The organism is Cupriavidus basilensis (genome assembly GCF_029335485.1).
Classification (GTDB): domain Bacteria; phylum Pseudomonadota; class Gammaproteobacteria; order Burkholderiales; family Burkholderiaceae; genus Cupriavidus; species Cupriavidus basilensis_E.
The window spans coordinates 1-52972 of sequence record NZ_JARJLM010000500.1 but is presented as its reverse complement, the minus strand read 5'-3'; the positions used below and the strand labels follow the sequence as shown (position 1 = coordinate 52972).

Annotated in this window: 54 protein-coding genes, 3 tRNA genes and 3 pseudogenes; 33 read left to right on the top strand and 27 right to left on the bottom strand. The window is 64.9% G+C overall.

Annotated features, from left to right (window positions below; translation table 11 throughout):
- Positions 1 to 96: 96 nt before the first annotated feature.
- Positions 97 to 684, bottom strand: coding sequence for a TetR/AcrR family transcriptional regulator (locus P3W85_RS30985; protein ID WP_017231243.1), 588 nt, complete (start codon positions 682 to 684; stop codon positions 97 to 99).
- A gap of 173 nt (positions 685 to 857) precedes the next feature.
- Here P3W85_RS30985 and P3W85_RS30980 point away from each other — a divergent pair, with 173 nt between their 5' ends.
- From P3W85_RS30980 to P3W85_RS30925, 12 genes are all read left to right on the top strand, one after another.
- Positions 858 to 1679, top strand: coding sequence for an alpha/beta fold hydrolase (locus P3W85_RS30980; RefSeq protein WP_276267567.1), 822 nt, complete (start codon positions 858 to 860; stop codon positions 1677 to 1679).
- Between the two features lie 4 nt (positions 1680 to 1683).
- Positions 1684 to 1980, top strand: a complete 297-nt coding sequence (locus tag P3W85_RS30975; RefSeq protein WP_276267566.1) for a hypothetical protein — start codon at positions 1684 to 1686, stop codon at positions 1978 to 1980.
- 14 nt (positions 1981 to 1994) lie between these two features.
- Positions 1995 to 2834, top strand: a complete 840-nt coding sequence (locus tag P3W85_RS30970) for a hypothetical protein (protein WP_017231240.1) — start codon at positions 1995 to 1997, stop codon at positions 2832 to 2834.
- Positions 2835 to 2868: 34 nt separating this feature from the next.
- A complete protein-coding gene (locus P3W85_RS30965; protein WP_017231239.1) occupies positions 2869 to 3213 on the top strand; it encodes a non-heme iron oxygenase ferredoxin subunit in 345 nt (114 codons plus the stop codon).
- Positions 3214 to 3233: 20 nt separating this feature from the next.
- Complete coding sequence (locus P3W85_RS30960) at positions 3234 to 4634, top strand: SRPBCC family protein (protein WP_017231238.1); 1401 nt, start codon at positions 3234 to 3236, stop codon at positions 4632 to 4634.
- Positions 4631 to 5194 carry a 3-phenylpropionate/cinnamic acid dioxygenase subunit beta gene (locus tag P3W85_RS30955; protein ID WP_276267565.1) on the top strand — a complete coding sequence of 188 codons (564 nt, stop codon included), beginning with the start codon at positions 4631 to 4633 and terminating at the stop codon, positions 5192 to 5194. Before P3W85_RS30960 ends, P3W85_RS30955 begins: the two co-directional genes overlap by 4 nt.
- A 2-nt stretch (positions 5195 to 5196) precedes the next feature.
- A complete protein-coding gene (gene hcaB, locus P3W85_RS30950; RefSeq protein WP_276267564.1) occupies positions 5197 to 6000 on the top strand; it encodes a 3-(cis-5,6-dihydroxycyclohexa-1,3-dien-1-yl)propanoate dehydrogenase in 804 nt (267 codons plus the stop codon).
- 48 nt (positions 6001 to 6048) lie between these two features.
- Positions 6049 to 7098: an NAD(P)H-dependent flavin oxidoreductase gene (locus tag P3W85_RS30945; RefSeq protein ID WP_276267563.1), complete on the top strand. Its 1050-nt coding sequence runs from the start codon at positions 6049 to 6051 to the stop codon at positions 7096 to 7098.
- Between the two features lie 80 nt (positions 7099 to 7178).
- Positions 7179 to 7961 (top strand): 2-keto-4-pentenoate hydratase, encoded by a 783-nt coding sequence (locus P3W85_RS30940; protein WP_276267562.1) that lies wholly within the window; start codon positions 7179 to 7181, stop codon positions 7959 to 7961.
- Between the two features lie 42 nt (positions 7962 to 8003).
- Positions 8004 to 9152, top strand: a complete 1149-nt coding sequence (locus P3W85_RS30935) for an ABC transporter substrate-binding protein (RefSeq protein ID WP_276267561.1) — start codon at positions 8004 to 8006, stop codon at positions 9150 to 9152.
- Entirely contained in the window at positions 9134 to 11011 is a 1878-nt protein-coding gene (locus tag P3W85_RS30930; protein WP_276267560.1) for a feruloyl-CoA synthase, read from the top strand. The genes P3W85_RS30935 and P3W85_RS30930 overlap by 19 nt, the downstream gene beginning before the upstream one ends.
- 132 nt (positions 11012 to 11143) lie before the next feature.
- Positions 11144 to 12199: an FAD-binding oxidoreductase gene (locus tag P3W85_RS30925; protein WP_276267559.1), complete on the top strand. Its 1056-nt coding sequence runs from the start codon at positions 11144 to 11146 to the stop codon at positions 12197 to 12199.
- A 74-nt stretch (positions 12200 to 12273) separates the two neighbouring features.
- On the opposite strand, the gene P3W85_RS30920 is transcribed toward P3W85_RS30925, so the two are convergent.
- Together P3W85_RS30920 and P3W85_RS30915 are read right to left on the bottom strand one after the other, a co-directional pair.
- On the bottom strand, positions 12274 to 13851 hold the full coding sequence (locus P3W85_RS30920) for an aldehyde dehydrogenase (NADP(+)) (RefSeq protein ID WP_276267558.1): 1578 nt from the start codon (positions 13849 to 13851) through the stop codon (positions 12274 to 12276).
- A 282-nt stretch (positions 13852 to 14133) separates the two neighbouring features.
- Positions 14134 to 14880: a FadR/GntR family transcriptional regulator gene (locus P3W85_RS30915; RefSeq protein ID WP_276267557.1), complete on the bottom strand. Its 747-nt coding sequence runs from the start codon at positions 14878 to 14880 to the stop codon at positions 14134 to 14136.
- 232 nt (positions 14881 to 15112) lie between these two features.
- Here P3W85_RS30915 and gudD point away from each other — a divergent pair, with 232 nt between their 5' ends.
- The 5 genes and pseudogenes from gudD to P3W85_RS30890 all read left to right on the top strand — a co-directional run.
- Positions 15113 to 16498, top strand: coding sequence for a glucarate dehydratase (gudD, locus tag P3W85_RS30910; RefSeq protein ID WP_276267556.1), 1386 nt, complete (start codon positions 15113 to 15115; stop codon positions 16496 to 16498).
- A gap of 169 nt (positions 16499 to 16667) precedes the next feature.
- Entirely contained in the window at positions 16668 to 17630 is a 963-nt protein-coding gene (locus P3W85_RS30905; protein ID WP_276267568.1) for a Bug family tripartite tricarboxylate transporter substrate binding protein, read from the top strand.
- 177 nt (positions 17631 to 17807) lie between these two features.
- The gene (locus P3W85_RS30900) at positions 17808 to 18173 is read left to right on the top strand and encodes a hypothetical protein (RefSeq protein ID WP_017230757.1); all 366 of its coding nucleotides are present in this window, start codon (positions 17808 to 17810) and stop codon (positions 18171 to 18173) included.
- Between the two features lie 228 nt (positions 18174 to 18401).
- The gene (locus tag P3W85_RS30895; protein WP_346430303.1) at positions 18402 to 19028 is read left to right on the top strand and encodes a LysE family translocator; all 627 of its coding nucleotides are present in this window, start codon (positions 18402 to 18404) and stop codon (positions 19026 to 19028) included.
- Between the two features lie 186 nt (positions 19029 to 19214).
- A pseudogene (locus P3W85_RS30890) lies at positions 19215 to 19583 on the top strand (transposase); the annotation flags it as partial.
- Positions 19584 to 19742: 159 nt separating this feature from the next.
- On the opposite strand, the pseudogene P3W85_RS30885 reads toward P3W85_RS30890, so the two are convergent.
- The 3 genes and pseudogenes from P3W85_RS30885 to P3W85_RS30875 all read right to left on the bottom strand — a co-directional run.
- Positions 19743 to 20378 (bottom strand): annotated as a pseudogene (locus tag P3W85_RS30885) (IS5 family transposase); the annotation flags it as partial.
- Positions 20379 to 20532: 154 nt separating this feature from the next.
- A complete protein-coding gene (locus P3W85_RS30880; protein WP_276267554.1) occupies positions 20533 to 20835 on the bottom strand; it encodes a HigA family addiction module antitoxin in 303 nt (100 codons plus the stop codon).
- Between the two features lie 11 nt (positions 20836 to 20846).
- Positions 20847 to 21125, bottom strand: coding sequence for a type II toxin-antitoxin system RelE/ParE family toxin (locus P3W85_RS30875; protein WP_276267553.1), 279 nt, complete (start codon positions 21123 to 21125; stop codon positions 20847 to 20849).
- A gap of 207 nt (positions 21126 to 21332) precedes the next feature.
- Here P3W85_RS30875 and P3W85_RS30870 point away from each other — a divergent pair, with 207 nt between their 5' ends.
- The gene (locus P3W85_RS30870) at positions 21333 to 21806 is read left to right on the top strand and encodes a lysozyme (protein WP_276267552.1); all 474 of its coding nucleotides are present in this window, start codon (positions 21333 to 21335) and stop codon (positions 21804 to 21806) included.
- Positions 21807 to 22369: 563 nt separating this feature from the next.
- On the opposite strand, the gene P3W85_RS45655 is transcribed toward P3W85_RS30870, so the two are convergent.
- From P3W85_RS45655 to P3W85_RS30845, 6 genes are all read right to left on the bottom strand, one after another.
- Positions 22370 to 22783: a KAP family P-loop NTPase fold protein gene (locus P3W85_RS45655; RefSeq protein WP_430869657.1), complete on the bottom strand. Its 414-nt coding sequence runs from the start codon at positions 22781 to 22783 to the stop codon at positions 22370 to 22372.
- On the bottom strand, positions 22780 to 23298 hold the full coding sequence (locus P3W85_RS30865; protein WP_276267551.1) for a P-loop NTPase fold protein: 519 nt from the start codon (positions 23296 to 23298) through the stop codon (positions 22780 to 22782). The genes P3W85_RS45655 and P3W85_RS30865 overlap by 4 nt, the downstream gene beginning before the upstream one ends.
- Positions 23299 to 23402: 104 nt before the next feature.
- Complete coding sequence (locus tag P3W85_RS30860) at positions 23403 to 24413, bottom strand: hypothetical protein (RefSeq protein ID WP_276267550.1); 1011 nt, start codon at positions 24411 to 24413, stop codon at positions 23403 to 23405.
- Positions 24414 to 24656: 243 nt separating this feature from the next.
- Entirely contained in the window at positions 24657 to 24800 is a 144-nt protein-coding gene (locus tag P3W85_RS45650; RefSeq protein WP_430869655.1) for a hypothetical protein, read from the bottom strand.
- A 390-nt stretch (positions 24801 to 25190) separates the two neighbouring features.
- Positions 25191 to 26444 carry a tyrosine-type recombinase/integrase gene (locus P3W85_RS30850; protein ID WP_276267549.1) on the bottom strand — a complete coding sequence of 418 codons (1254 nt, stop codon included), beginning with the start codon at positions 26442 to 26444 and terminating at the stop codon, positions 25191 to 25193.
- A gap of 149 nt (positions 26445 to 26593) precedes the next feature.
- Positions 26594 to 26683 (bottom strand) — tRNA-Ser (locus tag P3W85_RS30845).
- Between the two features lie 275 nt (positions 26684 to 26958).
- On the opposite strand from P3W85_RS30845, the gene P3W85_RS30840 reads away from it, so the two are divergent.
- Positions 26959 to 27510, top strand: a complete 552-nt coding sequence (locus P3W85_RS30840; protein WP_017230758.1) for a glycine zipper 2TM domain-containing protein — start codon at positions 26959 to 26961, stop codon at positions 27508 to 27510.
- 106 nt (positions 27511 to 27616) lie between these two features.
- Here the strand turns inward: P3W85_RS30840 and hemW are convergent, their stop codons facing one another.
- The 5 genes from hemW to P3W85_RS30815 all read right to left on the bottom strand — a co-directional run bounded on the left by hemW (position 27617) and on the right by P3W85_RS30815 (position 32537).
- Entirely contained in the window at positions 27617 to 28861 is a 1245-nt protein-coding gene (hemW, locus tag P3W85_RS30835) for a radical SAM family heme chaperone HemW (protein WP_276267548.1), read from the bottom strand.
- Positions 28858 to 29475, bottom strand: a complete 618-nt coding sequence (rdgB, locus tag P3W85_RS30830) for an RdgB/HAM1 family non-canonical purine NTP pyrophosphatase (protein WP_276267547.1) — start codon at positions 29473 to 29475, stop codon at positions 28858 to 28860. The genes hemW and rdgB overlap by 4 nt, the downstream gene beginning before the upstream one ends.
- Before the next feature lie 13 nt (positions 29476 to 29488).
- Complete coding sequence (gene rph / locus P3W85_RS30825) at positions 29489 to 30208, bottom strand: ribonuclease PH (protein ID WP_276267546.1); 720 nt, start codon at positions 30206 to 30208, stop codon at positions 29489 to 29491.
- A gap of 191 nt (positions 30209 to 30399) precedes the next feature.
- Entirely contained in the window at positions 30400 to 31314 is a 915-nt protein-coding gene (locus P3W85_RS30820) for a PP2C family protein-serine/threonine phosphatase (protein ID WP_017230762.1), read from the bottom strand.
- 170 nt (positions 31315 to 31484) lie between these two features.
- Positions 31485 to 32537 (bottom strand): serine/threonine protein kinase, encoded by a 1053-nt coding sequence (locus P3W85_RS30815; protein WP_276267545.1) that lies wholly within the window; start codon positions 32535 to 32537, stop codon positions 31485 to 31487.
- A gap of 178 nt (positions 32538 to 32715) precedes the next feature.
- On the opposite strand from P3W85_RS30815, the gene P3W85_RS30810 reads away from it, so the two are divergent.
- The 4 genes from P3W85_RS30810 (at position 32716) to P3W85_RS30795 (ending at position 37279) form a co-directional block, all read left to right on the top strand.
- A complete protein-coding gene (locus tag P3W85_RS30810) occupies positions 32716 to 33657 on the top strand; it encodes a YicC/YloC family endoribonuclease (RefSeq protein WP_035817844.1) in 942 nt (313 codons plus the stop codon).
- An 11-nt stretch (positions 33658 to 33668) separates the two neighbouring features.
- Positions 33669 to 34322, top strand: coding sequence for a guanylate kinase (gmk, locus tag P3W85_RS30805; RefSeq protein WP_017230765.1), 654 nt, complete (start codon positions 33669 to 33671; stop codon positions 34320 to 34322).
- An 84-nt stretch (positions 34323 to 34406) separates the two neighbouring features.
- Entirely contained in the window at positions 34407 to 34610 is a 204-nt protein-coding gene (rpoZ, locus tag P3W85_RS30800; RefSeq protein WP_006162413.1) for a DNA-directed RNA polymerase subunit omega, read from the top strand.
- 257 nt (positions 34611 to 34867) lie between these two features.
- The gene (locus P3W85_RS30795) at positions 34868 to 37279 is read left to right on the top strand and encodes a RelA/SpoT family protein (RefSeq protein WP_035817847.1); all 2412 of its coding nucleotides are present in this window, start codon (positions 34868 to 34870) and stop codon (positions 37277 to 37279) included.
- 20 nt (positions 37280 to 37299) lie between these two features.
- On the opposite strand, the gene greB is transcribed toward P3W85_RS30795, so the two are convergent.
- Complete coding sequence (gene greB / locus P3W85_RS30790) at positions 37300 to 37881, bottom strand: transcription elongation factor GreB (protein WP_276267544.1); 582 nt, start codon at positions 37879 to 37881, stop codon at positions 37300 to 37302.
- A 124-nt stretch (positions 37882 to 38005) separates the two neighbouring features.
- Here greB and P3W85_RS30785 point away from each other — a divergent pair.
- From P3W85_RS30785 to P3W85_RS30770, 4 genes are all read left to right on the top strand, one after another.
- A tRNA-Arg gene (locus P3W85_RS30785) sits at positions 38006 to 38082 on the top strand.
- Between the two features lie 303 nt (positions 38083 to 38385).
- Entirely contained in the window at positions 38386 to 39234 is an 849-nt protein-coding gene (locus tag P3W85_RS30780) for a DUF1266 domain-containing protein (protein ID WP_276267543.1), read from the top strand.
- A 130-nt stretch (positions 39235 to 39364) separates the two neighbouring features.
- Complete coding sequence (locus P3W85_RS30775; RefSeq protein WP_017230357.1) at positions 39365 to 39646, top strand: hypothetical protein; 282 nt, start codon at positions 39365 to 39367, stop codon at positions 39644 to 39646.
- 330 nt (positions 39647 to 39976) lie between these two features.
- Positions 39977 to 40052 (top strand) — tRNA-Met (locus P3W85_RS30770).
- A gap of 146 nt (positions 40053 to 40198) precedes the next feature.
- Here P3W85_RS30770 and P3W85_RS30765 read toward each other — a convergent pair.
- Positions 40199 to 40585: a hypothetical protein gene (locus tag P3W85_RS30765; protein WP_276267542.1), complete on the bottom strand. Its 387-nt coding sequence runs from the start codon at positions 40583 to 40585 to the stop codon at positions 40199 to 40201.
- A gap of 119 nt (positions 40586 to 40704) precedes the next feature.
- On the bottom strand, positions 40705 to 40992 hold the full coding sequence (locus tag P3W85_RS30760) for a hypothetical protein (protein ID WP_276267541.1): 288 nt from the start codon (positions 40990 to 40992) through the stop codon (positions 40705 to 40707).
- A 276-nt stretch (positions 40993 to 41268) separates the two neighbouring features.
- Between P3W85_RS30760 and P3W85_RS30755 the strand changes: the two genes are divergently transcribed.
- Positions 41269 to 41952, top strand: coding sequence for a Fe2+-dependent dioxygenase (locus P3W85_RS30755; RefSeq protein WP_276267540.1), 684 nt, complete (start codon positions 41269 to 41271; stop codon positions 41950 to 41952).
- Between the two features lie 191 nt (positions 41953 to 42143).
- Here the strand turns inward: P3W85_RS30755 and P3W85_RS30750 are convergent, their stop codons facing one another.
- Positions 42144 to 42443 (bottom strand): hypothetical protein, encoded by a 300-nt coding sequence (locus tag P3W85_RS30750; protein ID WP_017230360.1) that lies wholly within the window; start codon positions 42441 to 42443, stop codon positions 42144 to 42146.
- A 262-nt stretch (positions 42444 to 42705) separates the two neighbouring features.
- On the opposite strand from P3W85_RS30750, the gene P3W85_RS30745 reads away from it, so the two are divergent.
- Both P3W85_RS30745 and lpxO read left to right on the top strand, forming a co-directional pair.
- The gene (locus tag P3W85_RS30745; RefSeq protein WP_017230361.1) at positions 42706 to 43017 is read left to right on the top strand and encodes a hypothetical protein; all 312 of its coding nucleotides are present in this window, start codon (positions 42706 to 42708) and stop codon (positions 43015 to 43017) included.
- A gap of 196 nt (positions 43018 to 43213) precedes the next feature.
- The gene (gene lpxO / locus P3W85_RS30740) at positions 43214 to 44116 is read left to right on the top strand and encodes a lipid A hydroxylase LpxO (protein ID WP_017230362.1); all 903 of its coding nucleotides are present in this window, start codon (positions 43214 to 43216) and stop codon (positions 44114 to 44116) included.
- Between the two features lie 85 nt (positions 44117 to 44201).
- On the opposite strand, the gene P3W85_RS30735 is transcribed toward lpxO, so the two are convergent.
- The 5 genes from P3W85_RS30735 to P3W85_RS30715 all read right to left on the bottom strand — a co-directional run bounded on the left by P3W85_RS30735 (position 44202) and on the right by P3W85_RS30715 (position 50072).
- The gene (locus P3W85_RS30735) at positions 44202 to 45746 is read right to left on the bottom strand and encodes a diguanylate cyclase domain-containing protein (RefSeq protein WP_430869656.1); all 1545 of its coding nucleotides are present in this window, start codon (positions 45744 to 45746) and stop codon (positions 44202 to 44204) included.
- Between the two features lie 185 nt (positions 45747 to 45931).
- Positions 45932 to 46984 carry an alpha/beta hydrolase family protein gene (locus P3W85_RS30730; protein ID WP_276267538.1) on the bottom strand — a complete coding sequence of 351 codons (1053 nt, stop codon included), beginning with the start codon at positions 46982 to 46984 and terminating at the stop codon, positions 45932 to 45934.
- Positions 46985 to 47040: 56 nt separating this feature from the next.
- Positions 47041 to 47889, bottom strand: a complete 849-nt coding sequence (locus P3W85_RS30725) for an AraC family transcriptional regulator (protein WP_276267537.1) — start codon at positions 47887 to 47889, stop codon at positions 47041 to 47043.
- 133 nt (positions 47890 to 48022) lie between these two features.
- On the bottom strand, positions 48023 to 48199 hold the full coding sequence (locus P3W85_RS30720; protein ID WP_017227841.1) for a hypothetical protein: 177 nt from the start codon (positions 48197 to 48199) through the stop codon (positions 48023 to 48025).
- Positions 48200 to 48566: 367 nt separating this feature from the next.
- Entirely contained in the window at positions 48567 to 50072 is a 1506-nt protein-coding gene (locus tag P3W85_RS30715) for a PLP-dependent aminotransferase family protein (protein WP_276267536.1), read from the bottom strand.
- 174 nt (positions 50073 to 50246) lie between these two features.
- Here P3W85_RS30715 and P3W85_RS30710 point away from each other — a divergent pair, with 174 nt between their 5' ends.
- Together P3W85_RS30710 and P3W85_RS30705 are read left to right on the top strand one after the other, a co-directional pair.
- Positions 50247 to 50612 carry a hypothetical protein gene (locus P3W85_RS30710; protein ID WP_276267569.1) on the top strand — a complete coding sequence of 122 codons (366 nt, stop codon included), beginning with the start codon at positions 50247 to 50249 and terminating at the stop codon, positions 50610 to 50612.
- A pseudogene (locus P3W85_RS30705) lies at positions 50613 to 50729 on the top strand (serine dehydratase); the annotation flags it as partial.
- A 78-nt stretch (positions 50730 to 50807) separates the two neighbouring features.
- Here P3W85_RS30705 and P3W85_RS30700 read toward each other — a convergent pair.
- The gene (locus P3W85_RS30700; protein ID WP_017225536.1) at positions 50808 to 51113 is read right to left on the bottom strand and encodes a single-stranded DNA-binding protein; all 306 of its coding nucleotides are present in this window, start codon (positions 51111 to 51113) and stop codon (positions 50808 to 50810) included.
- Between the two features lie 234 nt (positions 51114 to 51347).
- Between P3W85_RS30700 and P3W85_RS30695 the strand changes: the two genes are divergently transcribed.
- On the top strand, positions 51348 to 52970 hold the full coding sequence (locus tag P3W85_RS30695) for an NAD(P)/FAD-dependent oxidoreductase (protein WP_276267535.1): 1623 nt from the start codon (positions 51348 to 51350) through the stop codon (positions 52968 to 52970).
- Positions 52971 to 52972: the final 2 nt, after the last annotated feature.

The window sequence follows — 52972 nt, the reverse complement described above, 5'->3', positions numbered from 1 at the left end:
CGCGGCGCTGGCCGTAGCGATGGCGGCACGCGGCAGCAAATCCCGGCAGGTGCCGCAATCGCCCCGGTGTTTGCGCAGCGTACCTGGCACCTGGAACTATTTGAGCAGCAGACGTTCCATGCAGGCTCTGCGCTCTTCCTTCTGGGCAGTGGTTCCCTGATTGGAAAGCAGGGATTCCGACAATTCGTAGCTGTATAGCGCGAACGCCCTGGCCCGCGCCTCCGGGATGTCGAACCCGAGCGCGCTGAAGCACTGCGCAATATAGGAAAGCCGCTTGGCATCGACTTCGTCGAGCACCTGGCGCACGCGCTCTTCGCGGCGGGCCCAGGCGCGGATGGCGAGCTCCGTCGAGGCGGCCTCCTGCGCGGCGGTGCCCCGGAACGGCAGTGTGAGCAGATCCCGCACCAGCTCCCTTGGCGCCAGTCCCCGGCGTTCGAACCGATAGATGATCTGTTCGGTGGCTTCGTCGCGCCAGGCGGTCAGCATGCGGTGCAGCAGGTCATCGCGATCCTTGAAGTGCCAGTAAAAGCTGCCGCGCGTGACTTCCAGCTCCTTGGCGAGCACTTCGACGCGCACCGCGTCAATGCTCCGGCTGACCAGCAGATTGCGTGCAGCCTTGATCCAGTCTTCCGGCGTGAGTTGGTTGCGAGGGGCCGCTGAACTCGCCCCCGTGCCTTTGGGCATAGTGCCTCCACGAAAAGTTGCCAGCATTGTACTTCCCTCGTTCAATACATATATGTACGGAAAGGTTCTGTGCCGTCCACGGGTAAACACCAATAAATTTGCGTTAAATCAAGCTTGACCCGGTTCGCTTCGCTTCATAACATACACATACGTATGTGTATGGAGATTTTGAAATGAATCAGAATGAAGGCGTCGGCTTGACCTTGACCGCCGCGGAGCACCAGACCAACTACTTCGACCAGGGCGCGGGCAAGCCGCTGTTCCTGCTGCATGGCTCGGGACCCGGCGTGTCCGGCTGGTCGAACTGGAAGGGCGTGATGGGCGAGCTTGCCAAGACCTTCCGCGTTGTCGTTCCGGACATCGCGGGCTTTGGCTTTACCGAGTTCAAGGAAGGCACGAAGTACGACATCAAGCTATGGGTGCGGCACCTGGTCGGCATCATGGATGCGCTGGATATCGAGAAGGCTTCGTTTGTCGGCAACTCCTTTGGCGGCGCGCTTTCCGTCGGCCTGGCGGTGTTCGATCCCAAGCGCGTCGACCGCCTCGTGCTGCTTGGCACGCCGGCCGGGGAGTTCGAGCAGACCCCGGGCCTGCGCTCGGCATGGGAGTACGAGCCGTCGCCGGAGAACATGGAAAAGACCATGCGCCTGTTCCCCTTCGACCAGTCGATCATCACGCCGGAAATGGTGCAGTCCCGCTACGAGGCCAGCGCCCGTCCCGGCGCGCAGGACGCGCTGCGCAAGCTGCTGCCCAAGCCGAATGCGGAAGGCCCGACCATGGTCAAGGGTTTTCCGGAAGCCGCCATCGCCAGGATCGAGGCGCGCACGCTCGTACTGCATGGACGCGAAGACCGCGTGGTGCCTCCCGCATGCGGCCAATTGCTGGCCCGCGCGATCCCGCAGGCGGACCTGCACCTGTTCGGCCAGTGCGGGCACTGGGTCCAGACCGAGCGGCGCGCCGACTTCCTGCACCTGGTCGCCAACTTCTGCGCATAAGACCATGAGCCGCAACGTCCTCGAAAAGGTCCTCCACCAGTTGACGGTGGACCGCTCGGCCAAACAGCGCTTTCGCGAAGATGCCGACGCCTATCTGCGGCGCTTTGCCCTTGGCGAGGCGGAGCGGGCCATGCTGACGCAGTTCGACGTGCTCGGCCTGCAGCAGGCCGGCGTCAACCCGATGCTCACCATGGGCTTCTGGCAGGAGCTGTCGCCGGACCGCGATATGCGCGCCTACATGAAGAAGCTGCGCCCGGTCGGATCGGCCGAGGCGCTGCACAGCGCCGCATTGAAGCGCTAGGAACAGGAGCAGAGATGGGAAAGATCGTAGGTGGCTTCCTGGTGCCCCATGACCCGGTGATGTTTGTCGCCCCCGAGGCGCCCGCGCCCGCGGTGCGGGAGCGCATGTGGAACGCCTTCAGGACTTGCGCGGCGCGGCTGGCGGAACTGGCGCCCACCAGCGTGGTGATCGTGGGCGCGGATCACTACATGTTGTTCGGTACCGGCTGCCTGCCCAGCTACCTGATCGGCACGGGCGATGTGGACGGCCCGCTGGACGCGATGCCCGGGCTGAAGCGCGGGGTGATCCCGAACAGCGAAGCGCTGGCATCGCATATCGCGAGCGCCGGCCACGCGAGCGGCTTCGACTGGGCGGTGGCGCGCGCGCTGACGGTGGACCACGCGATCGGCATTCCGAACCAGCTGATGGTGCAGCCGATGCGCGAAGCAGGACACACTGTCGGCACCATTCCGGTGTACCTGGCCGCTGGCGTGGACCCGTATATCCGCATGGCGCGCGCCATCCAGGTTGGCCGCCAGATCCGCGACGCGGTGAACGCCTATGCGCAGGACGAGCGGGTCGTGGTGATCGGCAGCGGCGGCATCAGCCACTGGGTCGGCACCGCGGAGATGGGCCGGGTCAACGAGACCTTCGATCGCGAGATCCTGGCTTATGCCGAATGCAACGACCTGCAGGCGCTGGCTGCGCTCAGCGACGAATACATCCTCGCCAACGGCGGCAACGGCGGCATGGAAATCCGCAACTGGGCCTGCGCCATGGGCGCGCTGGAAGGCGCGCGCGGCGAGACCATCGCCTACGAGGCCGTCCCGGAATGGGTGACCGGCCTGGGATTTGTCCAACTGCATCTGCAGTGACCGGCGATGAGCCGGGCAAGAAGGAACTATCGCAATGAGCAATAAAGTCTTCCTGATCCAGCGCGAGGCGCTGGCGCCGGGCCAGGTGTGCAAGGTCGAGACATCGCGCTGCCCCCTGGCTGTCTACAACATCGACGGCGAATACTTCGCCACCAGCGACGTGTGCACGCACGCGACCGCGTCATTGTCCGAAGGCGAGATCGTCGATGGCGACCTGATCGCCTGTCCGGTCCACGACGGCCAGTTCCACATTCCTACCGGGCAGGCCGTCGGGTTCCCGTGCACGGTAGACCTGCGCACGTACAAGGTAATCGTCGAGGCTGACCGGATCTACGCCGATCTGGACCAGGAATCCGAAGCGGCGTCTTCGGCCATCTGAGGCCATCCAAGAGGCAGAACATGACACACGAATGCAGCGGAAACTGCGAACGCCTGCGCAAGGATCCGGCCAGCGCGCCCCTGCGCGACCTGGATCGCCTGCTCGATCTCGACACCGGCAGGCTGTCGCGCCGCGTCTACTGGGACCAGCGCATCTACGAGCAGGAGCTGGAGAAGATCTTCGCCCGCAGCTGGCTCTTTCTTGCCCACGAGTCGCAGATTCCCAAGGCGGGGGACTATGTCACCACCTATATGGCGGAAGACAACGTGATCGTGGTGCGGCAAAAGGACGGCGCCATCCGTGCCTTCCTGAACACCTGCCCCCATCGCGGCAACAAGCTGAACTTCACCGACGCCGGCAACGCGCGGGGCTTCGTCTGCAACTACCACGGCTGGAGCTTCGGCATCGATGGCGCTCTGCGCGGCATGGCCGGCCAGGAGTTGTTCGAGGCCAGCGGTATGGACCGTGCGGAGCACGGGCTGCATCCGGTCGCCAAGGTGGCGAGCTACAAGGGGCTGGTGTTCGGCAATATGGATCCGGACGCGCCTTCGCTGGACGAATTCCTTGGCGACTTCCGCTATTACCTGGACGTCATGCTGGACATGGACGGCGAAGGCACGGAGTTCGTCGGCGGCTGCGTGAAGTCGGTGATCAACTGCAACTGGAAGGTCCCGGTCGAGAATTTCATCGGCGACATCTACCACGCCCTGTGGACGCACGACTCCGCCGCGCGCGCCATGCTCGGCGGGCCGGTGGCCGAGGTCTACAAGGACCCGGATTCCTACCACGTCAATTTCAACGGCCACGGCTGGGAGTTCAACCTGGATGTCGTCGGCAATGCCGCAACCCTGGGCGACAAGGAGATCCGCAAGTACCTGTACGGCATCCAGCCCAAGGTGGCAAAGCGGCTCGGCGAGTTCCGCTCGAAGATGATCGGTTCGATCTCCTCGGTCAGTGTGTTCCCCAACCTTTCCTTCCTGCCGGGGCAGAACACCTTCCGCGTCTGGCATCCGCGCGGCCCGGGCAAGATCGAGCTGCACACCTGGACCATCGTCAACCAGAGTGCGCCGCAGGACATCAAGGACCGCTGGCTGAAGGGAACCATGCTGACGTTCTCGCCTTCCGGCGTATTCGAGATGGACGACGGCGAGAACTTCGAGTTCTCCACCCGCACCAACGCCGGCTTCGTCACGCGCCAGCAGGACCTGTACATGGGCCTGGGCCGCGACTCCAGGCTGGAGGATAGCGAACTGCCGGGCAACGTCTATCGCAACCAGGTGAACGAAGCCAATCACCGGGCGTTCTACCAGCGCTGGATGGACCTGATGCAGGCGCGTGCATGGGATGACGTCCCGGTGCGCGACAAGCCCAGCCTGCCGGAGAGCGCATTCGTCAACAACAGCCTGAAGGAGGTAGCATGAGCGCGCTTCCGCTTCCGCTTCCGCTTCCGCAGCCGGCAGCCCCGGCGCCGCAGGCGGTGGACCTTGCCACCGCCCACCGGATCCAGCAATTCCTGTATCGCGAGGCTCGCTTGCTCGACAGCGAGGCGTGGAGCGACTGGCTGGCGTTGATGACCGAGGATATCCACTACTGGATGCCCGCCATCGAGAACCGCCGCCGCGCCGACAAGCTCGGCGCCTACGCCATCGGGCGGGGCGCGTATTTCGACGACAACCACTTCGACCTGTCACGCCGCGTGGCCCGCTTCAAGCAACCCTCCGCCTGGGCCGAAGACCCGCCTACCCGGCATGTGCACGTGATCAGCAACATCGAAGCGTACGCGGGTGCGGCGGACGGCGAGTTCATTGTCCACTCGGTCTTCGTCAACTACCGTAGCCGGGGAGAGGCGGACAACGATCTGCTGCTGGGCCGGCGCGAGGATGTGCTGCGCGCCGACGGCGAGGATTTCCGCATCGCCCGCCGCAAGATCGTCATCACGCAGTCCCTGCTGATGTCCAAGAACCTCAATACCTTCTTCTGACCATGGGCTGGCTCGATAACGATGTGGCATTGGTGACCGGTGCCAACTCAGGCATTGGCCTGGCGGTCACGCGCAGGTTCCTGGCCGAGGGCGCGGCCGGCGTTGGCGTGCTGGTGCGCAATGCCCAAGGCGCGGACGCCATGCGGGCCGAGTTCGGCGGCCGCGTGGCGATCACGGTTGGCGACGTGCGCTCGGAAGACGCCAACGCGGAGGCGGTGGAAGCCACCGTCAGGGCGTTCGGCAAGCTCGACACCCTGGTGGGCAACGCCGGCGTCTGGGATCACTTCGCCACGCTGCGCAAGCTGGATCGCGGCGTGGTCAGTGCGGCCTTCCGGGAAGTATTCGATGTCAACGTGCTGGGCTACCTGCTGGCGGCCCATGCCGCGGCGGGCGCCTTGCGGGAAACCCGCGGCAGCATGATCTTCACCTTGTCGAACTCCAGCTTTTATGCCGGCGGCGGCGGTCCTGTGTACGTGGCGTCCAAGCACGCGTGCGTGGGCCTGATCCGCCAGCTGGCCTATGAACTGGCGCCGGAGATCCGCGTGAACGGCGTGGCGCCCGGCGGCACGGTGACGCCGTTGAAGGGGCCGGAGTCGCTCGGCAAGCAAGAATCCAGGCTGTCGGAGATTCCCGGTTTCTCGGACGCCGTGGCGAACTCGGTGCCACTGGGCTTCATCGCCCAGCCGGAAGACCACACCGGGCACTACGTGCTGCTGGCCTCGCGCACCAATTCCCCGGCAACCACGGCGGCCATCCTGCAAAGCGATGGCGGGTGGGAAGTCCGCGGGCGGCCCGGTCGCCGCTAGCCGATTATCAGCCGACAGATCGGCAAGAACGGACAAGGAACAGACAAGATGAATGCCCCCAACGCGCCACCCAACGCCTCACCCAGCGCTTCGCATGCAGCCGTGCGCAACGTTTTCGCCAAGGCGCGCCTGCCGGTCATGGCAGCGCCGATGTTCCTGGTGTCCGGCCCGGAACTGGTTACCGCCAGCCTGAAGGCTGGCATCGTCGGTACCTATGCCGCGCCGAACGCGCGCAACCTCGCCACACTCGACGCCGCGCTGTCGCACATCGCGGCCGAAGCCGCCCGCTGCCCGGACGTACCCTGGGCGCTGAACATGATCGTCCATAGCAGCTACGACCGCTTCGAGGCGGAAATGGAGTTGGTCGAACGGTATCGCCCTGGCATCGTTACCACCGCGCTGGGCAGTCCCCGCCGCGTGCTGGAGCGCGTGCATGGCTATGGCGGGCTGGTGATGGCGGATGTCGTTTCGCCGGCGCTCGCGCGCAAGTCGATCGAGGCCGGCGTCGACGGACTGGTGCTGGTCACCAGCGGCGCCGGCGGGCATACCGGCACCTATCATCCTTTCGCATTCCTGGCGGAGGTGCGCCGCTTCTGGGACGGGCCCATCGGCCTGGCAGGCGCTATTTCCAGCGGCGCGGAGATCCGGGCCGCGCAATTGCTGGGAGCGGATTTCGTGGTGGTCGGCACGCGCCTGATCGCGACGCGGGAGAGCATGGCGGCTCCCGCCTACCGGGACATGCTGGTGGCCAGCAGCATGGAAGACCTGGTGCAGTCCAGCGCCGTATCGGGCGTGCTTGCGAACTGGCTAAGGCCGACCGTGGCGGCGGCAGGCTTCACGCCGGACAAGCTCAAGGAGGAGACCAAGATCGACTTCTCCGGCGATATCGCTTCCGCGCCGAAGGCGTGGCGCGACGTGTGGTCGGCGGGCCATGGCGTCGGCGCCATCGGTGCCGTGCGCACCGTCGAGGACGTGGTCGCGGAACTGGCCGAGGGCTTTGCGCAATGCCTGTCCCGGGAGACGGAACAGGTCGCGCAATTGCTGCCGCGCTATCGCTCGCAGCAAGCCGCTGCCGCGGAGCGCCTCGCGGCTGCCTGACCAGGCATGCCGCCGGGCGGACAGGCAGGAAGACAACAGCATCTCCAGAACATTCCCAGAGCATTCCCAGGCAGACAACAATGACAGACACCCCCATCCAGCAAGCGGCCGATGCGCTGTACCAATCCCGCCGCGAGCGCAGCCCCATCGCCAGGGTCTCCGAGACCTTCGGCATCGGCGGCCTGGAGGCGGCCTATGCCGTCGCCGCCGCCAACACGCGCCGTGCCCTCTCCGACGGGCGTGCCATCAGCGGCAAGAAGGTGGGCCTCACGTCGAAGGCGGTGCAGGCCCAGCTTGGCGTGGACCTGCCGGATTTCGGCGTGTTGTTCGCCGATATGGAGTTCCTGTCCGGCAGCGCGATTCCCTTCGGCTCGCTGATCCAGCCCAAGGCGGAAGGGGAGGTGGCATTCGTCATCGGCCGCGACCTCGATGACGAGAGCCTCACCTGGGGACGGTTCCTTCGCGCCGTCGAGTTCGCCTTGCCCGCCATCGAGATCGTCGATAGCGCCATCCAGGACTGGAAGATCACGCTGGTCGATACGGTGGCGGACAACGCGTCGTGCGGCCTCTATGTCCTTGGCACCGATCCGAAGCGCGTCTCCGACCTGGCGCTGGCCGATTGCGCGATGCGCTTCGCCCGCAATGGCGAGCCCGTTTCCGCAGGCAATGGCGCGGCGTGCCTTGGGCATCCCCTTCACGCCGCCTGGTGGCTGGCCCGCACCATGACGTCGATGGGCGAGCCGCTGCGCGCCGGCGATGTCGTGCTCTCCGGCGCGCTTGGCCCCATGTTCAAGATCGTCCGCGGCGACGCGCTGCATCTGGAAATCGAAGGCCTGGGGCAGGTGCGCTGCCACGTGGATTGACGTGAAACGCCCGTCGCAAGAACGGGCAATAGGAGACTTGCAATGCAAATCAAGCACGCTGCAATCGCGGCGGGGATCGCCCTGTCCGCGTGGGCCGCAACCGCGGTTGCGCAAACCGCCGAAGTGACCGTCGGCGTCACGCTATCGGCGACAGGCCCGGGCGCCTCGTTGGGCATCCCGGAAAAACAGGCGATCGCAATGCTGCCCAGGACACTGGGCGGCAAGCCGGTGCGTTATGTCGTTCTCGACGACGCCACCGATCCGTCCGCCGCATCGAAAAATGCGCGCCGCCTGATCCAGGAGGAGAAGGCGGACGCCATCATCGGCTCTTCGACCACGCCAGCCTGCCTGGCCGTCGCCGCCGTGGCCGCGGAAGGCAAGACGCCGTCCATCGGCCTGTGCCCCTTCGTCCCCAAGCCCGAGTTGATGAACTGGGTCTTCTCGCTGCCGCAGTCGGTGGCAGTGATGTCGACTGCCCTGGTCGAAGACATGAAGGCCCGCAAGATCTCCACGCTGGGCTTTGTTGGCTACAGCGACTCCTACGGCGAAGCCTGGCTCAAGGACATCGAGCCGCGCGCGCAGGCCGCCGGTATCCGCGTCACGGCGGTGGAGCGCTTTGCGCGCACCGACCAGTCGGTGGCGGGGCAGACCATCAAGCTGCTTGCCGCCAGGCCCGATGCGGTGATTGTCGCCGGCAGCGGCACGCCGGCCGTGCTGCCGATGGCCACCCTGCGCGAGCGTGGCTTCAAGGGCACGATCTACCAGACGCATGGCGTGGCCAACAACGATTTCCTGCGCGTGGGCGGCAGGTCCGCCGACGGCGTGGTGTTGCCGGCCGGGGTGCTGCTGGTGGCGGAACAACTGCCGGCGGATCACCCCAGCAAGGCGGTGGCTACCGGCTTCGTCCAGCGCTATGAAGCCAGATACGGTGCCGGTTCGCGCGATCTGTTCGCCGCCTATGCGTATGACGCCTATCTGGTGCTGGACCGTGCCGTTGCCGCTGCGGCAAAGACGGCGCAGCCGGGCACACCGGGTTTCCGGCAGGCGCTGCGCGACGCCATCGAGGGCACGGCGGACCTGCCCGGCGCGCATGGCGTGATCAATATCAGCAAGACCGATCATTCCGCCTACGATGCGCGCGGCCGCATCCTGGTCAAGGTGCAGGGGGGCACATGGACGCTCGCCAAGTGAACCCGCTACCCTCCATCATTCCAGCGCGCCGGGCCGCGGCGCCCGATACCGGCCTTCGGCTGGCGGAACCGGATATCCTGCGCACGGACCATGCCGACGGCAGTTTCGTCCTGCGCTCGTCGGTTCCCCTGGGGGATTTCGATCGTTGCATCGGCGACTGGCTGACCAGGTGGGCGGCCAGGGAGCCTGACCGCGTCTTCCTGGCGCAGAGGCGGGGGGCGGGCTGGCAGACCGTGAGCTACGGCGAGGCTTGCGCCACCGTGCGCAACATCGGGCAGGCCTTGCTGGATCTGGGCATCGCCCGGGACGACCCGGTGGTGGCGCTGTCTGACAACAGTGTGAACCTGGCCTTGCTTTCGCTGGCAGCCATGCACGTGGGCCGCCGCATCGCCGTGGTGTCGTCCGCATACACCAGGATGAGCAGCGATCATGGCAAGCTGCATGCCATTCTCGCCAGCCTGCATCCCGGTCTGGTCTATGCGGAAGATGCGGCGCAATACGGCGCGGCGATACGGAGTGCGGAGCTGCCGTGTCCCGTGGTCTATACCGCGGGCGCCGCCGCCGGCGAGATACCGTTCACGGACTTGTGCGCAGCCAGTGCCGGGCCCGGCGTGGATGAAGCGTTCCACGGCGTCACGGGCAGCACCGTCGCCCGCATCCTGCTGACCTCGGGGTCGACCGGTGCGCCCAAGCTGGTGCCGAACACGCACCGCATGCTCTGCGCCAACCAGCAGATGATCGCGCAGTGCTGGCGCTTCGTCGACGAGGGGCATCCTGTCGTGCTCGACTGGCTGCCGTGGAGCCATACCTTCGGCGCCAACCACAATTTCAACCTGGTGCTGCGCAATGGCGGATCCCTGTACATCGACGATGGCCGCCCGGCGCCCGGCCTGATCGAGCGGACCATCGAGGGTATCCGGCAGGTTCGTCCCACGCTGTTCTTCAATGTGCCCAAGGGCTACGACGCGCTGCTGCCCTCCCTCGAGGCGGACGAGGCGCTGGCCGGGGCGCTGTTCGGGCGGCTGGACATGCTGTTCTTCGCGGCAGCGGCGCTGCCGCAGAAGACGGCGGACCGCCTGCGCGCGGTGGCGCGGGGCGTGCGGCACCAATCGTTGTTCTTCACGACGGAATGGGGCTCGACGGAAACCTCGCCGGTGGTGACCAGTGCGCACTTCTTCTCTTCGGATACCCGCAACATTGGCGTGCCGGTCCCCGGCGTGGAGCTGAAGTTCGTGCCCTGCCAGGAAAAGCATGAGCTGCGGGTGCGTGGCCCGTCGATCTTCGCCGGCTATATCGGCGACGAGGAGAAGACGCGGGCGGCCTTCGACGAAGATGGCTTCTACCGCATGGGGGATGCCGGCCGTCTTGCCGATCCCGCCGATCCGAATCGTGGCGTCATCTTCGATGGCCGCGTGTCGGAAGACTTCAAGCTGACCACGGGTACCTGGGTTTCCGTCGGCGCGCTGCGGGTGCGGGCGGTGTCGGCGATGTCCCCGTACGCGGTGGATATCGTGGTTGCCGGACACGACCGCGATGAAGTCGGCTTGCTGGTGTTCCCCACGGCGAAGCTGCGCACGCTGGCCAACGACCAGGACGGCACGCTTTGCGGAAAGTCGCTGGGGCTGATGCCGGAAGTCAGGCGGGCGCTCGGCGCCGTGCTGGCCGACCTCTGCCGTGGCGCCGGCTCTTCCCAGCGCCCGGCCCGCGCGGTGCTGCTTTCCGCGCCGCCGGCCATCGAGCGGGGCGAAATCACCGACAAGGGCTATATCAACCAGCGCGCGGTACTGGCATTGCGCGCCGACGATGTCAGCCGCCTCTATTCGGACTGCGAGTCCGTGATCTTCCCGGACAGGATCTGAACTTGAATCCGAATCCGAATCCGAATCTCACAGAGCGACAGGAAGCAAACATGACGCAAAGACTGACGGCCGCAATCATCGGCTCCCGCCATATCGGCGCCGACGCGCGGGCACGGAAAACGGAACATCAAGATGGCGCCCGAAACTGAGGCACAACTGGCCCGGCCCGAGGATGGGGCCGGAGCGCCGGCAACGCTGACCATCGAGCCCGCGGGTGTCCAGCTGCGGTGCACCCCCGGCGAATCGCTGCTGGAGACGGCGCTGTCGCAAGGCTTTTTCCCGAAGCACAGTTGCCGCCGGGGCGAGTGCAATGCGTGCGAGGCACGCGTGATCGCGGGGGAGGTCGCGTATCCCGCCGGCTTCATACCGGAAGGCATACGCCCGGGGTACTGCCTGACCTGTACCGCGCGGCCGGTGACCGATGTCACGCTGGAAGCGCCGGAAGTATCCCGTATCCCGGGGCGGCGCGTGGTGCAGGCCCCGGCGCGCGTGGCAGAGGTGCGCCGGGTCAGCGCGGATGTTGCCATCGTATCGCTGCGCGTGCAGGCGGGGACTGGCTTCTCGTTTTCCCCCGGGCAGTACATGGATGTGATACTGCGTGACGGCACGCGGCGCAGCTACTCGATGGCGAACGCGCCCGACGCGCACGGCACGGTCGAATGGCATGTCCGCGCCATGCCCGGCGGGCGGTTCTCGCCGCATGTGTACGAGAAGCTGAAACCGAGGGACGTGCTGCGCCTGGCGGGGCCGTTCGGCGCATTTGCGCTCCAGGATTCCGATGCGCCGGTCATCCTGCTCGCCTCCGGTACGGGGTATGCCCCGATCGCTTCGTTCATGCGCAGCCACCACGCGGCGCTTTCAAGGCGCGGTGCCGCGCTCTATTGGGGCGGCCGGCGCAAGGAGGATCTCTATGCCTACGAGGAGGCGGCGCAGTGGGCTGCGTCGAGCGAACGCTTGCGCTTCGTTCCCGTGCTCTCCGAGCCGGGCGGACCCTGGGGTGGCCGCACCGGCTTTGTGCACGAGGCAGTGGCGTCCGACTTCCCGGATCTTTCCCGGCACGAGGTCTATGCCTGCGGCAATCCGCTGATGGTGGACGCCGCCAGCCATGTCTTGACGCGCGACAACGGGCTGAGTCCCGCCGGGTTCCACAGCGACGCGTTTATCACCGCGCTCAGGCCGGCAAGATAGGTACGCGTTTTCGCTTCATGGCGGTGGCGGCGGGCACGCCGTCGCCGCGCGCCGCGGACCGCCGCCAGCGGGCTTCAGCCGCGGCCCAGCTGGCCGTCGGTAAGCCGCCAGGCGCCCAGCGGATTGCCTTCCTGCAGCGCGGGCGGCAGCCATGCTGCCGGCACGTTCTGGTAGCACACCGGACGCAGGAAGCGATCGATGGCGGAGGCGCCCACCGAGGTGGCGCGCGTGTCGGACGTGGCGGGGAACGGGCCGCCATGCACCATCGCATACGATACTTCCACGCCGGTGGGATAACCGTTGAACAGCACGCGCCCCGCCTTGCGCTCCAGCACGGTCAGCAGGCTGCGGGCCGGGGCGCTGTCGCCCGCATCCGCTTGCACGGTGGCGGTGAGCTGGCCTTCCAGGCGGCGCGCCACGGACAGCATTTCCTCATGGTCGCGGCATACGACCAGCACCGAGGACGGGCCGAACACCTCGGCTTCCATGCGATGGTCCGCGAGGAAGCGCGCGGCGGTGGTTTCGAACAGCGCGGGGCGGGCCTGGTTGGGGCCGGTCGGCGCCTGGCCTGTGCCGATGCGGCGCAGTCCTTCGATGTCGCCGAGTTGGGCCACGCCGTTGTCATAAGCCTGGGAGATGCCCGGGGTCAGCATGGTGGCCGCGGCTTTTTCCGCCAGTGCGGCAATGGCACCCTGGCGGAACACATCGAGCGCCGGGCTTTCCACCGCCAGCAGCAGGCCGGGGTTGGTGCAGAACTGGCCTACGCCCATCACCAGCGAATCCACCAGGTGGCGCGCGATTTCCTGCGCGCGTGCATCCAGGGCGGCCGGCAGCAGGAACACAGGATTGATGCTGCTCATCTCGGCATAGACCGGGATCGGCTGGGGCCGGCTGTTGGCCGTTTGCACCAGTGCCAGGCCGCCGCTGCGCGAGCCGGTGAAGCCCACCGCCTGGATCGACGGATGTGCCACCAGCGCCGTGCCGATGGCCACGCCCGAACCCACCAGCAGCGAGAACACGCCTTCCGGCAGACCGGCGTCGGCCACCGCTTTCTGGATCACGCGGCCGACCAGTTCGGAGGTGCCGAGGTGGGCCGAGTGCGCCTTGACGATGACCGGGCAGCCGGCTGCCAGCGCCGATGCGGTGTCGCCGCCGGCCACCGAGAAGGCGAGCGGGAAGTTGCTGGCGCCGAACACCGCGACGGGGCCGACGGCGATCTTCTGCATGCGCAGGTCCGGACGCGGCGGCGTGCGTTCAGGCAGGGCGGAATCGAGCGTGGCCGCTTGCCAGCGGCCATCGCGCAGCACGCTCGCGAACAGGCGCAACTGGTTGGCGGTGCGTCCCCGCTCGCCTTGCAGGCGTGCGACCGGCAGTGCGCTCTCGGCATGGGCGCGCTCGATCAGCGTGTCGCCCAACGCTTCGAGGCCACTGGCAATCGATTCCAGCAATTGCGCGCGGGTTTCCGGGGCGGTGTTGCGGTAGGTATCGAAGGCGGCCTCGGCCAGCGCACAGGCGCGCTCGGCTTCGGCGGCACCGCCGCCGCGGAATGCCGGTGCGAGCGTTTCACCCGTGGCCGGGTTGGTGGCATGGAAGATCTTGCTGGTGCCGCGCACAGCGCTGGCGCCTATCAGCATGTCGCCGGTGATGGTCATGAGCGTTTCCTGCTTTTCAACTGCGATCGAAAGGGGACTCGCGCAGCGGCGCGAGCGGGAATTCGGGCTTGCCCGGCATGGCCGCCGAGGCGGTTCCGGCAACACCTGCCCGTGTCTCGGGAGCGGCCTGCGCGCGCCGCCCGCATGTGGCTTTGCGGCTAGCACGACAGACTGGTTCCTTGTGGGGAGGCGCGGTCTTCTTAGTTATAAGACATCCTATAACATAAAACGGTCCTGCGGCAAGCAGGAAAACCCGGTCCCCGGGTTCTCCTGGCGCCGGCCCTAGCCGGCTTCCACTGCGGCCGAGGCCTTGCGCAGGCGCTCGCGGCTGTTGGTCAGGTGCATGCGCATGGCGGCCTTGGCGCCTTCGGGGTCGCGCCGTTCGATGGCGTCGTAGATGTTCTCGTGCTCGATATTGACGCGTTCGAGGTACTGCTCGCGTTCCTGCGTGCTGACGTGCAGGCGGCTGCGCGGGATCACCATGGTGCCGAGATGGCCCATGATATCGGTGAAGTAGCGGTTGCCGGTGGCGCGCGCAATGGCCAGGTGGAACTGGAAATCGGCGATCACCGAGTCCTCGCCGCCCGCCGCGGTGCGCTTGAGTTCGTCGAGCGCCTGGCGCATCGCGGCGAGATGCTCGTCGCTGCGGCGGGTCGCCGCCAGGCTGGCCGCCTCCGCTTCCAGGCTAACGCGGAATTCCAGCATGGCCAGCACATCCATGGCGGTCCCCATGGTGGCGGGGTCGATGCGGAAGGGCGAGCCGCTTTCGGCGCTGCGCTCCAGCACGAAGGTGCCGATGCCGTGGCGGGTCTCGACCAGGCCGCTGGCCTGCAGCCGCGACAGCGCTTCGCGCACCACGGTGCGGCTGACGCCTAGCGCCGCCATGATCTCGGACTCGGTCGGCAGTTTGTCGCCCGGCTTGATCTGGCCCTGCAGGATGCGTTCGCTCAGGTTGCTCACGGCCTCTTCGGCAAGCGTGCGGCCGCGGCGCCGTAGCGGAGTGGAGGAGGCAAGCATGGGGTTCGACATGATGATGAGCGAGGACTTGACCTGATCGGAATGCGCTAATTATACTGCGCTCCAAGAGATACGACGACGGATAACAGGCTTCTTGCGCCTTTTAAGCAACGCGCGCTGAAACCTGTGCAGACTACAAAGAACCGGCGCCAGCCGGTCCATGCAAACCGAGACAACCCGAGCCGCCCGGCAATCCCGCTCAAGCCCAGTGGGGCGCGGGCGGCTTATCCCGCCGGAATTCGAGATGACCCAAACGCCTGCCCCTGTCCCCGCAAACCGCGATGCGTCCCCGGCCGTGCGCCTGGCCGGCACGCCCACCGTCACCGACCTGACCGTCGTGCCCGTGGCTGGCCACGACAGCATGCTGATGAACCTGTCCGGCGCGCATGGTCCCTTCTTCACTCGCAATATCGTCATCCTGAAGGACAGCGCGGGCAATACCGGCGTCGGCGAGGTGCCCGGCGGGGAAGGCATCCGCCAGACCCTGGAGGATGCCCGTGAGCTGCTGGCAGGCCAGTCGATCGGCGACTACCAGGCCTTGCTCAATCGCGTGCGCAGTGCCTTTGCCAGCCGCGACGCGGGCGGGCGGGGCCTGCAGACCTTCGACCTGCGCATCGCGATCCACGCCGTCACTGCGCTGGAGGCGGCGTTGCTCGACCTGCTCGGCAAGCATCTCGGCGTGCCCGTGGCCGCGCTGCTGGGCGAGGGGCAGCAGCGCGATGCGGTGGAGATGCTGGGCTACCTGTTCTATATCGGCGACCGCAACCGCACCACGCTCGGCTACCGCAGCGAGCCGGATGCCGACGACGCCTGGTTCCGCCTGCGCAACGAAGCCGCGATGAGCGCCGAGGGCGTGGTGCGCCTGGCCGAGGCCGCGTATGAGCGCTACGGCTTCAACGATTTCAAGCTCAAGGGCGGCGTGCTGCGCGGCGACGAGGAGATGGAGGCCGTCCTGGCCCTTGCCGAGCGCTTCCCCAGGGCACGCATCACCCTCGATCCCAATGGCGCGTGGTCGCTGGCCGAAGCCGTGCGCCTGTGCCGCGACAAGCGCGGTGTACTGGCCTATGCAGAAGACCCGTGCGGCGCCGAGGACGGCTATTCGGGCCGCGAGATCATGGCCGAGTTCCGTACCGCCACAGGCCTGCCCACCGCCACCAATATGATCGCCACCGACTGGCGCCAGATGGGTCACGCCGTGCGCCTGCAAGCGGTGGACATCCCGCTGGCCGATCCGCATTTCTGGACCATGCAGGGATCGGTACGGGTGGCGCAGATGTGCGCCGACTGGGGGCTCACGTGGGGCTCGCACTCCAACAATCACTTCGATATTTCGCTGGCCATGTTCACCCATGTGGCCGCCGCCGCACCGGGCCGCGTCACCGCCATCGACACACACTGGATCTGGCAGGACGGCCAGCGGCTGACCAGGGCGCCGCTGAAGATCGAGAACGGCAAGGTGGCCGTGCCGACCCTGCCGGGCCTTGGCGTCGAGCTCGATATGGAGCAGGTGGCGCTGGCACACGAGCGCTACAAGAACCTGGGGCTGGGCGCCCGCGACGATGCCGTTGCCATGCAGTTCCTGATCCCGGGCTGGAGCTTCAACAACAAGGCCCCCTGCATGGTCAGGTGAGAGCGCGGCAGCACGCCGGTCCGGGAACAAGCAAGCAAAAAGCCAAAGAGCAAGAAGCAACCCCGTCAGCAATCAGGAGACAACGATGTCCGATAGCCACCAATCATCCTGTGCGGCCCGCCCGCCCGCCGCGCCCGCGCGGCGTACCTTCGGCCGCCTGGCCGCCGCCATGATCGCCACCGTGGCGGCGCTGGCCGCCGCCGGCACCGTGAACGCGGCCACCCCGGCACAGGCCTGGCCGCAGAAGGCCGTGTCGGTGGTGGTGCCGTTTCCCGCGGGCGGTTCCACCGACACCATCGCCCGCATGCTGGCCGTGCCGCTCAACGAAAAGCTCGGCCAGCCCTTCGTGATCGACAATCGCCCGGGCGCCACCGGCGCCATCGGCGCGACCATGGTCAAGCGCGCGCCTGCCGATGGCTACACCCTGATGGTGGCCTCGATCGGCGTCTACGCCGTGAATCCCTTCCTGCAGAAAAACCTGCCCTACGATCCGGCCAAGGATTTCGATCTGCTGACGGTGGCGGTACGCGCGCCCAATGTGCTGGTGACCAAGCCGGACTTCCCCGCGAAGAATCTGCAGGAACTGGTCGCGTACATGAAGAAGAATCCGGGCAAGGTCGCCTTCGCAACCTCCGGCGCCGGATCGTCGGATCACCTGACCGCCGCCTTGTTCTGGCAGAAGTCCGGGACCGAGGGACTGCATGTTCCCTATAAGGGCGGGGCGCCCGCGATCTCCGATCTGCTGGCCGGCCAGGTGGACGTCTCCTTCCAGAACGTGAACGCGGTGCTCCAGCACATCCGCAGCGGCAAGCTGAAGGCGCTCGCCGTGACCGGCGACCAGCGCTCGCCGGTGCTGCCCAATGTGCCCACCATGGCGGAGGGCGGGGTGAAGGGCGTGGATGTCTACTCGTGGCAGGCCGTGGCGGCGCCGCGCGGTTTGCCGAAGGAGGTCAAGGCCCGGCTGCATGCGGCCCTGGTCAGCGCGCTGGCCGAGCCGCAGATGCGGCAGAAACTGGCGGAGAGCGGCTTCGAGGTGGTGGCCAATACGCCGGAACAGTTCGACCAGTTCGAAAAACAGGAGCTCCAGCGCTGGAAGGGCGTGATCGAAGCCGGGAAGATCACCAGCGAGTAAGGCGACGGCCACTCGGCACAGGTTTCCCGCTCCTTGCCCTGCCAGTCGGCAGGGCTTTTTTTATCCCGGCGGCGGCGGTTGCCGTTACGCGGGGGAGCCTGGGCTGAGCGTGCCGGTGCAAAGGCTGATAGGCTAATGCCGCATGCAGCCTGTGGGGCCGCACCGTCTACGCTCTCCATGATCCGCTTCTGCAAATCGCCTCTCTGCCTGCTGATCGAAACCCGCTGGCTGATTCCACGCCGCTTCGATGGCTTCGCGCCCGGTCCGCTGATCCTGCTGCGGCCCGGTGCGAGCCACGCGCTGATCGAGCACGAGAAAGTGCACGTGCGGCAATTCTGGCGCTCGGGCGGCACGATGGGCATCCTTTACCTGCTCAGTCCGCGCTGGCGCCTGCGTTTCGAACTGGAGGCCTATCGCGAGCAGCTCAGGCATTGCGAGCCCGGCGCCGCGCATCAGTTCGCGCGCATGCTGTCCCGGCACTACCGGCTGAACATATCGGAGGAGCAGGCGTATCGCCTGTTGACGGCGCCGCGGCAGGCTTAGCGGAGACGGCTGCACCCGTGGATGGCGAAGGCCGGCGTCAAGGTGCTAGTGGCCAGTCCGGCAAGCGGGCGGTGAGGCCGCGGCAGGACTGCCCGCAATGCCGGATTGCGGAGGACGGGAATCTTGGCTCCAATATAGAGAGCTTCGGTCCCAAGATTTCCGCTGTTCCAACTGATGCCATGATTTTGCTGATAGCGTGAGCGACTCCAACTCCGAATAGGGGGCATTATGAGCTGGCACACATACATGCTTTTCGTTGGCGCAAGTCTCGTGCTCTGCCTAGTGCCAGGGCAGGACATGCTATTTCTGTTAGGACGGACGATCGCACAGGGACGCGCTGCCGGGTTATGTGCTGCCTTTGGAATCAACCTCGGAGCCTACGTACACTTGCTGGTAGCAGTCACCGGACTGTCGGCGTTGGTCTTGGCGTCTGCAACGGCATTTACTGTGGTGAAGTTTGTAGGGGCAGTTTATCTCGTCTACCTGGGCTGGGGGGCTTTGCGGGCAAAGGGTAGATTTATGCTCTCGGAAGGTGGTGCCAGCAAGAGTGCGCTGCATCGTATCTTTTGGCAGGGGCTTCTTAGTGACGTGTTGAACCCCAAGGTCGCGCTGTTCTATATCGCGCTACTTCCTCAGTTCATGAGCGCGCATGACCCGCACCCGGTGAAGCATCTCCTTGAGCTCGGCGTGACTGGCTACATGGTCGGTATTACGACTAGTGTTACCTATGTCTTTCTTGCTTCCGAGATGACGCGAGCACTTCGGCGTAACCAGACCATCTCGGCATGGCTGACGAAGGCGATGGGGGCATTGTTCGTCGGGCTGGGCGTGAAGCTCGCGACCGAGAAATTGTGACGATGCACTTTGCCGCCACAGACGGCGAATCTAGCCTCCCAATCACCACAAGCGCAGTATTAGTCGCGAAGGAGATTGGCTCGTAGGTCGTGAACGGCCTATAACAACGCCCGCCTTGAGCGGGCGTTGTTATTCCTGCCTCCTGGGCACATCCTCAGCCGCCAGTCTGGTGGCGCGTAAAACTCCCTGCTAAGCCATGCCGGAGGCCGGTCCCCGGAAAGCCACGGCAAGAAGCGGGTGACTCGTCGACAACGCTTCCTGGACAAGATGGAAAGCGTGGTGCCGTGGCAGCGGCTGTTGGCAACGATTGAGCCGCACTATCCCAAGGGGCGGCGAGACTGGCCGCCGATCGGACTGGAACGGATGCTGCGAATCTACTTCCTCCAGCAGCGGCATGGACTGTCCGACGAGGCACTGGAAGATGCACTGTACGACAGCATGACGATGCGCACGTTTGCGGGGATAGACCTGGCGTTCGAACAGTTGCCGGACGCAACAACCCTGCTGAAGTTTCGCAAGTTGCTGGTCGCGCATGATCTGCCAGCGGAGATGTTTCGCCATCCCTAGGGGAATAATTGATTAAAGGCACTTGCACCGGACCTTGCCGCCCACCTCGCATCCGTTTCCCACGATGCGGGAAGGGAGTGCGGTTTGAGGGGAAATTTCGGGCGGAATAACCGGCATTTGACCCGCGTCCTGGCGCGCTTTGCGCGCTCAGGACGGATTACTCCCCGCAGACGCCAACAGCGGCCTTTTCGCGAGCACCAGATTAGCTAGGCCGAGCAGGCTGAACAACTGCGCTGAATTGTTGGCCAAGCCCTTGTAGCGAACCTTGCGATGACCAAACAGATTCTTGACGACATGGAAGGGATGCTCAACGCGGGCGCGAATCCGTGCCTTGGCGCGCTCGACCTGCGTGACCAAGTCCTTCAGGGCGCCGTCGCGCATCGTCTTGAGCTTGCCGCGTTTGAGCGCCACGTGCCACTTCACACTCTTGCCTTGCATCTCGTCGCGCTTTTCAACGCCGACGTAGCCCGCATCGCCAAACACATCGTCTTCGTGACCATGCAACAAGGCATGAGCCTGCGAAACGTCAGACACGTTGGCCGCCGTGCCCAGCACGCTGTGCACCAGCCCCGAAGCCGGGTCTACGCCGATATGGGCTTTCATGCCAAAGTGCCACTCATTTCCCTTCTTGGTCTGGTGCATCTCCGGGTCGCGACTCTTCTCCTTGTTCTTGGTCGACGGCGGCGCCTCAATGATGGTGGCATCTACAATCGTGCCTTCCTTCATCATCAGCCCCCGCTCGCACAGCATGATGCCGATCTCGTCGAACAGCTTTCGCGTCAGGCCGAGAGAATAGCCTGCCCGATGTGCCGGGGTAGTCAGCCCCATCGCGGCCCGGAATGCCAGAGCGCTACGGGGATGAAACGGTCGTCTTGGCAAGCGACGCCGGACAACGTAACCGGTCCGCCCCGCCCGGGTCATGCCGGCGCGGGGCGGTCTAGGCTGCGACCGCGTGCCGCTTGATCTCGGCAAGCTTCTCGGCGCCGATCTTTTCCTTGGCCAGTTCGGTGTCGTAGTGGGTCTGGAGGTTCATCCAGCTTTGAGCGTCGGTGTCAAAGAACACAGCGAGCCTCACCGCTGTGTCGGCCGTGATGGAGCGCTCGCCCTTGACGATTTCATTGATGCGCCGGGGCGGCACGTCGATGGCTTTGGCGAGCGCATACTGGCTGATGCCGAGCGGTTCCAGCCAGTCGATTTGCAGGATCTCGCCTGGCGTGGCCAACGGGACTTCTCGTGCCATGGTTTGCTCCTTCAGTGGTAGTCGACGATTTCGACATGGGTTGCGTTGCCGTTGGCGAACTGGAAGCAGATCCGCCACTGGTCATTAATCCGGATGCTGAACTGTCCGGCTCGATCACCTTTCAGCGCTTCCAACCGATTGTTCGGTGGAATGCGCAGGAAGCTCAGATCCGCTGCGGCGTGCAACTGCTGGAGCTTGCGGATCGCGACCTTCTCGATGTTGACGAATCGGGCGACACGCTTGCCGGCAAACAGCGTTTGGGTGTCGGAGCAGTTGAACGATGTGATCATGTAGGGAATAGTAACGCCATACGTTAATAACGTCAAGCGTTAATAGGTTGAGATGACGGGTCGAGTCGGCCCGCCGGTTCCAGTTGTCTCCCCGGGTATCCCGCCCGATTCGCCCCGCCCGGGTCATGCCGGCGGGGTTTTTTCATTCAGAGGTCCTGATCTGGACGCTGCGGCCGGTCGCGGCGGGGAGCTAAGCATGTACGCGCCGTGGCGCTGGTGTGGGTGCAGGGCAATCGCTATGAGCGTGAGCTGGCCGAGCTGCGTGAGCAGGTTGCCGGCGAGCGGGAGGCTGCCGCGCGCGCGGAGGCCGACCAGGTCAAGAAGTACCGCGAGCTGGAGGGCAATGCCCGGGAGGCGATCGCGGCCGTGTTGAAGCATGCCAAAGAGGAGAGGGATCGCGAAGAAAACGCTGCAGCTACTGCTCGTGCTGAGTACCTGGCTGGCACTCGCCGGATGTCCATCGCCGTCCGTTCTTGTCAGGCCGGCGCCGGCGGTGGTGCCACCGCAGATTCCGCCGCTGCCGGCGGAGTTGGTGAAGCGAGAGCCGAACTTGCTCCGGAGCCTGCAGCAGTTCTCGACGCCATCGCTCGGGATGGCGATCGCGGGATCCGCGACGCCAACACCTGTATCGACGCCTACAACGCCGTCCGCGACACGTTGAACCAGGCGCAGCAGGAGTAAAGATTGGGTGGCCGCCGTCGGTGCGAGAGTGCCGACGCGGCCGGAGAAATACACTTCTTATGCCAGGGAGTGCGGGCTGGGCTTACGCTCCTCTCACGAATCATTTGGGAGGCGAACTCCATATGATATCGAGGAGGCCCGCGAAATTAGATCTGGGTATTTAGATGTGTCAATGTCGGACTGGCGCACCAGCACATTTAAAATCCCCTCTTCTATTCCGTCGCCAGTTTGATTGAAGTTTTTGGAAAGCTCCGATCTTTTTAGGGGAGCCAAGGCTAAAAGGAAGATGATAGTATCGCTTAAACTTTTTTGTAGGCGGCGTCCATCGTTAGTGTGGGTCTCGAATATTCTATCTCGATCTAAAATAAGCCTTAATGGTGTTCTGAAATAAAAATTATTAGAATTTAACTGTATAGATTTGAATAATTTCTCATCGCGTTGTTTTAGCGCGGCTAAGGTTAATAGTGTTGGGTAAAAAATTGGATTCCTAGTGGTGAGTATTGTGGTGTCAATAAGTTCTGCAACTTGCTCTTGGTCCCGAAGGGTTAAGCCAAATAGAGTGACTATCCCGGAAAATAGGGAGGGGGGTAATCTCCACTATTAATGGGAGGGATGGGATTAAGGAGTCTTTCGTGATCAAGGAGATTTAGCTTTGAGAAAAGGTGCGTTGCATAGTCATAGTTTTCTAACTCTGGGAATGTGTACTCAGCGTGGAAGAACCGCTTTAGATATCGTGATGAGGAAAACTCAGTGCCGTATACGGATTTGATCGATGCTGCCAATTGCTCGGTGTCTGTGGCAATGGCGAAGTAAATTCCTTCTACGCCGAATATATGCTTTACGGTTTCGAGTAGCTCAATCGCATAGGTTGGTCGGCATCGATCAAGTTCATCAATAAAGAAGAATATTGGTAGATTTTTACCGGAATTTTCTAAGGAATCAACGATCGCGGAAAGAGTTTGGCGAAAATCGTCTATGGCGGTCTTGAGTTTCTTGTTCTCTTCGTAGATTTTTTTTGAATGGCGGATATGGATTCTTCGGAAACGGATTTTGCTATCTTCGATAGGTCGTCGGAATCTACGCCGATAATTTTCTTTGCTACCGCTGATGCCACTATGGGTGTGCCAACCTTAATAAGGCGCTTTCCCTTTCTAATAAGGTTGACTGCGTGAGAACGAGTCTTTCCGATGAAATCAAATGAGCCTTTGAGTTGATCTTCAATTTCTGTCATGAAGCCGACTAATGGTTGCTCGCAAAAATCATTCTTCCAAGCATCGAAAGTGATGACGATATATCCGGCCTCTCGAAGTTGCTGGGCCCAGTGATTCAGGAAATATGTCTTTCCAATACCCCATGGGGCATTGATGTTTAGGATGAAGGAATTCTGGCTGTTTCGCTCTTTCCTAGTTGAGTGCTTTCCCTGTAGGTACATCGTCAGGTACTCGGCTACTGCTCCTCGCTTGAGTTTGTCGTCAGAAAAGGGGTGTGTCATGGGAAAATTGAATGATTGATAAATGTACGGAATTAATTGGAAATATAGGATCTCTGCAGGCGGGGAGTACCTCCCGCTCCGTGGCCTCCCATTCATCGATATAGCTAGTCAATCAGTGTGACTCCATAAGGTGATGGCCCCGAGCAAAACACCTTCTCGGACGACTGTTCAATCACCCGTCGATGGAAAAGATCAAGCGCAGGTAAATCATCATGGGAATAGGAAACCTGCAGTTGCTTCGGGCCTAATCGCAGCCCCTGAGCTACTCCGTCCGGCAACGCACGGCCCAAGACTGCCTCATAGTTGACAAAGGCATAGCGTATGAAGGAATGCGCGCTGAGATTAAAATCGAACACAAGATGAGTATCCTGCGGTATCGGAGAGGTGATACCTCGGTCTGACAATAGACATCGCGCGGAACTAAACGTATGGACATGTACGAGCAGTGCATGACCCTGATCCAGGAACTGGTTTCTCAACACCTGCTCTAGCATGGGGCTCACGCTCTCGGCCATAGGAGTTAGAAGCATAAATAGCACTCTTAGCCACGCGCCATATTGCTCGTCTGTGATATTTAGCTTCTGACACAGACGAGCCTGCTGGGGTCGGCGGCCCTGCAGGACTCGCTCGTAGGCCCTGTAGATTGCTGGCTCCGTTGGGTGGTGCTGCGCCATCATACCGAACGTGTTCAGTACCTTCGCAACGGAATACGGGTTGCGAACAAAATTGAGCATTTTTGCAATGAACAGGTCGAAGATTTCTTGGCCAATAGCGGCGGTGCGCTCGGCATGCGCCTGAAGCAAACGACCGGTGAGTGGTTTAATCCTCGCTTCATGGATCGAAAAGGCACGTTCGAAATTGGCGCGCGTGCCGCTATCGTCGACGTCAAACGAAAAGAGATCCAACATCGACAGAGTGCCATTGACAGGGCGTCCGTTTTTGTTTGGCGATCGAACTTCGTGTCGATCGCGGTCAACGATTTCGAACTCGTAGATACGTTGGTTTTCTGGTCGTGCGTTTGGATTCAGAGCGTTAAGTCGTTGTTCGACTTGGGAGACAAAGTGTTGGTTCCTCGTCTGGTTGCGCTGGTCAATTCCCACCTTCCAATTAGCCATTCTATGAGGGGCCTCAGTGTGACTTCGAGTTAGTCTAGGACCTTAATCATGCAATAGTCCAATGTATGGGCAATTATGCTAGGAGGGCGGTGTCTCACTGCCTCTATTGGACGGCCTTAGCTCGAGGTGCTCGTGGAGCCGGTTCCGCATCCATAAGCTCGGGTGGGTAGGGCCGCATGAAACTGCGCGCCCGCTCCGGATCCCGACAGGTCAGCCAGTCATCCCACTCTGTCCTCGACACGATCATCCGCTTTTCCTTGCCCGGGCGTGAAAGCGGTTCATTTGGGGGGGCTTGTCCGAGTTGATGGTCAGCATGGTGAAGCTGAACACCTCGGCGCCAAACAACCCAGATTGGGACGAGCTAGACAACAGATAGCTGCCTTGCATTCTGCCTGCTCCACAGTCTGGAAGGGAGGTGAGAGACAGCTTTAGGTCACACTCTAGATACCATATGTTGTGTTCTTTATATACGGAACACACAATATATAGTGTGATCTTATTCCTTCTTGGGAGAGTGCTATGGCAACGAAAAACTCGGTCCGTACTTCGCCCCGTGTCGCGACGACGGCATCAAAGGCCCTGACTAGCAAGAGTACCAGTCCGACAACGAAGAAGCTGGCGGCGTCGAGTCTCTCCAATGCAAAAGCGACGACCAAGCGCTCGAAACCGAAGAAGTGACGGGTGCCTGCCGGGGAATCGCAGCAATATCGCGGCAACTCTCCGCAAAGCCTTATGTCGCAAGGCTCCGGCGCATCCCACTATTTAGTGGGGTGTGACTTACCCTGCATTGAGGGTAGGCGTGGCGCTCCGCTGGTCCAGCGGAATAACTTTCGCAGTTTCGCCAGAGCAGTGGCGAGCCCAGTCGCTCATCAATTTGCGCCGGCGCTCGAGCATGTCGCCCCGGCGGTAGGCCGCTTCGCTCTCGTTCTGAATGGCGTGCGCGAGCGCTTTTTCTGCAAGCGAGTCCGCATATTCCGTGCATTCAGCTACCCAGTCCCGGAAGGTAGAGCGGAAACCGTGCACGGTGATGTGGCCATAGCCCATGCGCTCAAGCACCTTCAGCATCGCCATGTTTGATAGTGGCTTTCCCTTCTTCCGACCTGGGTAGAGCCAGCCGTCTCGCGCCCCGGGCAGCGCCTGCTCAACCAGTTCGACGAGGCGATCAACCATCGGGACGCGTAGCGGCAACTCCATCTTCATGCGCTCGCCTGGCACGGTCCAGACGCGATAGCGCATGGAAAACTCCTCGGGCCGTGCAAATTGGACCTCCTGCGTGCGCACGACCGTCAGGATCAGGTGTTCAAGCATGCGGGCGGCGGTTCCGCGCTGTTTGCGCAGTGCCGTCATGAAATCAGGCATTTCCTGCCACGGGAGAGCGGGGTGGTGCTTGATCTTCTTGCGGCGATTCTGCTTCGGTAGCAGCTTGTCGAGGTGGCCGCGCCAGCGTGCAGGATTTTCGCCTTCGCGGTGTCCGAGCGCCTTTTCGGCGTCGAGGATGCATTCAAGGCGGCCACGCAGCCTGAAAGCGGTCTCGCGCATCTTGATCCAGATCGGCTGCAGCACCTGCACAATCATGGCTGTGTCGATGTCGCGCACGTCCTGATCGCCGAGTATGGGGAATGCGTATGTGGCGAGCGTGTTTTCCCACTGCTGGGCATGTTTTTTGTTCTTCCAGCCATCGCGGTGTTGAGCGATGTAGCCGGCTGCTCCAGCCTTGAATAGGCGCGGCCCGGTCGTTTCGAGGGCGCGTTTTCTCTGCTCGGCTTTCCGTGCTTCAATCGGGTCAATCCCATCCCGAAGGAGATACCGGCATTTTGCAGCCTCCGCGCGCGCCGCAGCTAGGGAAACTGAGGATAGGGGTCGTAACCCCATTTCGCGTGATCGGCCGCGCAGCGTGAACTTGAAGATCCAAGAACGCGAGCCTGTCTCGGAAATCTGGAAATAGAGGTTGCCGCCGTCCGGGTAATGCCCTGGGGCGTCCAACCTGCCGATCTTGAGGGCTGTAAGCCGATGCAGTTGCCGTGTCGCCATTTCTCACCCCCGTTCTCACCCCTGTTCGATGGGTGGATTGTGTCGGAGTGGTCTGGAACCAGCAAGAAGAGAAATACCCCCAAAACCGCGCCCCCACTGGGTTCCAGGGTGATTATACGGAATGCGTCGGAACGCCTTGGAGTGAGTACTGGCGGAAGCGGTGAGATTCGAACTCACGGATGGGTCACCCCATCGGCAGTTTTCAAGACTGCTGCCTTAAACCACTCGGCCACGCTTCCTGAAAGGATGTGCACGCATTGTAACGCGGGCAGGGAAGGCCCAGGCCCGTGCGGCATGCTGTTTTGACGCTGGCGTAACCGCCAGCGCCGCGCATTATAGCAAGGCTGCGCGGCTTGGTCGCGCACCACGCGGCATTTTGCCTTGTCGGTGTCTGTCGGACGCGGCGGAACCTTCATTCCTGTACTCTGCTCCTAATATGCGTAGTAGGGCGCGGGATGTCGCTGCCGTGCCCTTCCTGTTCCACGCATTTGCGGTCAATGAGGAGGATGTTCCGATGAATGGCAAGACTTTGTTGGGTGTGGCGGCTGCCGCCGCGGTGGTTGGCATGGCGGGTTGCGCGGCGCCGGGCGGTGGTTACGGCAATGGCTACGGAGGGGGCTATGGCGGCGGCTACGGTGCTCCGCCTCCCCAGACCGGGTACCAGCAGCCCCCGCAAGCCGGGTACCAGGCCCCGGGCGCGAACACCTATCAGGCGCCCCCGAATTCCGTGTTCTATGGCAAGGTCGAGTCGATCGAGCCGGTGACGACCCAGCAAAGCAGCTCGGGCCTGCTCGGCACGGTGATCGGCGGCGTGGCAGGCGGCCTGCTGGGCCATCAGATCGGCGGGGGCCGCGGCAATACCGTGGCGACCATCGGTGGCGCGGTGGCGGGCGGCCTGGCCGGCAACCAGATCGAGAAACACGCCAGCAGCGGCACCGACACGGTCTACCGCGTCAACGTGCGGCTGGACGATGGCCGCATGGCTACGGTGACGCAGCGCGACGTAAGCCGTTTGCGCATCGGCGCCCGCGCGCAGGTTGCCGGCGATATGGCAACGCCGTACTGATGGTTGTCCGGCCGCCGTGCGGATGCGCCCGCATTCCGGCGGCGGCCTGGGATTTGCCCGTTGCCCGGATCGGTTGCCTCGATTCGGCGCGATCACCCCGCCGCGATCACCCCTTCAGGAACATTTCCTGCAGGTCGTTCAGGAAGCGGCGCCCGAGTTCGGTGGGCTTGATGGTGGCAAGGTCGGCTTCGAGCAGGCCCTTTTTTTCGGCCGCCGCCAGTTCGCGGCTGATGGTGTGCAGAGGCAGCCCGGTGTGGTTGAAGAACGTGCTGGCCGGCACGCCATCGGTCAGGCGCAGCGCATTGAGCATGAACTCGAACGGAAGGTCGGCAGCGCCGACGTCGTGCTGTTCCTGCACGGCGTTGCCCGCCATCGCCTGCGCCATATAGGTGGCGGGATGCTTGTGGCGCATCTGGCGCAGCACCCGGTGCGGGAATGAGAGCTTGCCGTGCGCGCCGGCCCCGATGCCGAGGTAGTCGCCGAAGCGCCAGTAGTTCAGGTTGTGGCGGGCTTCGCGATGCGGCCGGGCGTAGGCGGACGTCTCGTAGTGCCGGTAGCCTGCCTGTGCGGTGCGCGCTTCGATCAGGTCCTGCATTTCGTAGGCGCTGTCGTCGTCGGGCAGGGCCGGCGGGAACTTGGCGAACAGCGTATTCGGCTCCAGCGTCAGCTGGTAGAGCGACAGGTGCGTGGTGTTGAACGACAGCGCCGTTTCCAGGTCCTGGGCACATTCTTCCAGGGTCTGGCCCGGCAGCGCGTACATCAGGTCGAGATTGACGTTGTCGAAGTTGTCCAGCGCGATGCCGATCGCGGCGCGCGCTTCGCCGCCGCCGTGGATGCGGCCGAGCGCAGCCAGGTGGCGGTCGTTGAAGCTCTGGATGCCGATCGACAGGCGGTTGATGCCGCTGGCGCGATAGCTGGCGAAACGCTCGGCCTCGAAGGTGCCGGGGTTGGCCTCCATGGTGATCTCGGCGTCGGCATCGAGCGGTAACAGCGTGCGGATATCGGACAGCAGCCGGTCCATGCCGGCGGCCGACAGCAGGCTGGGCGTGCCGCCGCCGATGAACACCGTATGCACTGGCCGGCCCCACACCAGCGGCAGCGATTGTTCCAGGTCGGCTCGCAGCGCATCCAGGTAGGCATCCTCGGGGATGTCATGGCTGTCGGCCGCGCCGGGCACGGCATGCGAGTTGAAATCGCAGTAGGGGCACTTGCGCACGCACCAGGGCACGTGCACGTAGAGCGACAGGGGCGGGGACGCCGGCAGCGAGAGCTGGCCCGGCTGCAGCCACAGCGATTTGGTGTCGGCCGGGGCGCTGGCGCCGGTGGACGCCAGCGGGACAATCGGGATCATAGGCAGCCGTTCATGAAGCCTGGCGTGCGCAGGCGCTCGGTCAGCGCCTTGAGCGCGAGCGCCCGATGGCTGACGGCATTCTTTTCATCGGCGCTCAGTTCCGCCGCGGTCTTGCCCAGGTGAGGCAGCAGGAAATGCGGGTCATAGCCGAAGCCGGCATTGCCGCGCGGCGCGTCGACCACCTCGCCTGCCCATACGCCCTCGGCGATCAGCGGGCGCGGGTCGTCGGCATGGCGCACCAGCACCAGCACGCAGTAATAGTGGGCGTGGCGATTGAGCTTGCCCGCCAGCTGCGAGATCAGGTGCGCATTGTTGGCGGCATCGGATTTCGGCTTGCCCACCAGTTGCGCATAGCGCGCCGAGTAGACGCCCGGCGCGCCATCCAGCGCGTCGACGCAGATGCCGGAATCGTCGGCCAGCGCGGGCAGGCCCGCCAGGCGGCTGGCGTGGCGAGCCTTGGTGAGGGCGTTCTCCACAAAGGTGGCGAAGGGCTCTTCGGCCTCGGCAATGCCGAGCTGTCCCTGCGGAATCACCTCGAACCCGAGCGGCGCCAGCAGCGTGCCGAACTCGCCGAGCTTGCCGGGATTGTTGGAGGCGAGAACCAGGCGTTGCATCGCTTTCACCGTATCAGGCCAGTTCCAGCGCGCGGCGCTGGTGTGCCACCAGTTCGGCGATGCCTTGCTCGGCCAGGCGGGTCATGGCTTCGAGCTCGGCGCGGCTGAACGGCACGCCTTCGGCGGTGCCCTGCACTTCGACGAAGCCGCCGCTGCCGGTCATCACCACGTTCATGTCGGTGTCGCAGTTGCTGTCCTCGGCATAGTCCAGGTCGAGCACGGCCACGCCGTTCACCATGCCGACCGAGACGGCGGCTACGAAATCGCGGATCGGGCTGGCCTTGATCTGGCCTTCGCGCAGCATCGCCGAGACGGCGTCGTGGGCGGCCACGAAGGCGCCCGTAATGGCCGCGGTGCGGGTGCCGCCATCGGCCTGCAGCACGTCGCAATCCAGGTGGATGGTGTACTCGCCAAGCGCGGACAGGTCGAAGACCGTGCGCATGGCGCGGCCGATCAGGCGCTGGATTTCCTGGGTGCGGCCGGTCTGTTTGCCGCGCGCGGCTTCACGGTCGGAGCGGGTGTGGGTGGCTCGCGGCAGCATGCCGTACTCGGCGGTTACCCAGCCTTCGCCACTGCCTTTCTTGTGGGGGGGCACCTTGGCCAGCACGCTGGCCGTGCACAGCACCTTGGTGTCGCCAAAGGCACTCAGGACGGCGCCTTCGGCGTGGCGGGTGTAGTGTCGGGTCAGGGTGATAGGGCGCAGCGCATCGGCAGCGCGTCCGCTCGGTCGCATGTGGAGTTTTTCTCGGGAAAGGTGTTCAGAGATGGGATTTTAACGCCGCCGCGCCGCTCGTGCCCGTCGGCGCGCGGCCGGGGCCGGCGCGGCGGCGAAATTCCCGCACCTTTGCGGCGCGGGCGGTACATCTTGGCCGAAGCTCGCCACGATATGCCGGACCGCAGCCCGGTGTGTGCCCGGGCAGGCCCTCAGCGCATGAAATTGCTGGTCTTGTCGATCGCGGCGCGGATCTCGGCGATGGAGCGCTCGATTTCTTCCTCCGACAGCAGGTCGGTATCGCCGCCGTTGTTCTCGAGGATCGAGGTGGTGAAGGTATTGAGCGGCAGGGTCTCGGTGGCGACCGATTCCTCGGTGGCGGGATGGGCGTCGAGTTCCCACATCATGGCGATCGCGGTGGTGTTGTCGGCACCGTCGCCGGCATTGTGCAGCGCCTGCTCGATCAGGTCGGGAATGGCGTGTACCACGGACAGGTGCGTCACTTTCTCGACCAGCAGTTGTTCTTCGATGCTGCCCCACAGCCCGTCCGAGCACAGCAAGGCGACATCGCCGGGTTCCAGCCGCAGCGGGCCGCCGATATCGATCAGCGGCAGGTTGGGCGAGCCCAGGCAGTTGTAGAGCTTGTTGCGTTCGGGGTGGTTGGCCACCTGCATCGGCAGCACGCGCTCCTGCTGCAGCAGGTTCTCGATCTTGGAGTGGTCGCGCGTGCGGGTCAGCAGGCCGCCCTTGCGCACCAGGTAGAGCCGCGAATCGCCCGCGTGGGCCCAGTGGATCTGGCCGTTCTGGACCAGGCAGCAGACCACGGTGGTACGCGGCACGTCGGCCAGCCGGTTGGCCTCGGCATAGCGATGGATCTCCCGGTGGGCCAGCATGATGGTGTCCTGCAGGAAATCGGCAGGATTGCGGATCGCGGGCCGGGCCTGGGCCTGGAACTGGCGCGCCAGCGTCTGCAGGGCCTGTTGCGCGGCGACTTCGCCCAGCGCATGGCCGCCCAGGCCATCGGCCAGCACCATCAACAGGGCGTCTCGCGTGAAGCAATAGCCCATGCGGTCCTGGTTGATGCGGCGGCCGCCTTTTCTGCTTTCCTGGTAGACGGAGAATCGCATGTTGGCAGTAGGTAAATCAGTTCTTGGGAGACGGCGGCGCCATCTGCGGACCGGTGCGGCAGAGCGCGCGGGCGGGCAGCGGGGCGACGGCTTTCATCATAGTTGGTAATGGCGGCGGAGGGCGCTGCGCAGGGTGCGCGCAAGAGGCGGGGAGCCGGCCATTTTATGCCTTATTCGCCGCCTGAATCGATCTGTTTGGCCCGGAGTGCCGTGGCGGGTTCTTCGCGCTTGCGCAGCAGCGTCAGGAACCGGCTCGCAATGGGCCGTTCGGCGGCCGGGGCGGCGGCGGGCGCTGCCGCCTGCTCGCCCAGCGCGTTGCTTTGTTCGCGCAGCTCTTTCTGCAGGCGGAACACGCTCTGGGGCCGCTCGGAAGGCGTCAGGCGCAGGCACCATTCGACCAGGTCGACCAGGCCGTCGGTGTAGCTGGTGCGCAGCCGCGTCATGGCGTCCGCCATGCGGTCGTCTTTTTCACGCTGGTTGGCTTCCTGCGGCGGCATGCCTGCCATGCAGGCATAGAGTGTGGCGCCCAGGCTGTAGATATCGGTCCAGGGCCCCAGTTCGGAGTGCTTGCCGTACAGCTCGGGCGCGGCGAAGCCGGGTGTGTACATGGGCTGGAAGCGCGCCGCTTCCATGGTCAGGATCTGGCGGGCGGCGCCGAAATCCAGCAGGATGGGCGACTCGTCCTCGCGCAGGTAGATGTTGCCAGGCTTGATGTCCAGGTGCAGCAGCTTGTGGATATGCACCTCGCGCAGGCCGCTCATGAGGTCGTGGAAGACCTTGCGGATGAAGTGTTCGCGCAGCACCTTGGCGCGGCCCTGCTGGCGCGCTTGCAGGATGTGTTCCTGCAGCGTCTTGCCCAGCTCGTAGTTCATCACCATGTACACGGTGGAATTTTCCCGGAAGAAATTCACCACGCGCACCACGCTGGGATGGGAGATCTTCGCCAGCGAGCGGCCTTCCTCGAAGAAGTACTTGAGCCCAAGCCGGAACGACGCCGCGCTTTCCTCGGGCACCACGGGGATCAGTTCGCCGGGGTTGCGGCGTGCCAGGGAGGACGGCAGGTACTCCTTGATCGCTACGGGGGAGCCGGTCCCATCGGTGGCCAGGTAGACGAAACTGAACCCCCCGCTGGCCAACTTCTTTACAATACGATAGCTGGACAGCAGCGTGCCGATGGGCAGCGGTGCGCTCTTTGGAGGTGATGCGCCCTTGGACTCTGTCATAGGATTGGGAACCTGGATTGCCTCCGGATTGTCCTGACTAATCGTTGAGTTGTAAAGAACACAATAGCGGCCTTTTTGGGCTTTCTTTTCGGCGTTCAAACGGCGTGGTTGCTGGGCTGTCAGCCCCGCCGGCCGCTTGAGCGCATGCGGCCAGATGGCCATTTCGCGAGACTATCCAATGATCCACAGCATGACAGGCTACGGCCTGGCTACCCGCCAGGCGCCACTGACGGACACGCACGGCGCGCCCACCGGCAGGACGGCTTCCGTTTCCGTGGAATTTCGCACTGTCAATTCGCGCTTTCTCGACCTGCTGTTCCGTGCTCCCGAAGAGTGCCGCGCCTTCGAGCCGGCGCTGCGGGAAATGCTCATGGCGAAGCTGTCGCGCGGCAAGCTGGAGTGCCGTATCAACCTGCAGCGCGCCGATGGCGGCGCCGGCGGCACCACGCTGGCGCTGAACGACGCCTTGCTGGCGCAGATCCGCTCCGTCGAGGCTACGGTCGCGGCCACGTTCACCGCGGCGGGCACCCTGCGCATGGGCGAGATCCTGCGCTGGCCCGGCGTGCTGGTCGAGCCCGAGCTGTCGCAGGATGCGCTGCGCGAGGCCGTGACGGGTGCGGCCAGCGAAGCCCTGGCCCAGTTGCTGGAAGCGCGCCGCCGCGAGGGCGAAGCGCTCAAGGCCACCCTGGAAGAGCGCATCGAGGCCATGCTGGCCATCGTCGAACGCCTGACGCCAACCATCCCGCAATTGATCTCGCATCACCAGGAAAAGCTCACCGAGCGCCTGCAGGAAGCCTTCAACCTGGTGGCACCGAACGGCATGCCATCCATGAGCCGCGACGAGATCGGCGAGCGTATCCGCCAGGAAGCCACGGTCTACGGCATCCGCATCGACATCGCCGAGGAACTGTCGCGCCTGCAGGCGCACCTGAACGAAACCCGGCATATCCTCAAGAAGGGCGGGCAGGTCGGCAAGCGGCTGGATTTCATGATGCAGGAGCTCAACCGCGAAGCCAACACGCTGGGCTCCAAGGCCGCCGCCAAGGAGCTGGCCGATGCCTCCATGGAGCTCAAGCTGCTGATCGAGCAGATGCGGGAACAGATTCAGAACCTGGAATAATCATCATCATCATGAGTGAAACGTCGTCCCATATCGCCATCGACACGGCCTACCCCGGCAACCTGTTCATGGTGGTGGCGCCTTCCGGCGCCGGCAAGTCCACGCTGGTCAACGCGCTGCTGGCGCAGGACCCGGCCATCCGCCTGTCCATCTCCCACACCACGCGCGCGCCGCGTCCCGGCGAGCAGGATGGCCGCGAATACCACTTCACCACGGTGGACGCCTTCCGTGCCGCGCGCGATCGCGGCGAGTTCCTCGAGTGGGCGGAGGTGCATGGCAATTACTACGCCACCTCGCGGGTCTGGATCGAGCAGCAGATGGCCCAGGGCAACGATGTGCTGCTGGAGATCGACTGGCAGGGCGCCCAGCAGGTGCACCAGCGTTTTTCCAACGCGGTGGAGATCTTCATCCTGCCGCCGTCGCTGCAGGCGCTCGAAGAACGCCTGAACAAGCGCGGCCAGGACGAGCCCAACGTGATCGTGCGCCGGCTGCTCGCTGCCGGCAGCGAAATGGCCCACGCATCGGAGTCGGACTACGTCATCATCAACGAGGTGTTCGACCATGCGCTGGAGCAGTTGCGCAGCGTGATCCGCGCTACCCGTTTGCGTTTTTCGTCGCAAAAGGCCCGTCACACCGACCTCTTTATCGAGCTCGGGATTCATTGAGCCGGAGCGCGGCGGGAACGTTTCTTGCCGCGTGCTGTAAAATAGCCGGCATCGCATTAGGTTTTGTCCCGAGGTGGATTTGATATGGCGCGTATTACCGTCGAAGATTGTCTGAAACACATCCCGAATCGCTTCGAGCTCGCGCTCGCGGCAACTTACCGGGCCCGTCAGCTGGTGCAGGGTCACACCCCCAAGGTCGAGGCCAAGGACAAGCCCACCGTGGTGGCGTTGCGCGAGATCGCCTCGGGCCAGATCGGCATCGAGATGCTCAAGAAGGTACCGACCTGATTTTCGGGCGGCCGTGGCCAATCCTCGCAGCGCGTACCTTCGCATTCAGACTCTGCCAGCGTACCTGTTCGAGTACTTGAATACCCAGCCGGATTCCAGAAGCCGCCCCCATGTCTTCCTCCCAGCCTTCCTTTCCTGCCGCGACGGCGAGCCCCCTGGCCGCGCCGGAGCGTTCGCGCGGAGAAGCGCCTGGTGATGCGGGCGGCGATGCCCTGCCTCCCGTTCAGCGCAAGCGCGCCGGGTCCGGTCAGTCGACCGTGACGGCGCGCACCGGTGCCCCCAACCTTCCCGATCCGCTCGGCAACGATGTTGTCGGCGAGCGCGGGGTCGCGCCCGCCATGGGCTCGGGCAAGGGCAGGGCGGTCCAGGCGGCGGCCGAAAGCGAGTTGAGCGCGGCAGCGGCCGCGCCGGGCGACGCGCTCTTTATCGACGCGGTGCTGGCGCAGTCCTACCGTCACTTCTTCGGCCCGACTTCGCAGCCGGCCGTGCCGCCGCGCCAGCAGGTGATCTCGATCACCCGGCTGATGGAGAAGCTGGCGTATCTCAAGCCCGCCGACCAGGCGCTGGTGCGCGAGGCCTTCCAGTTCTCGGACGAGGCGCACCTGGGCCAGTATCGCCAGAGCGGAGAGCCCTACATCACGCATCCGGTAGCGGTGGCGGAACTGTGCGCCGACTGGAAGCTGGATGTGCAATCCATCATGGCGGCGCTGCTGCACGACGTGATGGAAGACCAGGGCATCACCAAGAGCGAGCTGGCCGAGAAGTTCGGTCCCAAGGTGGCCGAACTGGTCGATGGGCTGACCAAGCTGGACAAGCTCGAATTCCAGAGCCGCGAGCAGGCGCAGGCGGAAAGCTTCCGCAAGATGCTGCTGGCGATGGCGCGCGACGTGCGGGTGATCCTGGTCAAGCTGGCTGACCGCACCCACAACATGCGCACGCTCGATTTCGTGCCGCCCGAAAAGCGGCGCCGGATCGCGCTCGAAACCATGGAGATCTACGCGCCGATCGCGCATCGGCTGGGTCTCAACACCACTTACCGCGAACTGCAGGAACTGTCCTTCAAGGTCGGTTCGCCGTTCCGCTATGCCACCCTGGAGAAAGCGGTCAAGGCCGCGCGCGGCAACCGCCGCGAGGTGGTCAAGCGCATTCTCGAAGCCGCGCAGAAGGGCCTGGCCGACGCGGGCATCGTGGCCGAGCTGTCGGGGCGGGAAAAGACGCTCTACAGCATCTACCGCAAGATGCACGACAAGCAGCTGTCGTTCTCGCAGGTGCTCGACGTCTACGGTTTCCGCGTGGTGGTGGAAACTCAGATGCATTGCTATATGGCGATGGGTGCGCTGCATGGGCTGTACAAGCCGATGCCGGGCAAGTTCAAGGACTACATCGCCATTCCCAAGATCAATGGCTACCAGTCCTTGCACACCACGCTGGTGGGCCCCTTCGGCACGCCCGTGGAGTTCCAGATCCGCACGCGCGACATGCACCAGATCGCGGAAGCCGGCGTGGCGGCGCACTGGATGTACAAGCACCAGGCCGACCAGGCCAACAATATCCAGCAGCAGGCCCACCAGTGGCTGCAGTCGCTGCTGGATATCCAGAGCCAGACCGGCGATTCGCAGGAATTCCTCGAACACGTCAAGATCGACCTCTTCCCCGATGCGGTCTACGTGTTCACGCCCAAGGGGCATATCCGCGCGCTGCCGCGCGGCGCCACCGCGCTCGATTTCGCATACGCCGTGCACAGCGACCTCGGCAACCAGTGCGTGGCGGTCAAGATCAACAACGAGCTGCTGCCGTTGCGCACCGAGCTCAAGAGCGGCGATATCGTCGAAGTGGTGACGGCACCGTACTCCAAGCCGAATCCGGCCTGGCTGGCCTTCGTGCGCACCGGCAAGGCGCGCGCGGCAATCCGCCACTATCTCAAGACCACCCGGCTCGACGAGGCCATCCAGCTGGGCGAGCGCCTGCTGGAGCAGTCAGCGCGCCAGCTCGGCATCGAACTCAAGGCGTTGCCGCAGTCGGTGTGGGACCGCATGGTGCAGTGGACCGGCAACAAGCAACGCGAAGACATTTTCGCCGACTTGGCGCTCGGGCGCCGCGTGCCCGCCGTGGTGGCCAAGCGCATGGAGATCCTGTTGCAGGAACTGTCCGGCGACGTCGACAGCGCGCTCCTGGCGGCGGTGCAGACCTTTGCCGGCGAGGAAGCCCCGGCGGTGCCGATCACCGGCGACGAAGGCATGTCGATGATCTTCCCGGCATGCTGCCGGCCGATTCCCGGCGATTCCATCGTCGGCTACCTGGGCAAGGGCGAGGGGCTGCAGATCCACGTGCAGGACTGCAAGGTGGCCAAGCGCCTGCACAGCAAGGATCCGGAGCACTGGATCGACGTGATGTGGGCGAAGAAGACCACGCGGGCCTTCGATGTGTCGATCAAGGTGATGGTGCACAACGTCAAGGGCATCGTCGCCCGCGTGGCGGCGGACCTGACCTCGGCCGACGCCAATGTGGCGCACGTGGCGATGGAGCAGCAGGAGGGCGGCCACCAGGAGGCCACCTATATGCAGTTCATCATCCAGGTGCAGAACCGCCTGCACCTTGCCAATGTGATGCGGGCGCTCAGGCGCAATCCCGACGTGATCCGCATCTTCCGCGACCGCAACGACGGCTGACGCCGCCGCGGGCCGGCGCCTCAGGCCCGGCCCGGCTGCGCCGCCTGCCGCTCGGGATAGCGGACTTCCAGGATATCGATCTGCTCGACCCCGTTCGGCGTGCGCAAGGGCACGGTATCGCCCTCGCGCGCCTTGATCAGCGCGCGCGCGATCGGCGAGATCCAGCTCACGTGGTTGCTATCCAGGTCGACCTCGTCCATGCCGACGATGGTGACGGTGGTTTCTTCGCCCGCCTGGTTCGCATAGGTGACCGTGGCGCCAAAGAAGATCTGATCGTTGTCCCCCTGCAGTGAAGGGTCCACCACCTCGGCCTTGTCCAGGCGCCGGGTCAGGAAGCGGATGCGGCGGTCGATCTCGCGCAGGCGCTTCTTGCCGTAGTGATAGTCGCCGTTCTCGGAGCGGTCTCCGTTGGATGCCGCCCATGAGACGATCTGGACCACCTCGGGGCGCGCTACATCGATGAGATGCATCAGTTCGTCGCGCAGGCGCTGGTAGCCTTGCGCCGAGATGTAGTTCTTGCTGCCGGGCGGCAACGGGGTCGCGCCTTCCGGAAGGTCGTCATCCTCGTCACCGGACGACTCTTTGACAAATGCCTTGTTCATGGTTTGGATCACATCTACGGGCTGTCATTATAGGAAGGCGAAGCCTCTACCAAGGAAAAGCAAAAAAATGTGGGCCAGGGGGTTCCAAAAGGCTGAAAGTTCGCTATAATCTCTTTTCTCGAGTGCGGCTGTAGCTCAGTTGGATAGAGTACTTGGCTACGAACCAAGGGGTCGTGGGTTCGAATCCTGCCAGCCGCACCACCGATAAAAGAAGGGCTTCCAGAAATGGAAGCCCTTTTTCATTCCGTGCTTCCATTCGCCAAGTACCGACCATTCTACGGCGTCCGGCGCATGCCCGCGCCGCAGGGGGATCTTCGATTGAGACGCGTCTCATCGTCTGCGGTATTCCCGGCCGCTAAGCTTTGATCCGGAGCGCGTCATCCCGATGCGCATCCCTGGCCTGATCGCTCTCGCCTGGTACTTGCCCTGTGCTTGCCGCAAGCTTGCGGATTTTCCCGATTTGCCACGCCAAGCGATCGCCCACTCCTTCGAGGGAATCCTGCGATGCGATCATTGCCATGGCTTGTTGCTGCCTCGCTGCTGCTCTTGCTGGCCGGTGCGGCAGGCCGCGGCCGCAAGCGGCGGGCGCTGAAGGCGTTGCCGCCGCCGGGCCCCGGCCACCGGCCAAATCCGCGGGCGGGCGAGCGCGGTCATGGCATGCCCGCAGATGGCGCGGCGCCCGCCGGCGGCGCGTGCACGCGCAGCTTGCTGGTGGGCCTCCTGCACGACCAGTGTTTGAGTCTGAAGGTCGACGCCCTTGCCTCCGGTGCCGATCCGCGCAAGCAGGCGGAGGCGCTCGCCAGTGCCTGGCATATCCATACCGCCGGCGAGGCGCGCGGCACGTTGGCCTGGCTGCTCGAGGAGGGGCATCGCGCGCTATACCCGCAGGTTTGCCGGATCCTGTTCGCGGTGCCGCGCGCCGAGCGCGAGCGTCAGATCGTGCTGCTGGACGATGTCTTCGATCCCGTGCACCTTGCCCTGTGCGTCGACAACCTCGAGCGCGCCATGCCGGCGCTGCGCGCGAGCCGTTTTGTCGCCTCGGGCGCCGATCTCGCGCGTGGCGTGCTGGCCTGGGACATGGGCCGCGCCATCCATGTCGCGCGACTGGCCTACGACTGCGGGATGCAGAACGAGGCTCAGGCGTGGGCCGTGATCGAGCGCGCGGCGGCAATGGTCTTCGCGCACCTGGAGTCCTGGGAGGCGGTCGCGGGAAGCTACCTGCTGGGGCGTGCGATGTGGGGCGGGCCCGGCACCGGCCTGAAGCGGCATCTCTCGTTCGGCCAGCGTTGCCTGGACGATCCGGCCAGCCCCTGGCGTGCCGTGCCGTACCGCGCTGCGCCCCCGCGTGCGTAGGCATGCCGGCGTGTGCCGCCTTGCGGGTCCGATGCCGACGGGCTAGGCTGGTTCAGGCGTATAGCGGACGCAGCCGCGCAATACCGACGCTCAAGCGTCGTGTTGGCAGCGGATAACCCGGGAGGATCCCATGAGCAATGCAGACTGGCGTGTGGAGGCATATCGGGGCATGGATGTCTACGTCCTGGTGTCATCGCAGCGCGACGATGGCGTCGCGACCGTCGGCGATGTCGGTCAGTGGCGATACGAAGTGAGGGTCTGCCAGGAGGGGGCGGATCCGTCCGATGCCGGCGACACCGAGCGCTTGTCGGGCGATGGCGCGCGCTTTGCCACCCGGCACGCGGCGGAGGTGGCTGCCTTCAGCGCGGCCTATCATCTGGTCGACAGGCTTCTGGGGCCGGTGGAGGGCTAGCGCCGGCCCTTTTTCGCTGCGATTGCCATTTTGCGAACAGGCCTATTTGCGGCACACGGCTCTGGTGCGCAGACGTGGCGGCAGGGCGCTTTGCCACACGCGCCTGTCTTCGGGCGGGGCAGGCGAATGCCTTGCCGTTGTGGCGTTGCCATGCGCAACACCACGCATCACGTCGTGATATGTCCACTTCATTCGTCTTTGCGCGCGCGCGGGGCTTCGCGTTGCTCCGCGGTCTGCCCGGATAGCAGGTTTTTCATGAGGGCGTAATAAAACAATTGCACAAAACGATTGCAATACCGGGCCAGATGTTACATAATCTCACTTCTCGGACGCGGGGTGGAGCAGTTGGCAGCTCGTCGGGCTCATAACCCGAAGGTCGCAGGTTCAAGTCCTGCCCCCGCAACCAGTATCTCTTCCGGTTTTGCCTCCTGGCCGTTCTGGCCCTGCTTTACAAACACCCCCCAGGAATTACAGAGTCGAAGCCGTTCCAGTTCGGCGGAAGCTTGCGTTGCGCACGCACCTGGCTATGCATGGGCTGCGATGTCGCAATGCTCAACGACGTCCGTGGCCACCGCCCCGGCCGCCTCGCTGACCAGAGCCGCCCCAGCTGCCACCACGGTAGTATGCGCGGCCCGCGCCGTAATGGCGGGGATAGCCGTGCCAGCCTGGGCCACGATAGCCATAGCCACCCGAGCGGTAGTACACCGCGCCGCCGTAGAAACCGCCATAGTACGGCCACGGATACCCGTAGTAGCCGTAGCCCAGCGGCGCAGACGGATAGACCGTGCCGCCCTCATAGAGACCGTAGGGATTGTAGGTGAGGGGGTAGTCGTCATAGCCATCGTAGTAGGGATAGCCTACGCATGCGCCCACCGACAGCAGGGAAAAAGCGAGAAGCAGGCGGAGCAGGATACGATGCATGGGCGTTGACTTCGGCAATGGAGCGTACCGGGGAGCACACCCGGCAGGTGCCGCCGGACAATGATTGGAGACCGCTACCCGCGACGGGGTTCATTGTCGCGCACCCGGCCATGCAGGGCCAGGCCAGAGCCCGGAATTCAGGCTGGCGCCCGGGCCAGTTCCGCCGCGCGCGCAAAGGTGTCGCGCACCTGCGGCTGCCCCTCGCGAGCCGCGGCCTCGGCGCGTGCCGCCAGCCGTTCGATCAGCACGCTCAGGTTGTTGCCCGCCGGCGCCGTCTTGCTCGCGCCGCATTGCCCAATGGCCTCGCGTACCAACTGATCCAGTTCCTCCGCGACGTCGGCGCCGTCGAAGGCGCTGATGGACAAGGCGGAAATCTGCTCGAGGTAGAGGTTGACCAGCGCTTCGTCGTGTACCGGTTCGGCCATTTCCGTCTCCTTGGCAAAGTGGGGGGATAGGATTCATTGTAGCGGGCCGCATGCTTGAGGGATGTCCGGGCACGGGCGACGGCGCCCGGTTTCGCGGGGGAATTCCGCCGGGCTTGCGCCATGTCAAGCTTGGATAAATGTTAATGATTCGTATTTGCCGTGACGGGGCGCTTTCTCTTACAATCGCGGCTTGCCCGAGCTACCCGCCGTGCTGCCGGATCCTGACGGCCGGCGGATGCCGGCCAGCCAAATCGTCTTGCCGAGGTAGTCGAAAACATGATGCTGCAGATCCCGGATGTGCTGACACCGACACAGGTGGCCCAATGCCGTGCCTGGATTGACGCAGCGGACTGGACCGACGGCAATGCCACGTCCGGGCATCAATCGGCCCTGGCCAAGCGCAATTTGCAGTTGCCCGAGGGCTCGCCGGCTGCGCGCCAGGCCGGCGATCTGATCCAGGATGCGCTGGGGGCGAATCCGCTGTTTATCTCAGCCGCGCTGCCGCTCAAGGTCTATCCGCCCCTGTTCAACCGCTACGAGGGCGGCCACGCCTTCGGCAACCATATCGACAACGCCATCCGCCACCTGCGCGGGACCAATTTCCGCATTCGCAGCGACCTTTCCGCCACGCTGTTCCTGACTGCGCCCGAGGACTACGACGGCGGCGAACTGGTGGTGGAAGACACTTACGGACAGCAGCGCGTGAAATTGCCGGCGGGACATATGGTGCTATATCCGGCAACCAGCCTGCATCATGTCAGCCCGGTCACGCGCGGTGCGCGCGTGTCGTCGTTCTTCTGGATTCAGAGCATGGTGCGCGACGAGGGACAGCGTTCAGTCTTGTTCGATCTCGATACGCAGATCCAGCGGGTAGCGCAGGCGATGGGCCATAAGGAGCCCGCCGTGGTCGGGCTCACGGGCGTCTATCACAACCTGCTGCGGCGCTGGGCGGATGCCTGACGATAGTGCACTTCTTCCGCTGCCATGACGGCGCAAGGGTACGCATCGAAGCATGGCGGAAGGGCGCGGGAAAGGGGCGGTGGGACAGTGGGACAGCGGGAGGGATGATAAAGAGGAACGCGGCGCCAGGTGCCAGCCCGGCGCCGGTGGCGCCCGGCTGGCGTCAGCGGGCGCGTGGCGGTGCCGCAGGGCTACCTGCGATCCCGGTGCTGCGACGGCAAGGGCACGACGGCAACGCGCCGCCGCGCGGGTTTGAGCGCCCGGCCAGGCCAGAACACATAGGTGGTATGCGGATCCATCGGCTTGCCGAAATAGGATACCCAGACCTGCACGCCCTGTTCGGTTTCGGCAACGATGGCGGCCACTGCGCGGGCCGCGACTGCGGGAGACTTGAGCAAGGTGGCCAGCGCTTCCACGCCTTGGACCACGTGGTGCTTGACACCACCGAACCACGCGTACTGACGCATGGCTGACAACAGACGCTCGGTCATGACGCTAATGTTTTGTTAATGATGCAGATAAGACCGGAGCTTACACGCTTTGTTCAGTGCCGATCGATGGGTCTTGTCTATCGCTTACCCTGAGTCATGGAATCTCGCAACGTGGCGGTCAGGGGGGCGTCGTTGCCGTTTCCGCGATGTCGATCGCGCGCCGCGTTGACAAGGCGATGCCCGGGGATTAGCTTGCTCTCGAGGGGCTTGCGGATCCCGTGCGCCTGCGATGTCCTCTCGCGCTTTTCCTGGGAGCTTGCCGATGACCGAAGACATGCTGCTGCAACTGATGGCCGAAGTCGAAAAGGAAGACCCGATCGACTATGCCGATCTGCCCTTCGACGATGCGACATTGCGCGGGCTGGTGTGCCGGCTGGTGGCGCAGCGTTCCAGCGCGATGGAGTCCGCCGGCATGCCGGTGGACGCGCTGCTGGCCACCATGTGGGCCTCGACCGCCAAGCTGGTGCTGGAGAACATGGTGCTCAACGCACGCCTGCTGACGCTGCAGGGCTTGCCGGACGATGCCAGCGCACTGATCGACCGTATCGCCCGGCAATCGCGCGGCACGCCCTGAGGCGCAGCGTCCCTTGGCCAGCCGATCAGCCCTATGTGGCGGATTGGCAGATTGGCGAACTGTTGCGTGACGCCTCGATCTCATTCAGCAGGGCGCTGCCCGTTTCGATACACTATCGGTTTTCGTCGCCCCCGGATGCCGTGCTGTTGCCCGCGAATGCAACGACGCGCGGTGTTGCTGACATGGAGGATTTCGGGTGATCAAGTGGATAATCGTCGCGGCGTACCTGGGAGCGATCCTGTACGTGCATTTCCGCGGCAAGGTGAGGCTGCGCATCTGGCGCCAGTTGCTGGACCATTCGGCGCTGGTGGCGCCGATCAACTGCTTCATGTACATGTTCTCGGGCGTCCCCCGCACGCCCTACATTCCGGTCGAGCGCTTTCCCGAGCTCGAAAGGATCCGCGCCGCCTGGCCGGAGATCCGCGATGAAGGCCTGGCCCTGACGGCCATGCGCAAGATCAAGGCTGCCGACAAGAACGACGACGCCGGCTTCAACTCGTTCTTCAAGTACGGCTGGAAGCGTTTCTACCTGAAGTGGTACGAGGCCCGCCACCCGTCGGCCGAGGTCCTGTGCCCGCGCACGGTCGAGTTGCTGCGCGGCTTGCCCAGCGTGAAGGCGGCGATGTTCGCCGAGCTGCCGCCCGGCGGGAAGCTCAATCCGCACCGCGATCCGTTCGCGGGTTCGCTGCGCTATCACCTGGGCCTGGCCACGCCGAACGACGACCGCTGCTTTATCGAGGTCGACGGCGAGCGCCACAGCTGGCGCGATGGCGAGGGCGTGGTGTTCGACGAAACCTATCTGCACTGGGCGGAGAACAAGAGCGACAGCAACCGTCTGATCCTGTTCTGCGACATCGAGCGTCCGATGCGCTTCGGCTGGGCCGGCAAGGTCAACCGCTGGCTGGGCCGCAAGGTCATGACCGCGGCCAGCTCGCCCAACGAAGAGTCCGACCAGACCGGCGTGATCAACCGCCTGTTCCGCATTGTCTGGCTGGGCGGGCAGTATCGCCGCCGCTTCAAGGCCTGGAGCCGCCCGGCGTATTACGTGGTGAAGTTCGGCCTGATCGCCGCGGGCGTGGCGCTGATCGTCTACCTGTAGCGCAGGCTTGGGTGCATCGCGCAACGGGAAGGGCCGGCATTGCCGGCCCTTCCCGCTTCTCCCCCCGTTTCCGTCGCAGGCCGTCCTATTCCCGCCGGCGTTCCTGTTCGTCGTCCAGGGCCTCGTAGTGAGCGCGCTTGGCCTGGTACATGCGGGTGTCGGCCAGCTTGACGGCGTCGCTCAGGCGTTCGCCTGCGGCGCATGTGGCGGTGCCGATCGACAGGCTGAGCGCCGTACCCGGATAGAACTGGTTGTTGAGCTCGACCACTTGATGGATTTGCTCCACCACCGTGGCAGCACCGCGCTCGTCGCGCGCCGGTAGCAGCACCATGAATTCATCGCCGCCCACCCGCGCAACGCAGGCCTGGTCTCCCACCGCCTTCTTCAGCGCTTCGCCGGTGCGGCGCAACAGGGCATCTCCGTCCCCGTGGCCAAGCTGGTCGTTGACCTGCTTCAGCCCGTTCAGGTCGACCGCGATCACGCTGACGGGCCATGGGCCCTTGCGGCCCAGGCGCGCGAGTTCGTCTTCGTAGTAGGCGCGGTTGTAGAGCTTGGTCAGTACATCGTGCTTGCCGAGGAACTCCACATAGGCTTCGGCCTTCTTGCGCGCCGTGATGTCCGTCAGGGATACCAGTACCCGGTCCCAGTCCGCTTCGCGGCCGGGAAATACCGACCACTGCATGAACACGTCCACCGCGCGGCCGTCCAGCGCATAGTTCACGACCTCGCGCTGCTGCCAGAGCTTCTCGTTCCAGAGATCGATCAACTGTTCCGCGAACTGGACGCGCATATTGTCGCGGAATACATCCCCGAGGCGCGACAGCAGCTCCTGCTTGCTCGACGCGCTGAACATCAGCAGCGTCTGCTGGTTGACGTCCAGCACGCGGATCTCCTGCATGCAGCGCGAAATAAAGTCCGGATGCACATTGAGGAAGGTGCGGAAATCCGTGATGCCCGCGCCGCGGACTTCGTCGAGCAGCAGCTTGACCGCGCTGAAATCCTCGACCCACAGCGATACCGGCGAATGCTCGAACAAGCCCAGCGCATATTGCCCGCTGCGGCGCAGCTCGCGCTCGGTGGCGACCTGCGCGGTGATGTCCTCGATCGACAGCAGCACGCGCTCCCAGGTCTCCTCGAAGCCGGGCATGACGGTCGCTTCCAGCCGGATGTCCAGCCGCTTGCCTTCCAGCGTGTAGTTGACGGTCTGGCTTGAGAAATGCTGCCCGCCGTCCCATAGCTGGCCGAGTTCCTCTACGTGCTGATCGAACATGTCGTCGCGAAAGACGGTGTCGAGATTGGCCACCAGATCGGACAGGTCGGCGGCGCGGAACAACGCCAGCGTGCGCCGGTTGACGTCCAGCACGCGGATCAGCGCTGAGCAGTGCGCCACTTCCCGTGGATGCGCGCGCAGGTAGCCGCGCAGGTCGGTAATGCCCTGGGCACGCAGCGCCTGGAAATGGCGGCGCACGCCACTGAAGTCCTCCAGCCATAGCGAGACGGGTGCAAGCTGGAACAAGGTACGGTAATTGTCGTCAAGGTCCTGTGTGTGCGATGCGGCCTTCAAGGCGGTCTCTCCCTGTTTCCCAAGAGCGCGCCATGGCAGGTTGGCCGGCTGGCGCGCAGGCGGCATGACTTGTTTGGTGCTGCCCGGGCTCTCGGCCCGGTACGTTGCCATGCGCGCTACGGCGATAGCATAGGGCAGCCCGGCTGAAAATGGGGCGGTGTGGCAAAAAACACGAACGCCATGGCGGCGGACCGGGCCGCACGCCGCGCGGGGCGGCACCGGCCGGGGAGCGGATCCGGCCCAGCGGCCTGCTACTTGCCGGTAGCGTTCGGCGCCGCCAGCGTGCGCTGGAAGAACGCCACCACTTCCGCGTTGAATTGGCGATGGAACCGCGCCCGCGAGAATCCTGCGCCCTCGACGCAGATCTCCGGCACCAGCGCAGCCTGCGCGGCAGTGCAGGGGGCGAGGAAATCGTAGTGGCCTGCGCCGGCAACTTCGTGATATTCAGGGGCGGCCGGGAGCGCCTGGCGCACCGCGTCGGCGAAGTCGGGCTCGGGCAGGATGCGGTCGTCATCGGCGCGCCACAGTTGCAGCGGCACCCGGACCCGGGCCAGCCCGTCCGGGGCGAAGGCATAGCCGAGCGCCGGCGCGGCGATCACTGCGGCCTTGAGGCGCGGGTCCCAGCCCGTGTCGGCGGCCGGCCGCGCCGTGGGCGGCAGGGCAGTATCGGCATGGTTGCGCAGGTATCGGCATGACCATTCGTCCGGATGCGCCTGGCAGTGCGGTCCCACCTTGCCCAGGTCCGCCTGCCCGCCGATCGCCGCCAGTGCGGTGAAACCACCGGCGGAGAAGCCGAAGATGCCGATGCGGCGTGCGTCGATGCGCGCATGATCGGGCCACTGCGTCAGCAGGTAGTCCAGCATTGCCCTGACCTGCAGCGGTCGTTCGGCGATGCGCGCCACGCGGCTCAGGTCCTGGTAGTTATCCCCCGTGTGGGTCGGCGCCGCCACCACGAAACCGGCCTGCGCCAGCGCCTGGGCCGTGTCGCGATGGCTGCCGAGGCTGCCGCCGGTGCCGTGCGAGATCAGCACCAGGGGCAGTCGCGTGCCGGCTACCGCCGCCCCGGGTGCAAGCTCTTGCTCGAATGGCCCGGGTGCATGCGGGGCAGCCGTGGCGTCGGCGGGATACCAGATGCCGACCTCCAGCGGCACGTCGTTGCCGACCGGGACGAGAAGCCGCATGAAGCCTGTTGCGGCATGGGCGTTGCCGAGGCCGAGGCCCGACAGCACAAGCCCTAGGGCAAGGCAGCCGCGCAGGAATGGCGCAAAGCGGGTGGACAGGACAGGTCGGGAGGCGTGGCGCATGGCGGGTCGTTGGATGAAGGGGGGCGTGATATTGGAGGCGGGCCCGGCTGGCTGCGTCAACCGTGGACGCCCCGGGTGGCGGCGGGCGGCCGCACCGGCAGCAGTAGTTCCGTCTCGCATAGCGCGGGTAAGGTGCCGGGTTCGCTGTGATACAGCTCCAGGGCGGGCCGGTGGTCGGGTTCGTGGCCGCTGGCGGGAAGCCAGGCCGAAAACAACATCTCCCAGGTGGCGTTGATCAGGGTATGCGGTCCGCGCAGGGTGAAGCTGGCATAGAGGCCGCCGGCGACGGTCATCGCCGTCAGTCCGCCAGCGTCGCCGGTGTGGCCCGGCTGGACGAATCCGGCGAAGTAGCTGAAGCCGGCGTCGCTCTCGGGGTCGCCTTCGCAAACGCCTGCCAGGCTTGCGGGCGCCCGGCCCTGCCAGCATTCCGCCTGCGTCGCGAGTGCCGCCAGGCGGCGGAACGTATGGGGAATCATGGACAAAGGGCCCTGATGGCGCAGTCCGAGCAGTTGTAGCAGCGGCAGTTCGCGCAAGCGCACGGCGCCGGGCCCGGCGCCGTAGCCCTGGCTCAGCCGCTGCAGCTCGCTCGGGCTCAGCGAGGTGAACTCGCGGAAGGCTCGGGCGAACGATTGCGCGCTGTCGTAGCCGACTACCCCGGCAATGTCGACCACGGGGCGGTTCGAGCCGACCAGCAGGCTGGCTGCGTGGTGCAGGCGGATGCGGCGGATGGTGTCGGCCAGCGCTTCGCCGGTGACGGCGCGATAGACCCGGTGGAAATGGTAGGGAGAGAACGCAGCCAGCGCGGCCAGGCTGTCGAGCCTGTGCTCGGCGGCGGGATCGGCCGCGATGGCTTCGACCACGCGTGCGATGCGCTGGCGGTAGCTGGTTTCGGTGGAGGCTTTCATGCCCTCGGGTGTCCTGAGCGAGGTTGCGGCGAATTGCCGTGGGGCATTCGCGATTCGGGACACCAGACTACCGCGCCGGCGCGGGCGATGCTGCGCGCGGATTGCTGCTTTTGCTGCCAGACGGACGGACGGCTCAGGAGGCGGGCGTGAGGGCGGCAGCGCCCAGCGTGGCTTGCCGGCGTGCGGCATGTTCCTGCTCGGCGATCAGTTGCAGCGTGACTGCCTGCAGCAGGGAGCCGGCGGTGAGATGCGAGGCCAGTGCGCGGAGCTCGTCGAGCTTGCCGCCGCGCGCGGTTTGGGGATGCGTCATGTCTGTCTGAAGGTGCTCTGAAACAGTACCGATGGTATCGGCAAGCTGGGGGCGCCTGCTTTGTCCTTGGTCATGTTTCGTGCTTCCGGCGTCGCTTGCCGCGTCATGGCCGGCCCTGGTCTCCGCACGTCCCTGGCGGTGCGCGTGGTCTGCGCGGCGCGCGCCGCAAAGGCGCAGGGTGGAACCAGCGGCGTCGATGGCGAGCGGGAGGGAAGGGTGCGGCATCTTGTGACTCCTGGAGAACGCGGTTTGCCGGTTTTGGCAATGTTCGCCAGATTGCCTGCACCATCCGCCGCCGCCCAGCGTGCTGCGATGAACGGCGCGATCGGAGGCGCGAACGGTGTCGCGCGGCGACGGGAGCGGCGCTTTATGCCGTGCCCGCAATCGTTGCCTGGCGCCGCTTCTGGCTGCCTTGGGCGTCGCCCGGCGGCTGCGGCCTGCCCGCCGCGCGCGCCACCACGGCAGCGAGCTTGCGCAGCGCGCGTTCGATTTCCGGCGAATACGGCGTGCCGCAGTTCAGCCGCAGGAAATGATCGAAGCGGTTGGAGTTGGAGAACATGACCCCTGGCACCACGCGGATGCCGGCCGCCATCGCCTGGTCGAATACCGCTTCGGACGATACCGGCCCGGGCAACTCCACCCACAGGTGCAGGCCGCCGTTCGGGTTCGAGGCGCGCGTGCCGGCAGGAAACTCGGCGGCGATCGCCTGCGCCACTTGCGCGCGCTGGTTGCGCAATTGCTCGCGCAGGCGCCGCAGGTGGCGCTCGAAGGCACCCGACCCCATGAATTCGGCAACCGCGATCTGGGCCAGCAGTTCGTTGGGCCGCGACTGGCTGTACTTGAGCATTTCCACGCGAGCCTGCCACCTGCCCGCGGCAATCCAGCCCAGCCGCATGCCGGGGGCCAGGATCTTGTGCAGCGAGGCGCAATGGATCACACCGCCGTTGCGGTCCCAGGACTTGAGGGCCGCGAGCGGCGCGTCGCCGTCGGCCAGCGCGGAGAAGCAGTCGTCCTCGATCAGCGCGATCTCGCGCGCCTCGCACCACGCCACCAGTTGCGCCTTGTTGGCATCCGGCATGATGCTGCCCAGCGGATTCTGCAGGTTGGGCACCACCACCACGGCGCGGATGTTGTCGTAGGTCTGCGCCGCCAGTTCCAGCGCTTCGAGCGAGATGCCGGTCTGCGGACTGCTGGGGATCTCCAGCGCCCGCATGCCCAGGCTCTCGAGTATCTGCAGCAGTCCGTAGTAGGTGGGCGACTCCACGGCGATCACGTCGCCCGGGCGCGCCACCGCGCGCAAGGCCAGGTTGAGCGCTTCGGTGCAGCCGTGGGTGACCAGGATGTCCTCGGGCGCCACCGTGATGCGCGAGCGCAGCGCGTGCCGCGCCAGCACGGCGCGAAAGGCCGGGTGCCCCTCGGCGTCGGCTGCGCTGCCGAACAATTGCGGGTAGCGCCGCAGCGCGCGCGCAGCGGCATTGCGCAGGGCCTCCGCCGGATACAGCGACGGGGCGCCGCAAGCGCCGGCAAAGTTCACCTGGACCGGTTGCTGGTGCCCGCGCGCCGTGATGGCTGAAATGCGTTCATGGATGCCGACGTATTGCGCCGGGTCCGGCAGGCTGGCGACCGGTTCCTCGATTGGCGCCAGCGGCTTGTGCCGGGCATGCCGCACGAAATAGCCCGAGCGCGGCCTGGCCTCGAGCAGGCCGTCGCTTTCCATCTGCCGGCATGCCTGCAGCGCGGTGGACAGGCTGACGCCGTGCAGCTCCATCAGGGTGCGCACGGAAGGCACGCGATCGCCGGGCTTCAGGGCGCCGGTTTCGATGGCATGGAGGTAATGCTGGGCGAGCTGGCGATAGAGCGGGGCGGATTCCATGCGGCATGGTGGCGCGGCGGCAGCCGTCGCAACAGATACAGATCAGGGGCTTCTGTATCGTAACAGATGGCTTGATACGCCTCTGTTATGGCTCGCGCAGTGCGGGCGTGTGCCTGTTGAGGTCCGGCGCTGCCCGGTAGTCTGGAACCCTGTCAAAGCCAGTGAGCCGGCATCATGCAAAGCTACCGTTCAGACCCGGTCATCCCCGCCGTCCAGCCCAATCAGCCCGCCCGCGGCGCGCAGGGCGGCAGCGGCCCCGAAGGGCAAAAGCTCGACCTCGAAAGCAGCCGCGTGTTGCGATTCCATGCCCGGGCAGGCACGACGCTCTATGTGCTGGAGGGCGAAGTGGAACTGTCCGAGGCCCCGCGCTGGCTGGCCGGCACCATGTGGCGGCAGCCGCAGCGCTTGCCGGCCGGCAGCGTGGTGGCGTTGCCGGCCGGCTGGGTGGAAGTCCTGGCCCGGCGTGCGGCGACGCTGCGGCTGCAGGCGAGCGTCCCCCGCCCTTGGTGGCGCCGCTGGCTGGCGCCGGCGCGGCGCTGAGTCGACGCCACCCGCGCTTACGGTGGCGAAGTGGTGCTGTATGACCGCTATACCGAGGATCGCGACGCCATAGGGCGCCATCTGGCGCAGACGCAGGGGCTGACGTCGATCCCGCCCTAGCTCGGCGATCTCACCTTCCCCGTGCCGCTGCAGGCCTGAGGCGGGGAGGTGCCTCCTTGGCGGCGAGGGCCGCCCTCAGTCCCTGGCGTCGTGCACGCTCAGCAGGGCATGGGCCACCATGTCGAGCGCCGGCCGCGTGTCGCCGTTCTTGTCGGTCCAGACCTTGGGCGTCAGGCTGCCCGATAGCGCCACCGACTCGCCGTCCTCCAGCGCCAGCAGCGCCGCGCGCACCTTGTCGGCAAACGCAATCACGTTGACGATCACGGTGTCGCCATCGTTGATGGCAGCCTTGAGCCTGGCGGTGACAAACTGGCTGCCGCCCTGGCCGGTGCGTTCGCTGGCGTGGCCGTGCAGCCGGCCGCTGACTAATGCATCGATCATCTGTTCTTACTCCTGGGTTGTCTGGTCTGGCAATGGGCCGCGCGTGCGCTCCGGGGGCGCGCGCGGCCTGCCGGGGTGCGGAAGATCTCACAATTTCGCTGCCTCGGGGCAGAGAATGGGGCGCGGCGCCCGAAAAACTATAAAATTGCGGTCCGGCCAGCCCGACGCTCACCCAGAGTGCAGTCCGCGCCCCATGCAGGGCCAGACCCACCGGCCGCAGAATTCCAGGTTCCCATGCTACGTCTAAGTGAAGTCAAACTCCCGCTCGACCACGCCGAGAGCGATCTCGAGGCCGTGGTGCTCGCGCGCCTGGCCGAACTCGGTGTCAAGGCCGATGGCCTGACCGGGTTCACCGTATTCCGCCGCGCGCACGATGCCCGCAAGCGCTCCGATATCAAGCTCACCTACATCATCGACATCGAGGTGAAGGACGAAGCCGCGGCAATCAAGCGCATGGCCGGCAAGCCGAACTGGAGCGTGACGCCGGACATGGCCTACCGCTTCGTCGCGCAGGCGCCCGCGCCGGGCACGACGCTGCGCCCGGTGGTGATCGGCATGGGCCCCTGCGGGCTGCTGGCCGGCCTGATCCTGGCGCAGATGGGATTCAGGCCCATCATCCTGGAGCGCGGCAAGGAAGTGCGCGAGCGTACCAAGGACACCTTCGGCCTGTGGCGCAAGAGCGTGCTGAATCCGGAGTCCAACGTACAGTTCGGCGAAGGCGGGGCCGGCACCTTTTCCGACGGCAAGCTCTACAGCCAGATCAAGGACCCGAAGCACTACGGCCGCAAGGTGCTCGACGAATTCGTCAAGGCCGGCGCGCCGGAAGACATCCTCTACCTTGCCCGCCCGCACATCGGTACCTTCCGCCTGGTGAGCATGGTGGAGAAGATGCGCGCCGAGATTTTCGCGCTCGGCGGCGAGATCCGCTTCGAGACCCGCGTCGAGGATATCGACATCGAGCGCGGCAAGGTGCGCGGCCTCAAGCTGTCCAACGGCGAATACCTGGAAGCGGATCACGTCGTCCTGGCGGTGGGCCACAGCGCGCGCGACACCTTCGAGATGCTGCATGCGCGCGGCGTGTTCATGGAGGCCAAGCCTTTCTCGCTGGGTTTCCGCATCGAGCATCCGCAGGGCATGATCAACCGCAGCCGTTTCGGCAAGTTCGCCGGCAACAAGCTGCTGGGCGCCGCTGACTACAAGGTGGTGCACCACGCCAGCAACGGCCGCGCGGTTTACAGCTTCTGCATGTGCCCTGGAGGCACGGTGGTGGCCGCGGCCTCGGAGCCGGGCCGGGTAGTGACCAACGGCATGAGCCAGTACGTGCGCGCCGAGCGCAATGCCAATGCCGGCATCGTGGTGGGCATCACGCCCGAGGATTATCCCGGCGGCCCGCTGGCCGGCATCGCCTTCCAGCGGCATTGGGAAGAGCGCGCGTTCGAGCTTGGCGGGCGCAACTACAACGCACCGGCGCAACTGGTGGGCGATTTCATCGCACGGCGGCCCTCCACCGCGCTGGGCTCGGTCGAGCCGTCCTACAAGCCGGGCGTCACGCCGACCGATCTCTCCACCGCCTTGCCCGACTACGTGATCGAGGCCATCCGCGAAGCGCTGCCGGAACTCGACAAGAAGATCGCCGGCTTTGCCATGCACGATGCGGTGCTGACCGGCGTGGAAACGCGCACGTCGTCGCCGCTGCGCATCCGCCGCAAGGACAACTACCAGAGCATGAATGTGGAAGGCCTGTACCCGGCCGGCGAAGGTGCCGGCTATGCGGGCGGGATCTACTCCGCGGCCATCGACGGCATCGAAGTGGCCGAGGCGGTTGCCTTGAGCATCGTCAACGGCAAGCCGGCCTGAGC

What these genes read in the sequence shown, in the direction of transcription:
- rph (WP_276267546.1), bottom strand. Translation starts at nt 30,208, where the DNA reads ATGCGACCGAGCGGACGCGCTGCCGATGCGCTGCGCCCTATCACCCTG.
- P3W85_RS30815 (WP_276267545.1), bottom strand. Translation starts at nt 32,537, where the DNA reads ATGACAGAGTCCAAGGGCGCATCACCTCCAAAGAGCGCACCGCTGCCC.
- P3W85_RS30745 (WP_017230361.1), top strand. Translation starts at nt 42,706, where the DNA reads ATGACCGAAGACATGCTGCTGCAACTGATGGCCGAAGTCGAAAAGGAA.
- P3W85_RS30980 (WP_276267567.1), top strand. Translation starts at nt 858, where the DNA reads ATGAATCAGAATGAAGGCGTCGGCTTGACCTTGACCGCCGCGGAGCAC.
- P3W85_RS30860 (WP_276267550.1), bottom strand. Translation starts at nt 24,413, where the DNA reads ATGGCTAATTGGAAGGTGGGAATTGACCAGCGCAACCAGACGAGGAAC.
- P3W85_RS30760 (WP_276267541.1), bottom strand. Translation starts at nt 40,992, where the DNA reads ATGGCCGAACCGGTACACGACGAAGCGCTGGTCAACCTCTACCTCGAG.
- P3W85_RS30730 (WP_276267538.1), bottom strand. Translation starts at nt 46,984, where the DNA reads ATGCGCCACGCCTCCCGACCTGTCCTGTCCACCCGCTTTGCGCCATTC.
- P3W85_RS30850 (WP_276267549.1), bottom strand. Translation starts at nt 26,444, where the DNA reads ATGGCGACACGGCAACTGCATCGGCTTACAGCCCTCAAGATCGGCAGG.
- P3W85_RS30775 (WP_017230357.1), top strand. Translation starts at nt 39,365, where the DNA reads ATGAGCAATGCAGACTGGCGTGTGGAGGCATATCGGGGCATGGATGTC.
- P3W85_RS30955 (WP_276267565.1), top strand. Translation starts at nt 4,631, where the DNA reads ATGAGCGCGCTTCCGCTTCCGCTTCCGCTTCCGCAGCCGGCAGCCCCG.
- P3W85_RS30725 (WP_276267537.1), bottom strand. Translation starts at nt 47,889, where the DNA reads ATGAAAGCCTCCACCGAAACCAGCTACCGCCAGCGCATCGCACGCGTG.
- P3W85_RS30965 (WP_017231239.1), top strand. Translation starts at nt 2,869, where the DNA reads ATGAGCAATAAAGTCTTCCTGATCCAGCGCGAGGCGCTGGCGCCGGGC.
- P3W85_RS30750 (WP_017230360.1), bottom strand. Translation starts at nt 42,443, where the DNA reads ATGACCGAGCGTCTGTTGTCAGCCATGCGTCAGTACGCGTGGTTCGGT.
- P3W85_RS30700 (WP_017225536.1), bottom strand. Translation starts at nt 51,113, where the DNA reads ATGATCGATGCATTAGTCAGCGGCCGGCTGCACGGCCACGCCAGCGAA.
- P3W85_RS30780 (WP_276267543.1), top strand. Translation starts at nt 38,386, where the DNA reads ATGCGATCATTGCCATGGCTTGTTGCTGCCTCGCTGCTGCTCTTGCTG.
- P3W85_RS30865 (WP_276267551.1), bottom strand. Translation starts at nt 23,298, where the DNA reads ATGACACACCCCTTTTCTGACGACAAACTCAAGCGAGGAGCAGTAGCC.
- P3W85_RS30735 (WP_430869656.1), bottom strand. Translation starts at nt 45,746, where the DNA reads ATGCCGCCTGCGCGCCAGCCGGCCAACCTGCCATGGCGCGCTCTTGGG.
- P3W85_RS30895 (WP_346430303.1), top strand. Translation starts at nt 18,402, where the DNA reads ATGAGCTGGCACACATACATGCTTTTCGTTGGCGCAAGTCTCGTGCTC.
- P3W85_RS30820 (WP_017230762.1), bottom strand. Translation starts at nt 31,314, where the DNA reads ATGCGATTCTCCGTCTACCAGGAAAGCAGAAAAGGCGGCCGCCGCATC.
- P3W85_RS30900 (WP_017230757.1), top strand. Translation starts at nt 17,808, where the DNA reads ATGATCCGCTTCTGCAAATCGCCTCTCTGCCTGCTGATCGAAACCCGC.
- gudD (WP_276267556.1), top strand. Translation starts at nt 15,113, where the DNA reads ATGACCCAAACGCCTGCCCCTGTCCCCGCAAACCGCGATGCGTCCCCG.
- P3W85_RS30715 (WP_276267536.1), bottom strand. Translation starts at nt 50,072, where the DNA reads ATGGAATCCGCCCCGCTCTATCGCCAGCTCGCCCAGCATTACCTCCAT.
- P3W85_RS30695 (WP_276267535.1), top strand. Translation starts at nt 51,348, where the DNA reads ATGCTACGTCTAAGTGAAGTCAAACTCCCGCTCGACCACGCCGAGAGC.
- P3W85_RS30755 (WP_276267540.1), top strand. Translation starts at nt 41,269, where the DNA reads ATGATGCTGCAGATCCCGGATGTGCTGACACCGACACAGGTGGCCCAA.
- P3W85_RS30940 (WP_276267562.1), top strand. Translation starts at nt 7,179, where the DNA reads ATGACAGACACCCCCATCCAGCAAGCGGCCGATGCGCTGTACCAATCC.
- P3W85_RS30905 (WP_276267568.1), top strand. Translation starts at nt 16,668, where the DNA reads ATGATCGCCACCGTGGCGGCGCTGGCCGCCGCCGGCACCGTGAACGCG.
- P3W85_RS30960 (WP_017231238.1), top strand. Translation starts at nt 3,234, where the DNA reads ATGACACACGAATGCAGCGGAAACTGCGAACGCCTGCGCAAGGATCCG.
- rdgB (WP_276267547.1), bottom strand. Translation starts at nt 29,475, where the DNA reads ATGCAACGCCTGGTTCTCGCCTCCAACAATCCCGGCAAGCTCGGCGAG.
- P3W85_RS30920 (WP_276267558.1), bottom strand. Translation starts at nt 13,851, where the DNA reads ATGACCATCACCGGCGACATGCTGATAGGCGCCAGCGCTGTGCGCGGC.
- P3W85_RS30945 (WP_276267563.1), top strand. Translation starts at nt 6,049, where the DNA reads ATGAATGCCCCCAACGCGCCACCCAACGCCTCACCCAGCGCTTCGCAT.
- P3W85_RS30840 (WP_017230758.1), top strand. Translation starts at nt 26,959, where the DNA reads ATGAATGGCAAGACTTTGTTGGGTGTGGCGGCTGCCGCCGCGGTGGTT.
- P3W85_RS30915 (WP_276267557.1), bottom strand. Translation starts at nt 14,880, where the DNA reads ATGTCGAACCCCATGCTTGCCTCCTCCACTCCGCTACGGCGCCGCGGC.
- P3W85_RS30880 (WP_276267554.1), bottom strand. Translation starts at nt 20,835, where the DNA reads ATGGCACGAGAAGTCCCGTTGGCCACGCCAGGCGAGATCCTGCAAATC.
- P3W85_RS30720 (WP_017227841.1), bottom strand. Translation starts at nt 48,199, where the DNA reads ATGACGCATCCCCAAACCGCGCGCGGCGGCAAGCTCGACGAGCTCCGC.
- P3W85_RS30930 (WP_276267560.1), top strand. Translation starts at nt 9,134, where the DNA reads ATGGACGCTCGCCAAGTGAACCCGCTACCCTCCATCATTCCAGCGCGC.
- greB (WP_276267544.1), bottom strand. Translation starts at nt 37,881, where the DNA reads ATGAACAAGGCATTTGTCAAAGAGTCGTCCGGTGACGAGGATGACGAC.
- gmk (WP_017230765.1), top strand. Translation starts at nt 33,669, where the DNA reads ATGAGTGAAACGTCGTCCCATATCGCCATCGACACGGCCTACCCCGGC.
- P3W85_RS30810 (WP_035817844.1), top strand. Translation starts at nt 32,716, where the DNA reads ATGATCCACAGCATGACAGGCTACGGCCTGGCTACCCGCCAGGCGCCA.
- P3W85_RS30710 (WP_276267569.1), top strand. Translation starts at nt 50,247, where the DNA reads ATGCAAAGCTACCGTTCAGACCCGGTCATCCCCGCCGTCCAGCCCAAT.
- P3W85_RS30925 (WP_276267559.1), top strand. Translation starts at nt 11,144, where the DNA reads ATGGCGCCCGAAACTGAGGCACAACTGGCCCGGCCCGAGGATGGGGCC.
- P3W85_RS45650 (WP_430869655.1), bottom strand. Translation starts at nt 24,800, where the DNA reads ATGCAAGGCAGCTATCTGTTGTCTAGCTCGTCCCAATCTGGGTTGTTT.
- hemW (WP_276267548.1), bottom strand. Translation starts at nt 28,861, where the DNA reads ATGATCCCGATTGTCCCGCTGGCGTCCACCGGCGCCAGCGCCCCGGCC.
- P3W85_RS30975 (WP_276267566.1), top strand. Translation starts at nt 1,684, where the DNA reads ATGAGCCGCAACGTCCTCGAAAAGGTCCTCCACCAGTTGACGGTGGAC.
- P3W85_RS30935 (WP_276267561.1), top strand. Translation starts at nt 8,004, where the DNA reads ATGCAAATCAAGCACGCTGCAATCGCGGCGGGGATCGCCCTGTCCGCG.
- rpoZ (WP_006162413.1), top strand. Translation starts at nt 34,407, where the DNA reads ATGGCGCGTATTACCGTCGAAGATTGTCTGAAACACATCCCGAATCGC.
- P3W85_RS30985 (WP_017231243.1), bottom strand. Translation starts at nt 684, where the DNA reads ATGCCCAAAGGCACGGGGGCGAGTTCAGCGGCCCCTCGCAACCAACTC.
- P3W85_RS30970 (WP_017231240.1), top strand. Translation starts at nt 1,995, where the DNA reads ATGGGAAAGATCGTAGGTGGCTTCCTGGTGCCCCATGACCCGGTGATG.
- P3W85_RS30875 (WP_276267553.1), bottom strand. Translation starts at nt 21,125, where the DNA reads ATGATCACATCGTTCAACTGCTCCGACACCCAAACGCTGTTTGCCGGC.
- hcaB (WP_276267564.1), top strand. Translation starts at nt 5,197, where the DNA reads ATGGGCTGGCTCGATAACGATGTGGCATTGGTGACCGGTGCCAACTCA.